The following is a 49,968-nucleotide window of genomic DNA, read 5'->3' as shown; positions in this document are numbered from 1 at the left end:
CCAGCCGCTTCAACAACACAAGGCCGTCAGTAGCGAAGCCCTCGAGTATATGACATTTCCGGGCGTGCGCAAGATGCTCGTGAAAGAATCTTGGATCACCGTCACCACGTGCCTCCTCTACATATCTACATATATAGGGGAGGGCCAGTGCCCCCAAGAGCCCCCGACATCCCCTCCTCCGATAATCCGCGCCACATGGCACTCATCACACTCCTCGACGCGCAACTCGCGTTCGGTCACGTCCCGCTGCTGGATCATGCGGACTTCTCACTTCTCGAATCGGAGCGCGTCGGCCTGATCGGCCGCAATGGCGCAGGCAAGTCTTCACTGCTCAAGATACTGGGCGGCCTGGAGAAGACGGACGACGGCACGCTCCAGCTGCAGCAGAACCTGCGCGTGGCCTACGTCGCCCAGGAGCCCGCGCTCGACATGGACTCGGACGTCTTCACCGCCGCCAGCCAGGGCCTGGCCCCCGTCATCGCCCTGCGCGATCTCTATCTGTCCGGTGCCGAAGGCCTGGACCTCGACGCGCTCCAGTCGCAGATCGAAGCCTTCGACGCCTGGAACTGGGAGCAGCGCGTGGAGGAAACGCTGCATCGCCTGCACCTCGATCGCGACGCGCGCGTCGGCTCGCTCTCCGGCGGCACCCGCAAGCGCGTGGCCCTCGCCCAGGCACTGGTGGCGGCTCCGGACGTCCTCCTGCTGGACGAACCCACCAACCACCTGGACCTCGACTCCATCGAGTGGCTCGAGCAGCTGCTGATCGACTTCAAGGGCAGCGTCGTCACCGTCACCCATGACCGCAGCTTCCTGAACCGCGTGGCGACCCGTATCGTCGAGCTGGACCGGGGCAAGCTCGGCTCGTATCCCGGCAACTTCGAGCAGTACCTCGCCCAGAAGGAAGAGCAGCTCGCCCAGGAGGCGGTGATCAACGCCAAGGCCGACAAGCTCCTGGCCCAAGAGGAAATCTGGATCCGCAAGGGCGTCGAGGCGCGCCGCACCCGCAGCCAGAGCCGCATCACGCGCCTGCAGGAATTGCGTGCCAGCCACGCCGCCCGCCGGAACGTGCAAGGCAGCGTCAACATGGACGTGGCCTCGGGCCAGGCCAGCGGCAAGATCGTGGCCGAGCTGACCGACGCCACCAAGTCTTTCGGCGAGAAGACCGTGATCCGCAAGTTCAGCGGCACCATCCTGCGCGGCGACAAGGTCGGCCTGCTCGGCCCCAACGGCGCGGGCAAGACCACCCTGCTGAAGCTGATCCTCGGCGAGATCGAGCCCGACGGCGGCAAGATCCGCCGCGGCACCAACCTGCAGGTGGCGTACTTCGACCAGATGCGCGACAAGCTCGACCTCGACGCCACGCTGGAGGACTTCATCAGCCCCGGCAGCGAGTGGATCGAGATCGGCTCGCAGAGAAAGCACGTCAAGAGCTACCTCTCAGACTTCCTCTTCTCCCCCGCGCGCGCCAACTCCCCCGTGCGTTCGCTCAGCGGCGGCGAGCGCAACCGGCTGCTGCTGGCGCGCCTGTTCGCCCGTCCGGCCAACGTGCTGGTGCTCGACGAGCCGACCAACGACCTGGACATCGACACGCTCGAGCTGCTCGAGAACCTGCTTCAGGACTACGACGGCACCGTGTTCCTCGTGAGCCACGACCGCACCTTCCTCGACAACGTGGTCACCAGCACCATCGCGTACGAAGGCGACGGCAGCTGGCGCGAGTACGAAGGCAGCGTGCAGGACTGGCTGACCCAGTCGAAGCGCGCCCGCGAGATCGCGGCGCAGCGCCTGGCTGCCGCCGCGCCGCCGCCGGCTCCTGCGCCCGCTCCTGCCGCCGAACCGGCCGCCCCGAAGGCGGCGGCGACCGGCGTGCGCAGGAAGCTCTCGTACAAGGAGCAGCGCGAGCTCGACGCCCTGCCCGCCCAGATCGAGGCCCTCGAAGCCGAGCAGAAGCGCATCACCGAGATGCTGGAGCTCGACGGCGGCGCCATCTATGCCACCGACTCCTCGCGCGCGGCGGAGCTGGCGCAGCGCCACGCCCAGATCGACGACGAGCTTCTCGCCGCGATGGAGCGCCAGGAAGAACTCGCAGCCGGCCGCTGACATCCGCCCGAGCCGGCCGTCCGACGCCCGGCGGGCCCGGACTAGGCTATATATGCGGCACCCTCTCTCCGAGCCCCGGGAAAGCAGCCGCATGTCCTCCTCCTTCCAGACGTTCCTCCGCCGATCCTCGGCCCTGCTCGCGCTGATGATCCTCGGCGCCTGCGCGCAACTGCCGCAGAACGTCGACCGCCCGGTTTCGACAGCCATCGCCGCGCCCGCCACCGGCACCGCGCTGGCCGACCTGGTGCAGCAGCGCCGGCAGGCCGACAAGGCCGGCTACGAATCGGGCTTCCTGCTGCTGGGCGGTCCGCAGGCCGCCTACGGCAGCCGCCTCGCGCTGATCGAGGGCGCGCAGAAGACGCTGGACCTGCAGTACTACGCCATCCACGCCGACGCCAGCACCGGCCGCCTGGTGCGCGGCCTGAGGGCGGCCGCCGAGCGCGGCGTGCGCGTGCGCGTGCTGCTCGACGACTTCCACTCCACCGGCCGCGATGCGCTGGTGCTGGGCCTGGCCTTCGTCCCCAACATCCAGATGCGGCTGTTCAACCCGCTGGCGGGCTCGCGCGACTCCTCCTTCAGCCGGCTGCTCAACTCGATCGACGACGCCTCGCGCATCCAGCAGCGCATGCACAACAAGCTGTTCCTGGCCGACAACGTGCTGGGCGTGACGGGCGGGCGCAACCTGGGCGACGCCTACTTCGGCAACGCGACCAACGGCAACTTCGTCGATGTCGACGTGCTGGCCGCCGGCCCCATCGTGCAGGACCTCTCGCGCAGTTTCGACAGCTACTGGAACAACGAGCGCGCCTACCCGGTGCAGTCGCTGGTCACGCGGGAGGAACTCCAGGCCATGCGCGACCGCGCGCGAGCGGCCGACCAGGAACTGGCCGACGAATCGACCCGTCGGCAGGAAGGCGAAGGCCCGCCCACCGCCGAGCAGCGCGCCCGCGCCTGGGACGAGAAGCCGCTGGACCTGCGCACCGCCACCTTCGTCTGGGCGCCGGCGGTGATGCTGGCCGACAAGCCCGGAAAGATCCCCGCCGACTCCGGCCCCGGCAGCACCAAGGCGCCCGGCCTCGTCGTGAGCCGGCTCGACGACAAGCCCGGCACCTCCCGCGGCGCGGCCTCGCTGGAAGCCGCCTCCGACATCGCCGCCAACGGCGACACCGTGGTCGAGGGCCTGCTGCACCTGATCGGCCAGGCGCGAACCGACCTGACCATCATCTCGCCCTACTTCGTACCCGGGAAGGACATGCTCCAGGCCTTCTCGGCCGCCCGCGGCCGCGGCGTGCGCATCCGCGTGCTGACCAACTCGCTGGCTTCCAACGACGCCCCGGTGGCACACGTGGGCTATGCGCGCCACCGCGAGGAACTGCTGAAGATGGGCATCGAGCTCTACGAGCTGCGCAGCGAGCAGGCGAGCTTCGGCACCGTGTTCGGCGGCTCCACGGGAAGCAGCGGCGGGAGCACGGGCATCTCGGGCGAATCGCGTGCGATGCTGCACTCCAAGGTGCTGGTGATGGACGGCCGGCTGCTGGTGGTGGGCTCGATGAACCTCGACCTGCGATCGCAGCTGCAGAACACCGAGATCGCACTGCTGATCCGAAGCAACGAGCTCTCGCGCGCCGCGTCGGAGCAGATCGAGCGCGGCATGCGCGAGCGCTCGTGGCACGTCGAGCTGGTCGACGGCTCGCTGGTGTGGCGCGCCCCCCAGGGCAGCGGCCTGAAGGACGCCACCACCGAGCCCGACGCCGGCGCCATGCTGCGGCTGATGCTCAAGCTCTTCGGGCCGCTGGCGCCCGACCAGCTGCTCTGAGAGCGGAAGCGGCGCCGGTCAGTGCTTGTGCTGGTGCGCAGCGCCGCCGGCATCCGCGCCTTCGGGCGCGCCCACCGGCAGCGTCACGTCCAGCGTGGTCTTGGCACCCTTGGCGTCCTGGAAGCTCAGCGTCATCGGCACGGTCGCGCCCTTCGCCAGCGCGCCCTTCAGGTCCATCATCATCACGTGGTAGCCGCCGGGCTTGAGCTCGACGGTCTGGCCCGCGGGCAGGTCGAGGCCGCTCGAGAGCTCGCGCATCTTCATGGTGTCGCCCTCCATCTTCATCTCGTGCACTTCGGCGACGCCGGCGGCCGGCGTGGAGATGCTCACCAGCTTCGCGCCGGTGGGCGAGGTCAGCTTCATGAAGGCGCCGGTGCCGCTCTGGCCCGGCACCGACTGGCGCACCCAGCCGTCGCGCACGTCGACCGTGGCCACGCCCTGCGCCACCACGTCGAGCTTCGCGGCCGGGCTCTTCAGGCCGGCGGTGGAACTGCCCGAGGCCGGCACCTCGGCCCAGTCGGCTGCGCCCACGTCGCAGGTCTGCAACACCTTGAACCACAGCGTGCCCGGCGTGGACGGCACCTTGCCGCGCAGCACGAACTCGGCGCGCTCGCTGCCGGGCAGCGCGTTCCCGGGCGTCTCGGCGGTCCAGCGGACTTCGCCTTCGCCATCCTTCGCGCCCTTCTGCACGTCGAGCTTCCAGCCCTTGCGCGCCTGCGCGTCGCTCAGGATGAAGCCCTTGGGCAGGCGCACGGCCAGGCCGGTGGTGGCCTTGGCGCCTTCGCAGGCGTGGCCGACGCGGAAGGCGGCGTCGTAGTCGCTGCCGACGGTCACGCCGCCCGGACGCAGCGTGACGTGCGCCACCGCGGCGCCCATGCCGGCCAGCATGGCGCAGGCAGCAGCGGTGGTCCTGAGGATGGCCAGCGGAATCTTGTTCGTCATGTCGTTTGGTCCTTGCAGTTGGAATGGAAAAGTCAAAGGTCGAACTTGAGCTCGGCCACGTAGGTGCGCTGCGGGTACGGGTGGAAGGCCCAGTACTTGTTGTTGTTCAGGTTGTCGATGCCGAAGGAGGCGCTCCACTGGCGGTCGATCCGGTAGCGTATGCGCGCATCGACCACGAAGAACTTCGAGAAGCCCATGTACGCGAAGCCGTTGGGGTCGCTGTTGTCGAGGGTGCCGTACTGCCTGCCGCTGTAGCGCGCGCCCACGGTGTAGCTCCAGCGGTCGTCCGGCCGGTAGGTGGCCAGCAGCGTGGCGCGCACCCTGGGCACGCGCGGCTGGTCGTGGCCGACGCTGGCGGGGAAGCCGCCGTTGGCGGTGATCTTCGAGCGGGTGAGCGTGAGGCTGCCGCTCAGGTCCAGCCCGCGCACGCCCACGTCGGACGCGTTCAACGCCACCTCCAGCCCGCGCGTGCGGATGACGTCGACGTTCTGCACCGTGCTCACCAGGTTGTTGAGCGCCTGGGTGTAGAGCGCGTCCTTCGTGTTCTCGAAGAAGAGCGTGGTGCGCAGCACGCCGTCGAGCCCCCAGCCCTTGAGGTCGCGCTCGGCGGTGAGCTCGGTGGTCCACGAGCGCTCGGGCCGCAGGTTGGGGTTGGTGTTGACGATGCGGTTGCCGTCGATGGAGCCCTGGTAGAGCTCGCTCACGGTGGGCATGCGCACCGCGCGGCCGGTCGAGGCCTTGAGCAGCCAGTCGGAGGTGGCCTGCCAGGCGACTGCCGCCTTTGGCGAGTCGTAGCTGTTCTTGCGCGGCGAAAAGTTCAGCAGCGTGCTGGCGTTGCCGAGCTGGCCGCCGTAAGCCTCCCAGCGCTCATGGCGCAGTCCGAGCGTGGTCTTCCAATCTTTCGCGAAGCGCCAGGTGTCCTGCACGTAGAGCGACTGCAGCCGGGTGTTGCCGTTGAAGGCCGAGAACGGCGAGACGGGCGAGCCGCCGATCCAGTCGAGCGTGTTGCCGACGCTGGTGCGAAGCCGCGCCGTGTCCTGCTGGAAGCCGAAGTCGACCACGTGCGCGCCCACGCCCTCGGCCGAGCCGGTGGGCCGCCAGGTGCCGGCGGCCTTGAAGGTGCTCCAGCCGGTGCCGCCCATGTCGGTGGTGCGGCCCGGGCCGCCGCTGAAGGCGCCGGGCAGCGGCGTGGTGGGCGTGCGCGAGGTGTCTCGCGAATAGTCGTACAGGCTCGCGGCAACCTCCCAGTCGAACACGCCGCCGGTGTGGCTCTTCACCGAAAGGCCGTGCATGTAGTGCGTGAGCGCGGTTTCGGTGGGCGCGAGCGCAGCGCTGGGCGAATCGAGGTTGTAGGCGCGCCCGCCGATGTTCACCCGCCCGCCGTACACCGGCCGACCGAGGGCGTCGCGCAGCCAGGTGTCGACTCCGCCGTGCGTGGTGTTGTTCCACGCGCCGAGCGTGTAGGTGGCGCGCACCGTGGGCGAGAAGTCGTAGGCCAGCTTGAGCTTGGCCTGCTCCTGCGTGGTGTCGTAGATGGTGGAGCCGCCGACCAGCCACCAGGGCTGGTTCGACGGGTTCAGCCCGCCCACCGCGCCGGTCACCGGCGTGCCCGCGTTGCCGATCGTGCCGGCGCTGACGAGCCGGTTGCCGAACACCAGCGCCTGCCCCTTGCTGTGCGTGCGCGATGCGCTGAGCCACCACGACCAGTCGCCGCTGCGGCTGCCCAGCGACAGGTCGAGCTGCTGGCCGGCCGGCGAGGAGTGGCTGTTGTACAGGTCGAAGTTCGAGACGAAGCCGCTGAGCTTGACGTGCGCCTCGAACTTGGTGGGCATGCGCGTGACGTAGTCGACCACCGCGCCCACCGAGTTGCCCGGGTACGCGGCCGAGAACGGCCCGTAGAGCACGTCGACGCGCTCGATCTCTTCCGGCGACACCATGCCCCAGCGCGGCGCGTAGGTGGCGCCGTTGCCCAGCGGGTTCGACAGCATGATGCCGTCGGCATAGACCATCGAACGCGCGCTGTTGCCGGTGCCCGAGGCGCGCGTGGCCAGCACGGCGTGGTTGAAGTCGCCGATGTAGCGCTTGCGCACGACCAGGCTCGGCAGGTACTTCAGCGCGTCCTCGCTGTCGGTGGCGTTGACGGTCTCGACGATCTGCTCGTGCGTCACGCCTTCGATGGTGGTGGGGATCTGCGCGGGCAGCGAGGTCGGCCGCCCGCCGGTCACGGTGATGGTGTTCAGCGTGCGGCCGCCGGGGCCGCCTTCGGCGGTGTCGGCCGGCTGCGCCTGTTGCGCCAGCGCGGGCGCGCCAAGGGGAAATGCCATGGCGATCGCCAGGGCGCGGGAATGCTTTTTCAAGAGGAACCTTCTCCACGGAGCTTCAAGCCGGACGGGCCGGACGGGCCGGACGGGCCGGACGGGCCGGACAAGCCGCGCACGCGCTTCGGGCGCGCGTGCACGGCTACGGTTTCGAGAGCGTCAGGAGAAGGTCGGAGGCCCGCGCGCCGGCAGCGGCGCCGCGGTGGCCGCGGCAAGGCGCGCGGCGGGGATGGGCTGGACCACGCGGCCCAGCGGCAGGGGAAGATCGAAGGCCGGGGCTGCCATGGCCGGCGGCGGAGCGCCGGTCAGCACGCACAGCGGGCAGTCCATGTGCGAGGCGCCCATTTCCTTGACGCCGTCCTCGGTGTGGACCACCACCTTGATGGAGCCCGCGGCGGAGCACACGAGCTCCATGGCCTGCGGGTTCACCAGCGGCGACGCCACCGCCACGCCCAGCGACATCACGAACCACAGCAGCACCCATCGACCGGCGAGGACGATGGAGCGGGTGGATCGGTGCAGCGCGTGCATGGCGGCCGCGATTATCGGCGCACTTTGCCCTTGGCGGCAGGGGCAGCGGCCTTGGAGGGCGCAGCCTTGCCGGTGGCCTTGGCCGGCGCGCGGGCCCCGCCCCTGGATGCGGCGGGTGCCGCCTTGGCGGACTTTCCGCCCCTTGCGGCAGCCGCGGGAGCCGCCTTTCCGCGCTGGCCCTTGACCGCCTTGCCGCCGCGCACGGCCCTGGGCGCCGGCGACGGCGCAGCGAGCGCGGGCATCGGCTGCGCGGTCTGCTCCTGTGCGCTGGTGAGCACCGGCGTCACGGTGAAGCCCCGCGCCGCCATCAGCGTGGGCAGCCCCTGCGGGCCGATCATGTGCAGCGCACCGACCGCGGCGAACACGCCCTTGCCGCCGGCATGCAGGCGCTCGATGCCGTCGGCGAGGTTCGGGTTGCGGTCGTCGAGCAGACGCTTGAGCAGCCGCTGCTCGGCGGGCGTGTTGAGGCAGTCGCACCACTCGGAATAGCGGGACAGCCGGGCCGCGTCGCTGCGGGCCCAGACCTCGGCCAGCTCCTTGATCTGGCCGCGCAGCTTGCCCGATTCGAGCTCGTCGAGCGCCGCGTCGACCTGCTCGGCCTCCTCGGCTTCTGAGCTGCCCGTCAGCACCTTGAGCTGGTCTTCCGCATTCTCGAGCGCCACGATGGGCTTGTTGCCGTTGCGCGCCGCGACGGCGAGCGTCTCGTCCACGCCGAATTCGGGATAGAGGCCGTCGACGCGCCCCACCAGCCCGGCCAGCGCCGTGACCTGCAGGATCGGCTGCAGCTTCGACAGCGAGCCCGGCGGCACGCAGGCCTCGCTGTTCTGGCGCTCGAGCCGGCGGGCACGCTCGCCGCTGAGCATGCGGGCCAGCAGCTCGGGGTCGGCGGGCCGGGCCATGGCGCGGGCGGTGGCTTCGTCGCGCATGTCGAGTTCGAGCGCGACGGTGTCGCTCTGCGCCAGCGCCTTCTGGATGGTGGGGCCGGGCCGCACCCAGTCGCCGCGGCCGATGTGGATGGTGCCGTAGAGCCACGAGGTGCGCCCGTCGCGCTCGATGCGCCAGAGCACGCCGCGGTCGACGCCGTTGCGCAGGCCGACACCGGGCTTCTCGAGGCTCGCGATGGCGGAAGGCGGGCAGGCGGCCTGGGCCGCCCCGAAGGTGAAGAGGAAAGCGATGCCGCACAGGGGCGCGGCGAGGATCCGGAGTATCCGCAAGGCTTGCTCCACGATGAAAGAAAGTCCGGCATTCTCACAGCACCGCTGCCCATAATCCGAAACCATGCAGAGCATCTTCCACCTTGCCTTTCACGTTCGCGACCTCGACGTCGCCCGCAGCTTCTACGGCGGCGTGCTCGGCTGCCCCGAGGGCCGTAGCACCGACACGTGGGTCGACTTCGACTTCTTCGGCCACCAGATTTCCCTTCACCTGGGAGAACCCTTCGCCACCGCACGCACGGGCCGCGTCGGCGACGTGATGGTGCCCATGCCGCACTTCGGCCTCGCGCTCGCGCTGCCCGACTGGCAGGCGATGGCGCAGCGGCTGGAGGCCGCCGGCACCGAGTTCGTGCTGAAGCCGCAGGTGCGCTTCGAAGGTCAGCCGGGCGAGCAGTGGACGATGTTCTTCCACGACCCGTTCGGCAATCCGATCGAGGTCAAGGGTTTCCGTTCCCTGGACTCCCTCTACGACAAGTAAGCAGATGATCCCGCGCCCGGCAGCCGTCGTCGCTCCCCTCGCGCTGCTGTGCGCCACGCTCGCGCACGCCCAGCTCGACTGCGAGCTCAACGGCCACGGCGTGAACCCCGACAACGGCAGCAGCATCGCGGGCAAGACCGGCCTGCTGCGCTGCAAGGACCGCTCGAGCGGCGAGCTGCAGCGCGAATCGCAGATACAGAACGGCGTGGCGATGGGCCTCGTGCGCATCTACGAGAAGGGCCGGCTCGCCAAGGAGCAGAGCGTCAACGCCAAGGGCAACCTGCAGGGCCGCGCGCGCGAGTTCTCCCCCACCGGCCGCGTGCTGCGCGACGCCACCTACGACGACGGCCAGGAGCGCGGCCTGGTGCGCAGCTTCTACCCAGACGGCAAGCTGCGGCGAGCGATCTTCTATCCCACCTCCGACACCGGCGGCGGCAGCGAGCGCGCCTCGGTCGAGTTCACCGAGCACGGCCAGCTCTCGGCCCTGCGCTGCGCCGACGCGCCCACGCTGGCGCCGGTGGTCGACGACGCCAGGCTCTGCGGCTTCTCGGGCACCGGCCCGTCGCAGGTCGACCTGTTCGACGCGCGCGGCATCCTGCGCTCGCGCCTGTCGTTCGTGTCGGGCAAGCGGGTGCGGGCGCAGAGCTTCTACGACAACGGCAAGCCCTCGTCGCTCGACGAGACCGTGGGCAACCAGCGCACCGAGCAGAGCTTTTCATCGGAAGGCATCAAGCGCCGCGAGACCGCCTTCCTGCTGGTGGAACGCACGAGCATCCGCGTGCGCGAGCAGGCCTTCTCCGAGAAGGGGACGCTGGTGCGCGACCAGCGCTGGAACAGCGCGGGCGAACCCATCGTCGACGACGCCTACTACCTCAACGGCCAGCCGCGCAGCAAGTCGGCCTACAGCGGCAGCGGCGACGCGCGCAGCGTCGAGATCACCGAGTTCTACGACAGCGGCCAGCGCGCCGCGCAGGGCCGCTACGAGATCCAGGGCCGCAACCGGCAGATCCCGGTCGGCACCCACCAGCGCTTCAGCGAGAAGGGCACGCTGCTGGCCGAATCGAGCTTCGACGCCAAGGGCCGCGTCACGCGCGAGCGCGTCTGGGACGAGAACGGCGACCTGCAGCGCGACGACGAAGTCTTCGAAGACGGCTCGCGCAAGGCATATACAAGGTAACGCCCCCAGGCTCCGCGCACTTCATGTCGCTCCTCCACCCCCTACCGGGGGCAACACCTGCGGCCCGGCCAAGCCGGTTCCGCGGTGTTTCGCGAAAAGAGAAGAGCTGCTCCTTGGCGAGCTCAGTCCAGCTTGATTCCTGCCTGCTTGATGATCGGGCCCCAGCGCTTCGACTCGGCGCGCGACAGCGCCGCGAACTGGGCCGGCGTGCCCGGCATCGCTTCCATGCCGAAGTCGTCGAAGCGCTTCTGCACGGCCGGCGTGCCGAAGGCCTTGTTCAGGTCGCCGTTGAGCTTGCTGACCACCGCCGCCGGCAGGTTGGCCGGGCCCAGGATGCCCTGGAACGCGAACACCTCCGTGTTGGGCACGCCCACCTCGGCCAGCGTCGGCACGTTGGGCAGCGGCTTGCTGCGCGCGCCCGAGCCGATGGCCAGCACGCGCACCTTGTTGGTCTGCATGATCGGCAGGCCCGAGGCCAGGTCGAGGAACATGCAGGGCACCTGGCCGCCCATCACGTCGGCCATGGCCGGCGCGGCGCCGCGGTACGGGATGTGGGTGATGAAGGTGCCGGTGCGCACCTTGAACATCTCCATGGCCAGGTGGTGCGGCGAGCCGTTGCCCGGCGAGGCGTAGTTGACCTTGCCGGGGTTGGCCTTCACGTAGGCGAGGAACTCCTTGAAGTCCTTCGCCGGGAAGTCGGGATGCACCACCAGGGCCAGCGGGAACTTGCCGATGGCGCCGATGTAGGTGAAGTCTTTCTCGGGGCTGAAGGGCAGCTTGCTGAACAGGTGCTCGTTGAAGGCCAGCACCGCGTTGTCGGCCGACAGGATCGTGTAGCCGTCGGGCTTGCTCTTGGCGACGATGTCGGCGCCGATGTTGGTCGAGGCGCCGGGGCGGTTGTCCACCACGATCTGCTGGCCCAGCGTCTGGCGCATCGCCTCGGCCAGCACGCGCGCGATCACGTCGGTGCCGCCGCCCGCCGGATAGGGCACGACCCACTTGATGAGCTGTGCGGGGTACTCCTGCGCGCGAGCGAAGGGCGATGCGGCCATTGCGGCGCCGGAGGCGAGCGTGGCGAGAAGGGTGCGGCGATCCATGGAATCAGTCTCCAATCTGCTGGTTGTATGTATGTCGTTCCGGAAATCAGGAAGCGGACAGCGATGGTACGGGCAGAGCCCGCAGCGCGTCGGCCAGTGCGGTGCGGCAGCGCGCCTCGTCGCCGACCTGCTCGAACAGCAGCAGCGCGAGCCGCGCGAGGAACAGCGATTCGCGCTCGGCACCGGCTTCGGTGATGGCGCGCGCGCATTCGGCATAGAGGCGGTCGCGCGCGTCGGGTTGGAGCTGCGATGTGGTCGTCGTCGTCATGCGGAAATCTCCCGGGCCGCGCGGGCCAGTGCGGGTTGCAGGGCGCCAGCCGGCAGGCGATGCCAGCGCGCGGCCACGTGGCCGTCGGGGCGCAGCAGGTAGACCGCGCCGTCCCTTGCACCGAGCGCGTCGAACACGGCGGGCGATGCCTGCGCGTCGGCGCCGTCGACACCCGGGCTCGCGACGCTGCGCACGACGAAGGGCAGCGCGCCCTTGCGCGCCCGTTCGATGTCGGCGGCAGGCAGCGCGACGAGGTCGGGCCGCAGCACCAGCAGCGTGAAGGTGGGCGCGATCCAGTCGGTGAGATGGCCGCGCTCGAGCTGCTGCTCGGGCATCGCCTCGCCCGGCAACGGGCCGGCGGGCAGCGCATCTCCCTCGCTCGATAGCGGCGATGCGGCATAGCGCACCGCCTGCGTCTGGCGCGGGTTGATGAGTTGCGCGATGCCGCGATGCGCCTCCGACAGCGACAGCGCCGCCTCGCGCAGCAGATCGAATCCGCGCGAGGGCGGCGACATGAACTCGGTGCTGCGCATCGCGTTCTCGGCGTTGACGTGGAAGGCCTCGATGCGCTCCTGCGAGTACGAATCGAGCAGCGCCGCGCCGGACAGCCCCTTCGCGACGAAGGCCAGCTTCCATGCGAGGTTGTCCGCGTCGTCGAAGCCGGAGTTGAGCCCGCGCACGCCGAAGATCGGCATGGCATGCGCCGCGTTGCCCGCGAACACGACACGGCCGTGGCGGTAGCTCTCAAGCGTCATCGCGCCGGCGCGATAGACCGAGGTCCACACCGTCTTCCACGGCAGGTGGCCTTCGCCGATGGCGTCGAGGTGGCGCTGCACGAACTCGGCGACGGCTGCCGGCTGCAATGCCTCCTCGGTGCTCTGGCCGGGACGCAGCTGGTAGTCGATGCGCCAGATGTCGTCGGGCTGCCGGTGCATGAGCACGGTCGAGCCGGGGTTCCAGGGCGGGTCGAACCAGGCGCGGCGCTCGGTGGGGTGGCCGCTCTTGAGCTCGATGTCGATGATCACGTAGCGGCCTTCGTAGCCCGTGCCTTCGAGCGCGAGGCCCATCTGCTTGCGCACGAAGCTCTGGCCGCCGTCGCAGGCCGCGAGCCACCGGCCGCGCAGGCGGTAGGCGCCTTCGGCGTTGCGCACGTCGAGCGTCACGCCTTCGTCGTCCTGCGAAAGGCCGCTGAGCTCGGTGCCCCAGCGGATGTCCACGAGCCCCGGCGTGCGCTCGTTGCGGCGCAGGATCTCCTCCAGCAGGTAGTGCTCGGCGTAGTACTGCTCAAGGTTGATCATCGGCGGCAGCTTCTGCCGCTCGTCGTGCGGCATCTCGAAGCGGAACACCTCGGCGGTCTTGTAGAAGCTGCGCCCGCCGGTCCAGGGCAGGCCCTTGTCCATGAAGGCGCTCAACACGCCGAGCCGCTCCATGATCTCCAGGCTGCGGCGCGAGATGCAGGCCGCGCGGCTGCCGACGCACACGGTGTCGTCGGCTTCGAGGATCACGCTGCGCACGCCGTGGTTCGCGAGCCCCAGCGCGAGCGCCATGCCGACCGGGCCGCCGCCCGCGATCACCACCGGATGGCTGGCGGCTTCGACGCCGTCGGGGCCGAGTTCGGGCGTGCGCGGGTCGTAGCGCGTGTAGTGGAAGGCGCCGACCGAAGGCGGCAATCCGGCATCGGCGCCGGGCCTCGGCGGCACGGGGCCGCTGGCGGCATCGCCCAGGGTGGCAGCGGGGGAGTTCGTCATGCGGCGGGATTGTCCCGATGCGCGACGAGCGGCAATGTCATAACTTCGTACGAGGTGTTTACCCGCATGCGCGCCCTCTTCGTCTTCCCTTTCTTCCTCCGTCCCCGGCCATGAGACGCTGGCGCATCCAACCTTCCGAGGACGCCGCGCTGGCCGCGGCCGTGGTCGGCGACGTGCTCTCGGGCGTGGGCACGCCGCTGCTCGCGACCAGCTACCTCAAGGCCATGCAGCGCGTGATGCCGGTGACCTTCTGCACCGTGTTCGTGGTCGATGCGGCCGGGCGCATCGAGCTGGTGTCGGCCGCCAGCAGCTACGGCAGCACGGCGGAGCGCACATCGGAACGCTACGTGGCGCAGCGATTCGACCTGCTCGACCCGAACATGGCCTGGCTCGCAGCGCGCAAGCTGCCCGGGCGCGCACAGCTGTGGATGGGCCACCAGCGTGCCAACGAGGTGGCCGACCCGGTGTACCGCGCCGCCTGCTATGGCGACGTGGGCATCCGCGAGCGCGCGTCGGTGCTGTTGCTGCAGCCCACGGGGCAGCGGGTGGCGGTGAGCTTCTATCGCAGCTTGGCGCAGCCGGAGTTCGGCACGGCCGACTTCGCGCTCATCGAGGCCCATGCCACGCTGCTGGCCGATGCCACCGCGGCGCATGGCCGCAGCGCGGTCGGCGCCCGCAAGGCGGTGGAACCCGCCCTCGCCGAACGGCTGCTGCGCCTGAGCCTGCGCGAGCGCGAGGTCATCGGCCACCTGATGGCCGGCCGCACCGCCAAGGAGGCGGCGCGCGAGATCGGCGTGGAGCTGACGACCGTGCGCACCCACCAGTACCGGGCGTTCCGGCGGCTGGGGATACGGTCGCAGAAGGAGCTGCTGCGCGGCGCGGGGCCGCACTGAGCGTGCAGCCTCAGTCTTCCGGGGTTTCCTCTTCGACCTGCGGCGCCTCGTCGCCGGCCTGCGGCTTGACGAGCGACACCGGCGCATCCTTCGGACGACCCGCGGTGGACACGATCTCCTGGTCGATCGCGCCGAAGATCGAGCGCCCGTCCAGCCCCTTCATCTCGATGCGGATGGTGTCGCCGAACTTCATGAAGTCGGTGTAGGGCTGGCCGGTCTGGATGGTCTCGATGCAGCGCTTCTCGGCGATGCACGAGTAGCCCTTGGGCCACTCCGTCTGGCCGTCCTTCTTCTCGACGCCCTTGTTGCTCACGGTGCCGCTGCCGACGATGCTGCCGGCGCGCACGTTGCGCGTCTTGGCGATGTGGGCGATGAGCTGGCCGAAGTGGAAGGTCATCTCCGGGCCGGCATCGCACATGCCGACCTTGCGGCCGTTCCAGCTGCTTTGCAGCGCGAGGTGCACGCGGCCGTGCTGCCAGGCCTCGCCGAGTTCGTCGAGCGTCACGGCCACGGGGCTGAAGGTGGTGGCGGGCTTGCTCTGGAAGAAGCCGAAGCCCTTGGCCAGCTCGGCCGGAATGAGGTTGCGCAGGCTCACGTCGTTGGCCAGCATCACGAGGCGGATGCCGTCGAGCGCCTGGTCGGGCGTAGCGCCCATGCGCACGTCGCCGGTGATGACGGCGATCTCGGCCTCGAAGTCGATGCCCATGGCCTCGCTGGGCACGATCACGTCGTCGGTCGGGCCGAGGAAGTCGTCGCTGCCGCCCTGGTACATCAGCGGGTCGGTGTAGAAGCTCTCGGGCACCTCGGCGTTGCGCGCCTTGCGCACCAGCTCGACGTGGTTGATGTAGGCCGAGCCGTCGGCCCACTGGTAGGCGCGCGGCAGCGGGGCCATGCACATCGAGGGGTCGAAGGGAAAGGCGTGGCGCGCGCGGCCGGCGTTGAGGTTGGCGTACAGGTCCTGCAGCTGCGGGCTCATGAAGCCCCAGTCGTCCAGCACCTGCTGCAGCCGGTTGGCGATGCCGGTGGCGTAGTGGGCGAGCGTGAGGTCGCGCGAGACGACGACGAGCTGGCCGTCGCGCGAGCCGTCCTTCAGGGTGGCGAGTTTCATGATGCGGTGCGTGCGTGTGGGCTGGAGCGGACCGCCGGCACGGACCGGTCGCCGCTCCCACTTAAACTGGTTGAACGGGCGGCAGTTTACCGAGGTGGTCTTTGGTGAACCTCCGGGCCGGCGCCCCACTCCACATACCGATGCCGACGCTCGTCGCCCCCTCTTCCTCGCCGTCGCTGCCTCCCGGGTTGCCGGGGCGTCCGTCGTGGCGGGCGCTGATCGGGCTGACGCTGCTGGTGGGGCTGGTCCACCTGCTGCTGCTCGGACTGGCGCCGATGGCCATCGGGCCGGAGCCCTCGCCGCTGGCGAACAAGTTCAGCACGCGCACCATCGTGATCGCGCCGCCGGCCGCCGAGGCGCCCGCACCGGCAGCCGCGCCCGCAGAAGCGAAGCCCGCGCCGCCACCGAAGCCCAAGCGGCCGCGCGAAGCCTCGGTGCCCAGGCCGAAGCCGGCACCGAAGCCCGCCCCCGCCGAACCCTCGCCAGAACCTGAGGCAGTAGCGACGCCTGCGCCGGAAACGCCCGACCTGACGGCCCAGGCCGCTACCGATTCAGGAGCGGCAGCACCGCCCGAAGCTGCGGCCAGCGCGCCGGCAGGGGCGACATCGCCTTCCGGCGGCAGCGGAACCGGCACCCAGGCGGCAGCCGGCGGCGAGGCCTCGGGCACCATCGCCGGCACCCAGGCGATGAAGATCCCGGGCTCGGTCACGCTGGACTTCGAGGCCACCGGCCAATCGGGCGCCTCGCCGCAGCGCGGCGTCTTCGGCGAGCTGGTCTGGCTGCAGGACGGCAGCCGCTACGACGGCCGGCTGACGCTCAAGGCGGTGTTCTTCACGCTGCTCAACTGGCACAGCACCGGGCGCATCGGCCCCTCCGGCCTGGAGCCCGAGCGGTATTCCGAAAGCCGCAAGTCGGAGGTGGCCTCGCATTTCGTGCGCGACCAGAACCAGATCGTGTTCAGCAACAACGCGTCCCCCGTGCCGCTGCTGCCCGGCGCGCAGGACCGCATGAGCGTGATGATGCAGCTCGGCGGCCTGCTGGCGGCCAGCCCGCAGCGCTATCCCGCCGGCACCAGGATCTCGGTGCAGACAGTGGGTACCCGGGACGCCGAAGTCTGGGTCTTCGTGGTCGGCGACGAGGAAAAGCTCAGCCTGCCGGCCGGCGAATTCACCGCCCGCAAGCTCACGCGCGACCCGCGCAAGTCCTTCGACCGGAAACTGGAACTGTGGCTGGCTCCGGAGTACGGGTATCTACCCGTGCGGATCAGGCAAACCGAGCCCAACGGGGACTTCGCTGACGCGCAGTTGCGCAAACCCCTGCCTTCGGGCCCGCCAAATTGAGGAGAAAGTCACGCTAACGAAGCGAAAGGAGCCAGGGATAGGCCAATTAGCCAGTTGGTTTTACAGATAGACAACCTATCTTGAAACTGGCGCGTTGATTGCTATCTAACCCCCATGAACGCCATCGACATTCTCACAGGGCCCGCCATGAACATGCTTTATGACTCGGAGTCTTTCGTCGTCGTCCACGTGCAGCCGAACGAAGGCGAAACGCCCGCACAGCCGAACATGCCGGTCCTGGAGCGCCACGGCTTCGAGATCGTGGACAAGCGCTCGGGCAAGGAGGTCTACCTCGACGGCTCCTGGGCAGAACTGTTCCAGCAGCAGATCGCCGCCTGGCAGCTCAACACCCCCACGCAGGAAGAAGTCGAGGACACCCTCGAAGGCTACGCCGAACTGGCGCACACGCCCGTTCTGGTGCACTGAAGCCGCTTCCAGCCCGCCAAGCTCCCTTCGGAGCGACAGAAAGCGCCCCCGCGGGCGCTTTTTTCATGGCCGCGCCGGCCTTGCTGCGTCCTGGCGGTAGATCCACCGGAACATCGGCCCCACGATCAGCAGCACCGCCACCAGCCGGCAGACCTGGAAGGCCGTGACCACCGGCACGCCCAGCTGCAGCACCTTGGCGGTGATCGACATCTCCGCGATGCCGCCCGGCGAGGTGCCCAGGATCATCGTGGCCGGATGCAGCCCGGTCGCCCACGCCAGGAGCCAAGCCACCGCGGCGCAGAGCACCAGCATGCCGAAGGTGCCCAGCACCACCGATCCCAGCCAGCGCGGCGCCGTGTGCAGGAATTCGCGGCTGAAGCGCACGCCCAGGCTCACCGCGATGACCAGCTGCGCCGTGTTCGACATCCAGGCGGGCACGGCCGACAGCGACTGGCCGGCGATGGTGAAGCCCATCGCCACCAGCAGCGGCCCGATGAACCACGGGTTCGTGCGCTTCAGCGCGCGCATCGCCAGGGCGCCGATGCCGGTTGCCGCCGCCAGCAGCGCGAGGCCGCCGGGGTTCACCTCGCGCACGCCGGGCGGGTTGATCTCCAGCCCGTGCAGCCCGCTCCACTGCATCGCGAAAGGGATGGTCACCGTCACCACCACCAGCCGCAGGCTGTGCGCCGCGGCCACGAGGTCGGTGCGCGCGCCGGCCGATTCGGCCATCAGCGTCATCTCCGACGCGCCGCCGATGGCGCCCGAGAAGTAAGTCGTGGCTCTCATGGACTTCGCCGGCACATGCGGCATGCGCTTCGCATGCATCGCGTGCAGCCAGCGGCCGAAGCCCACGCCCAGCAGCAGCGCCCAGGCGATCGCCAGCACGATCGCCCACCACACGCTGGCCACCAGCCCGACGACGTGCGGCGTGAAGTAGAGCCCCAGCGCCGTGCCGATGGTCCACTGCCCCAGGTTGCGCAGCGGCGTGAAGCTCGCGGTGGGCGCGCCCGCGATCGAGGCCAGCGACACCGCCAGCAGCGGGCCGATCATCCAGGGCAGCGGGGTGCGCAGCGCGAGGCAGACGCCCGCGGCAGCGAGCGCGAGCAGCAGCGTGGCCAGCACGCGAACGGGATATCGGGAAAGCACGGACCGGAAGAAGGGACGACAGGGAAAAGCGGCGAAGGACGGCACCGCATGCGTGTGCCGAGGGCATAGTATGGCGCGATGCCTCTTCCGTACCGGCCCGCCCGGGCTTACCGGCTCCCGCTGCTGCTCCCTCTCCTGGCCGCCGTCGCGCTCGCGGGCTGCTCGGCGTTCTCGTCACTCACGGCAACGGGTGCCGATGCGCCCGACGCCCCCGTCGCGCGCCGCGTGGCCGCCCTGCAGCCGCTCGATGCCCTGCTGATCGGCGAGCAGCACGATGCGCCGGAGCACCATGTCATCGAGCGCGAGGCGGTCGAGGCGCTGGCCGCGCGCGGCCACCTCGCCGCGCTGGCGCTGGAGATGGCCGAGGAAGGGCGCAGCACCGCGCAGCTCGGGCCCGCCGCCACCGAGGCGCAGGTGCAGGCCGCGCTCGACTGGAGCGACAAGGCCTGGCCCTGGGCCAGCTACGGCCCCGCCGTGATGGCCGCCGTGCGCGCCGGCGTGCCTGTGGTCGGCGCCAACCTGCCGCGCTCGCGCATGAAGAACGCGATGGCCGACGTCTCGCTCGACGTGCAGCTCAACGGCGAGGCCTTCAGCGCACAGCAGGAGGCGGTGCGCGAGGGCCATTGCCGGATGCTTCCCGAATCCCAGATCGTTCCCATGACGCGCATCCAGGTGGGCCGCGACCGCGCGATGGCGCAGGCCATCGTCAAGGCGCGGAAGCCGGGCCAGACCGTGGTGCTGATCGCCGGCGCCGGCCACGTGGTGCGCACGCTCGGCGTGCCGCAGCACCTGCCCGACGACGTGAAGATCGCCACCGTGCGGCTGCTGGCTGCGCCGGCCTCTGCCGCCGGCCCCCAGACCGGCGACTACGACCGCATCTGGCGCACGCCGTCGCTGCCCGAGAAGGACTACTGCGCCGAGTTCAAGCGCCAGGCCAGACCGCAGCCCAGGACCTGAGCCGAGCTGAAAAGAAAAACGCCGCCGGCCCGAAGGCCCGCGGCGTTTTCTGTCGCCCTGGGAACGGCGCAGCTCAGCGTGAGCTGATCGTCGAGACCGCCGAGTTGCCCGTCGCCGAGGCGGTGATCTGGTTGCCGGTGGTGCGCACCGTGCTGTTGCCCACCGGGCCGGAGATGCCGACGCCGAAGTTCACGCTGGTCACCGTGGCCGTCACCGCGCCGGTGTTGACCTGGTAGTTGCCGATGGCGGCGCTCGGCGCACCGGTGTTCAGCGCCGTCTGCGTCACGCGGTTGGTCGCGCTGTTGCCGAAGGCCTGCGCGGCCAGCGTGTTGCCGGTGACGCCGGCCGTGCTGTTCGGCACGCCCCCGACGGTGCCGTTGAGCGCCACCTGGTAGCTGGTGCCCGTGCTGGCGGCCGTCACCGTGCCCGCGTTGTTCTGGCTGTTGAGGATCGCAGCGCTGGCGCCGACATTCAGCGCCAGCGGAGCACCGACCAGGCTCGACGTGCCCGCCGCGGCCGCGCCGCCGTAGCTGCTGCCCGCGCCCGCTTCCAGCACGTTGGTCGCCGCGTTGCCGCGCGCCAGCGCCGCCGTGGTGTTGCCGTCGAGCGAGACGCTGCTGCCGTTGAGCGGCATCACGCCCGACAGCGTGGCGTTGGCCACCGTGTTCGACGTCGCCGTCACGCCCGCGGTGCTGCCCTGCACGTTGAGGATGCCGGCGCTCGCGCCCTGCGTGGCGCTGCTCGCAACGGTGGCCGTGTTGGTCGCGCGATTGGCGGTCGCTTCGGCGAAGGTGCTGTTGCCCGAGATCGTGAGCGCGCCGTTGGCCAGCGTGGTCGTGGGCGCGGCGTTGTCGTCGTTGTGGATCGAGGTGGCGGCCGTGCTGCTCACGGTCGATGCGGCTGTCTGGCGGTTCGACAGCACATGGTCGCCGCTGGCCGTGATGTTGCCGGAGCCGCCGATCTCGCCGAGCGTCGCCGAGCCCGTAGCGCCCGCCGGCTGGGTGTTGACCGCGCTCACGCTCAGCGTGTTGGCCGCGTCGTTCATCACGCCCAGCGCGGCGTTGCCGTTGCCCGAGAGCCGCACGGTCGAGCCGGTGGAGCCGGCCGGCGCGAAGACCTCGAGCGTGGACGAGGCGGTTACCGCCGCGGTGCCCGACTGGCTCGACTGCAGCGCACTGCGCGCACCCACGTTCGAGCCCGCCAGCGTCACGCTGTTGAGCGCGGTGTTGCCCACGGCCTTGGCGCTCTGGCTGTTGTTCGTCACGCCCAGCGTCGAGGCATTGACGCTGGACAGCGGCGCGGAGTCGATGCCGATGCTGCCGGTTGCGGTGGCCGACACCGCAGCGGCGCCGACCTGCACGTTGGCCAGCGCATGGTCGGCCGAGGCCGCCACGGACGAAGCCGTCCCGCCGGTGGCGGTTGCCGATGCCGGCAGCCCTCCGACGATGGCGCCGCCCTTCACGTCGATGCTGTTGGTCGCGGCGCTGCCGGTGGCTGCGGCGGTGGTGACGTTGCCGTCCAGCGTGGCGCTGCTGCCGGCCAGCGCGGTCGGCCCGGTCAGCGTGAGCCTGGTCGCGTTGTTGGCATTGGCGGTCACGGCCGCGCTGCTGTCCTGCGCGTTCAGCACCGCAGTCTTGGCCGACTGCGATGCGCCGCCGGCCAGCGAGGCTGCGTTGGTCGCGCGGTTGGCCGCCGCTTCCGAATACGTGGTGTTGCCCGAAGCGGTGAAGCTGCTGCTGGCCAGGCCTGCGTTGCCGAGCACCAGGCGGTCCTCGTTGTAGATCGCGGTGTCGGCGGTGCTGGTGACCGAAGCGCCGGCCGATTGGCGGTTCACCAGGACCTGGTCGCCCGCCGCGATGGTGTTGCCCGGCAGCGGGCCCTGGCCGATGAGCGCCGGCGCCGGCAGCGCGCTCGACGTACCACCCGCGACGCCGAGCTTGTTGTCCACGTCGTTGATCACGCCCAGCGCCGTGTTGGCGTTGTTCGACAGCTTCACCGAAGAGCTCGACACCGAGGCCGGCGCGAAGGCCTGCATGAAGGAGCGCGCCTCCACCGCCGCCGCGCTGCCCTGCGAGGACATCAGCGCGGAGCGGGCCGACACGTCGGTGGCCGCGAGCGCGATGGCGTTGCTGCCGGTGTTGGCGACGGCCTTCGCGCTCTGCGTGTTGTTCGAAGCGCTCAGCGTCGAACCCGCGATGACCGCACCCGGCGCCGTGTCCACGCCGAAGGCGGCCGCCACCTTGGAAGAGATGGTCGGGCTGGTCACCAGCTGGATGTTCGAGAGCGCATGGTCGGCCACCGCGCCCGCGATACCGCCGACGCTGGTCGCGCCGGCCAGCGGCAGTCCGTTGGCCAGCGCGATGGTGTTGCCCTTCACGTCGATGCGGTTGGCCGCGGCGTTGCCGGTGGCCGAGCCGCCGGCGGAGTTGCCGTCCACCGTGACCTGCGAGCCCACGATGCTCGCGCCGCCCAGCACGACCTGCACGCCGTCCTTGTTGGTCAGCAGCGCGCCTTCCTGGCCGGTGAGCGAGCTCACTGCCGCGCTGGTCAGCTGCAGGTTCTGCACCGCAGTGGTGGTGGCGACGCCGACAGCATCGACGGCCACGCCGTTGTTCGCGCTGTTGCTGGTCGCACCGGCCAGCGTCGCGTTGCCGGTGGCGGCGATCTTCGAGTCGCTGACCGCGCCGCCGACCGAGATGTTGACCTCGGGCCCGCCGCTGCGCTGCGCCGACACGGAGCCCTGGCCCGACTGCGCGTTCTGCACGCTGAAGGCCGCGTTGGTGGCGAGCGTGTTGCCGGTGAGCGTCGCGCCCGACAGCGACAAGCCGGAGGTGTCGATGTTGTTGCCCGTCACCTTCACCGTGTTGCCGGTGGCGCGGCTGCCGTAGGCCAGCGCCTCGGCCGTGTTGCCCGAGCTGGTGACCGAGCCATCGGCCAGCGTGCCCGTGACCGTGGTGCGCGCCACGACGCCGCCGGCCGCGATGGCCGAGACGCCGGTGCCCGCGCCCGCCACCGCCTGCGTGTTGGTGACGTTGGCCACCGAGGCATTCGCGCCGCTGACGTTGTTGAGGTTCAGCGTCACGCCGCTGGCCGCGTCGTTGCCGTAGGCGGCGGCGACGAAGGCGTTGCCGCTGTTCGCCACGCTCGCGGCGGAGACATTGCCGGCCACCGCGGCCGCGAAGGTGTTGGGCCCGGCGGCTGCGGAATTGACGTTCGCCTGCACCGACTGGTCGTTCAGCACGCCGTAGGCGGCGCTCACCGTCGGCAGCGCGCCGGCCGCGTTGCTGAAGGGCAGACCGCCGAGCGCATCGACGGTGACGCTGGATGCCGGCGTGATGCCAAGGCCGGGCGCCGCCGCCACGTTGCCCGCGTTCACGCCGAGGGTGTTGGCGGCCGAGTTGCCGTAGGAGATGGCACGCTGCAGGTTGTCGGTGAGCGAGGCCGAGCCGCCCGCGAGGTTGCCGTTCACCGTCAGCCGCGCCTCGGGGTTCGAGAGCCCCGCGCCGACGGCGGAGTTCGCGTCGTTCATCTGCACGCTCGCGATGCCCGCGCCCGTGCCCACCGAGTTGCCCGAGAGCGTGAGCGTGTTGGTGGCGCCGCTGCCCAGCGCCACGGCTTCCTGCCGGTTGCCGTCCAGCGACAGCGTGCTGTTGCCCACCGCCGCACCGCCGCCGTTGGCGGTCAGCCAGATCTGCGAGCCGATGTTCGCGGCCGCGACGCCACCGATGCCGCCTGCATAGTTGCCCTGCAGGTTGGTGAGCGTGGCCGAGCCGCTGGCGGACACGCGTCCGTCGGAGTTGGTGCCGCCCGTGAGCGTGGCGTTGCCGGTGCCCAGCGCCACCGTGCCGGCCTGCAGCGCCAGGCTCTGGGTGATCTGGTTGCCCTGCGCGCTGGCCGCCGAGGTGTTGTCGGAAACACTGACCGAGCTGCCCGTGGTCTGGCCCGTGCCGGGCGACTCGCCCGTCTGCGCCGCGATGACCGAAGGCAGCAGCAGCGCGCTGACCGGTGCGTTCAAGTTGGCCTGCTGGTTCGACACCGCGGTGGTGCCGGTGAATGAGGCCGCGTTCTTTCCGGTGGCGATGCTGCTGGAGGCCGTGTTGCCGGCGACGGTGGCCGTGATGCTGTTGTCCGCCAGCGTGACCGCGCTGTTCTTGCTCGACTGCACGCCGGCCAGGATCTGCGCACCCATGGTCTGCGCTACGGTCGTCACGCCGAGGTTGCCCTGGCTGTTGACGATGGCCAGGTCGCTGTTGACGTTGCTGGTCACGCCCGCGCCGTTGTGGATGCTGTTGTTGGCCGCCGCGGCCGCAGTGCCGCTGCCCGCGACGCTCACGTCGTCGACCACGATGCGGTTGCCCGCCACGCCGGCCGTGGCGCCCAGCGCCTCGTTGCCCGTGGCCGCGCTGGAGATCGCGTTGCCCTGCACCGACAGCGACCCCTGCAGCACGTTCGAGCCGCCCGCGGGCGCGCCGCTGACGATGCCCACGACCACCGAGCCGATGTTGGTGGCCGAGCGTGTAGCCAGGATGCCGTTGCCGTTCGCCTGCAGGTTCGCGACCACCGCCGAGCCGGCGAAGGTCGGCGCGCCGCCCGACTGGATCTCGGCCGTGCTGCTGGCGCTGTTGGCCTTGAGCACGGCGGAGATCGAATTGCGCTCCAGCGACGCGGCGGTGGTCAGCGTGTTGCCCGCGTTCGCGGTCAGCATCAGGTCGACCGTGTTGCCCAGCACCGTCGCGCTGGAGCCCGTGCCGGTGGCCGACTGCAGCGAGGTGACGACGATGTTGCCCTTGGCGTCGAAGAGCGGCGCACCCGCCGGGTAGGTCAGCACCGAGGTGCCGGCCTGCGCCGGCGCGGCGACGGCCGCCGCGCCCGAGATCACCGAACTGCCGCTGTTGAGCGTGGTCGTGGCCGAGATGGTGTTGTCTGCGTTGACCACGCTGCCCGACTGCAGCGTGCTCGACTCCGAGGCCAGCTTGCTGCCGGTCACGCTGCTGCCGATGACGCCGGTGTTGGTCGCCACGCCGAGCGTGGCCGCGTTGTTCACCGGCAGGCCGGGTGCAGCCTGGATGCCGTTGCCGAAGCTGTTGCCGGTGGCGGTCGCGCCGATCAGGTTGCCGCTGGTGCTCACCGCCACCGGGTTCGGATTCGACGGCGTGCCGGTGGAGGTCGTGCCCACGGTGGCGCCGGTGATGGTGGCATTGACGTTGGCCGAGTTGGTGGTGCCCGCATTCACCGAGGGCGTGCCGGTGGCGGTGCCGTTGTAGGCGGCGTCCACCGAAGTCTCCGCGGCCTGCGCGCCGGAGGCCGCGGCGATCAGCGCCATCGCGACTGCGGTGCCGATGCTGCTGCGGCTGAACATGGGCGCGCGTGCGGCCCGGCTCTGGATCTTGCGTGCTTTCATGTCGTGACTCCTCGGATGTTGGATGCGTCTGGCTTGGAAAACGGGTGGATGCGCGATGCGTGAATCGCGCCGGGAGCCGGTCAGTCGCCCTTGACGGCGCCGTCGGCAGAAGAAGAAGCGGAAGAAGCTGAAGGGGACGAAGGCGCTGCCCCGCCGACGACCGGACTGCCGATGCGCAGCTTGGCGATCTCCTGCAGGCCCGGGCCGTCGCGGTGGATCGAGGTGTCGGCCGCGTCGGGCCGCCAGGTGATGCTGATGGCGCCCGGTGCCACGCCGCGGTTCGCCAGCGCCGAGGTGACGGCCGCGATGCGCTGGTCGGTGAGCTCGTCGCGCTTGCGGGCGTCCCAGTTCTCGGTGTCGCGCGCCACCAGCACGATGTCGGTCGTGCCCTTCTTGGCAGCGCCGGCGATCTGGTCGATGAGCGCGAGCGAGGCGCCGCCCAGCGTGGTCGCGCCGAAGTCGAAGGGCACCTGCGTCGCCGTGCCCGTGAGGCGCGCACCGCCCGCACCGCCGGCATTGACCGCTACGCTGCCCTGCGCCACCGGCGAGGTGACGGCCGCGCCGCCCGTCGCGGCATCGCCCGGGTTGTCGACCTTGCGCAGCTCGGCCGCGGGCGTGAGCGGAATGGGCTCGCCGCCGCCGGGACGCATCGTCATGCAGGGCCGGTGGTCGACCTGCGTGACGGCGGCCATGAGGCGCACCACGCCCTCTTCCAATGCGGCGCGCACGCCCATCTGCACGGGCTCCTGGCCCTTGGCGCCGATGTCCACGTCGTACAGCTTGCTGCCGAAGAAGCGGAACACGTTCAGGCCCACTTCGTAGCCGTTGAACTGCTTGGTGAGGCTCACCGTGCGCACCACCATCAGCGACTTGGTGTCGACGATGCGCAGGTCGATGCTCACCGACTGGCTGAAGGTGCGCGCCTTCACGCCCACCTGGTTCACGCCGAACTCCGCGCCGCCGGAGTTGATGTTGTAGTTGAGCTCGGTGATGCCGCCCACGATGAAGTAGTCGGACTTGTTGATGGTCCCGCCGAAGTACGGCAGCCACGGCACGTTCTGCCCGCCGTTGGGTCCGCCGAGCTGGTGCGTGCGGCCGTCACCGAGCTGGCGGCGATCGGCGTACGCGAGCTCGCGCTCTGCGATCACCGGGTCGAAGCGCTCGGCGATGCTCACCGCGCCGCCGAGCTTGCCGAGTGCCGAATACACCATCAGCGCGCCGCCCTGCGTGATGGCGTTGCCTTCGTTGATGCTGTACTTGCCGGTGTAGTCCTTCACGTCGCCCACGCCGATGATCACCGGCGGGCGCCGCGTGGCGGCGATGTGGTCGGCGTAGCAGGCGAGCACCGCCTCCATCGGCGTGACGTTGTCGCGCACCGAGGGCCCGAGCACCACCGGCGCCTCGTTCGGTGCGAAGCGCTGCTGCGGCGCGGAGACGCAGCCCGCGAGCGCCAGCGTGGCGACGGCGGCTGCAAGAACAAATGCGCGGCGGATGCGATGCTGCATGACTCGCTCCCGCTCAGTTGAGCACGCCGAAGGCGCAGGCCGAGCTGCCGCCCACGCTCGCGGTCTGCGCACCGGTGTTGCCCTGCGCCGAGTTCAGCGCCTGGTTGGCCGCGCCCTGCACCTGCGAGCTGGTGCCGCCGACGATGCCCGATGCGACCGCGCCCGAATTGGCCTGCGAGGTGCCCACCGTCGCACCGCCCAGCGTGCCCACCGCGGTGCGGCTGTCGTTGCCCGATGCGTTCGATGTGGCGCCTGCCGTGCTCGGCGAATTCGCGACCGTGCTGTTGTTGCCGTCGTTGCCGGTGGAGCTGGCCGAGACGTTGCAGTTGTACTGGCGGCCGATGTAGTTGTTCGTGTTGTAGACCGGTGCCGAGTAGTAGCCGCTCTTCTGCTTGCGGATCATGTCCTGGATCGCGGCCTGGTTGACCTTGTCGGTGCTGGTCTGGAATTGCCATGCGGCGTTCTCGCCGACGTTGTTGGCGTGCGCAGCCAGAGGCACGCACAGCAGTGCCCAAAGAAATACGCGTTGCATGACGATCCCTTTTCTCGAAAACGCCCCCGCTGGATTCACGGGTGCTGCGTTTCGCGAAGGGATGCTAGGGACCGGCTGCCGTGGCCGGTATCCCTGGAACCGGTAGGCGGCATCCCGCGAACCGGTAGAAATAACGAAGAAGGGAAAGGCCGTGCGATCGCCGCGAAACACGCAGGCAGGCAGCGCGCACGACGGCGCGCTCATTCGCGCGGCACGGGCTGGCTAGTCGCCGAACCAGAGCAGCAGCCAGACGCTGACCGAACCAAGAACCACCGTCATCAGCACGACCTCACCGGTCGTGGGCAACGGCCTGTCCATCCAGCGTTCGATGTTTTTCGACATCCTCGTCCCCCGGTCTTGGAATGGGGGCGCAGCGTGATGCAATCGCGCGCTTTTGTCAAAGCAGCAGAAATACTTCTTGCCATCTTGCGCACTCGATCAGGCAGTCGAAGGATTCAGAAAGACAGCTGCATCGTTTCCGGCCACCCGGCCTTTTCGTCGACGCGCGCATCGGCCGCCGGCAGCGCGCCTTCATGCTCCAGCAGGCGCTGCTTGCGCAGGCCCCCGCCCGCGTAGCCCTTGAGCTGGCCGTTCCTGCCGATCACGCGATGGCACGGCACGACGATGCTGACGGGGTTCGATCCGTTGGCCGCGCCGATGTCGATGGCCGCGCGCGGATCGTCGAAGCCCAGATGTCTCGCGAGCTCGCCATAGCTGGTGGTGCGGCCCGCCGGAATGCGGCGCAGCGCGGCCCACACCTTGCGCTGCAGTGCATCGCCGAGCGTGGCAACGGGCAGCGCGTCGATGGCGGCGAGGTCGCCTTCGAAGTAGCGGCGCAGGGCATCGGCCACCGCATGCGGCGCGACGATGCCTTCGGCCAGTTCGATCGGGTCTTCGTGCAGCTGGCGCAGGAGACGGTGCAGGCGGGCGCGATGGTCCGCGAAGTCCAGCGCATGGATCGCGCCGGTGTCGTCGGTGACGAGAAGAAGCTCGCCCAGCGGCGAGGCAAGGCGGCTGAGTTGCAGCTCGAGCATGATCGTGTCCTTCAAAAGCAAAGGCAAAGACAAAGGCGGTGGGGCCGCGAACATTCACATGCTGCGCGTTCCCCGCCGCCTTCACCGGCCGTATCCGGACATCGATCTGCGGCTTCCGCCGCAAGGCCTTTCAGCGTTCGTTCAGGCGTGCGCCTTGATCGAGTCGGCCAGCGTGTTCACCAGCGTGTCGATGTGCGACTTCTCGACGATGTACGGCGGCGCGATCACCAGCACGTCGCCCGCGGGCCGCACCAGCGCGCCCTTGTGGAAGCAGTCGAGGAAGATCTCGTAGGCGCGCTTGCCCGGCGTGCCCGCGATGGGCGCGAGCTCCACCGCCGCGGCGAGGCCGAGGCTGCGGATGCTGATGACGTTGGGCAGGCCCTTGAGCGTGCCGTGGAATGCGTCACCCAGCACCTTGCCCATTTCGCCGGCGCGCGCGAAGAGGTTCTCCTGCTTGAACAGATCGAGCGTGGCGATGGCCGCGGCGCATGCCACGGGGTGGCCCGAGTAGGTGTAGCCGTGGAAGAACTCGACCACGTGCTCGGGTGCGTCGGTCTTCATCATCGCGTCGTAGAGCTTGTCGCGGCAGATCACGCCGCCCAGCGGGATGACGCCGTTGGTCACGCACTTGGCGAAGTTCAGCATGTCGGGCACCACGCCGAAGTAGTCGGACGCGAAGTTGGTGCCCATGCGGCCGAAGCCGGTGATGACCTCGTCGAAGATCAGCAGGATGCCGTGCTTGTCGCAGATCTCGCGCAGGCGCTTGAGGTAGCCCTTGGGCGGGAGGTACCAGCCGGCCGAGCCCGCCACCGGCTCCACGATGATCGCGGCCACGTTGCTCGGGTCGTGCAGCGGCAGGATGCGCGTCTCGAGCTCGACCAGCGGGTCCTCGGCCCACACCGGCTCCTCGTTGTGGATGTAGGCGTGGTTCACCGGGTCGTGGATGAAGCGCATGTGGTCCACTCGCGGCAGGAAGGCCGAGCCGAACACCTTGCGGTTGCCCGGGATGCCGCCCACCGACATGCCGCCGAAGCCCACGCCGTGGTATCCCTTCTCGCGGCCGATGAACACGTTGCGGTGGCCCTCGCCGCGCGCGCGGTGGTAGGCCAGCGCCACCTTCATCGAGGTGTCGGCGGCCTCGGAGCCCGAGTTGCAGAACAGCACCTTGTTGAGGTCGCCGGGGGCGAGCGAGGCGATCATCTCGGCCGCCTTGAAGGCCTTGTCGTTGCTCACCTGGAAGGCGGTGGCGTAGTCGAGCGTGTCGAGCTGCTTCTTGATCGCCTCGTTGATCGGCTTGCGGTTGTGGCCCGCGCCCACGCACCACAGCGACGAGATGCCGTCGATCACCTTGCGGCCGTCGTGGGTGGTGAACTCCATGCCGTCGGCCGCGACGAACACGCGCGGGTCCTTGCGGAAATGACGGTTGGGGGTGAAGGGCAACCACTGGTTGTCCATGTTGAAGTCCTGGTAGGCCATGTCTCGCTCCTGCGGTTGGGGGATCTGGGAGGGGAAAATCGCGATTCTGGCACCCCTGCGACAATCCCACCCCTGGATCCGGATAACCCCAGGCTTGCCGACCCCATGCGGCCGACAGTCCCCTCAACGGGAGCGCGGCCCGGCCAGGCCGGACATGCGGTATCCCTGGAAAGAAGACCGATGCAGGCAGCGTGGCCGCCTGCGGAGTGATCGAGCAACCGAACTGATATGACAACGAATACGCCCGCCTACATCCTGAACCTCTACTGCCCCGACCGCACGGGCATCGTGCACGCCGTTTCGGGCTTCCTGCTCGAGCGGGGGGCCAACATCGAGGAGGCGGCCCAGTACAACGACCACGACACGGGCCTGTTCTTCATGCGCGTGCGCTTCGCCTGCGGCGCGCACAGCGAGAGCGTGCTGCGCGAGGAGCTCAAGGCCTTCGCCACGGGCTTCGGCATGACGCTGCAGCTGCACGCGGCCGCCGAGCCGATGAAGACGGTGATCATGGTGAGCAAGGAAGGCCACTGCCTCAACGACCTGCTGTTCCGCTGGAAGAGCGGGCTGCTGGCCATCGACGTGCGCGCCATCATCTCGAACCACCGCGACTTCTACCAGCTGGCCGCCAGCTACAACGTGCCCTTCCACCACATCCCGGTGACGGCTGCGACCAAGGCGCAGGCCGAGGCGAAGCAGCTGGAGATCATCGAGGCCGAGGGTGCCGAGCTCGTGGTGCTCGCGCGCTACATGCAGATCCTGAGCGACAACCTGTGCCGCAACCTCTCGGGCCGCGCGATCAACATCCATCACTCGTTCCTTCCCAGCTTCAAGGGCGCCAAGCCCTACTACCAGGCCCACGACCGCGGCGTGAAGCTGATCGGCGCGACCGCCCACTACGTGACGGCCGACCTCGACGAAGGCCCGATCATCGAGCAGGACGTGGCCCGCGCGGACCACACCGACACGGTGGAGGACCTCACGGCCCGCGGCCGCGACACCGAAAGCCAGGTGCTGGCCCGCGCGGTGAAGTGGCACAGCGAACACCGCGTGCTGCTGAACGGGCACCGGACGGTGGTGTTCCGCTGAACTTCCATCCGGGAAGACCCGCCGTCAGGCGGGTGTAGCATCCTCGCGCCAGAAAAAGAGGAGAAGGCGCGATGGGACGTTGGATCGGTAGGGTGTTGCTGGCCGTGCTTGCGGCCGGCCTGTTCGGGTGCTCGGCCAGCGGGCCCCGGTTCTCGGAGATGGCGGGCAGCATGCCGTCGCTGGGCGAGAACGAAGGGCGGATCTACTTCTATCGCAACTCCATCCTGGGTGCGGCAATCCAGCCCGATGTCGCGGTCAACGGCCAGGTGGTGGGCACGTCGCGACCCAACAGCTTCTTCTACATCGACCGGCCGGCCGGTACCTATCGGGCCAGTGCCCGGACCGAAGCCGAAGGCACGATCGACGTCGTGCTGCGGCCGAAGCAGACAGCCTATGTCTTGATGAGCATCAGCATGGGCCTGCTCGTCGGACGACCGGAGTTCCAACGTGTTTCCGAGGCCGAGGGCCGAAAGGAACTTCAGTCCCTGGCCTATGACGATGCCTTTGCTTCCGCACGGACGGCCAAGGCTTCGACCTCCGTGCCGTCCGCAGGCAATGCGGCGGCCTCAACGCCCCCATCCCCCGCGGCAGTGAGCAAGCCCGTGTCCCCCGCAGCAACTGTGGCCGCCGCGCCTCTCGCATCCGCCCCACCGCCACCGCCGGCGGCAGCCGCGCCAGCGCCATCGCCCGCCGCTCGCCCCCCTGCTCCGGCACCGCCCGAAGCCACGCCCTTTGCCAAGACCTCCTTGAACGATCTGCGGTTGCTCCTGCAGGCCAACCGCTGAGATGCGCGCGATGAAATACCTGTCCTCCCCCGCGCTTGCAGCGATCGCCATCGCGCTGCCCATCCTGACGGCACACGCACAGGATTCGCGCAGCGGCGCAGCACTCCCGCCCGATACACTCTTCGCCCGCGTCTCGCCCAGCGTCTGGGTGGTGCAGGCCAGCGACGCACAAGGCAAGGTGCTCGCCACCGGCAGCGCGGTCGCCACCGGCGCGGGCACCGCGGTCACCAGCTGCCAGTTGCTCGCGAAGGCCGGCTCGGTGACGCTGAAGCGCGACAACGTGAGCTACGGTGCAGCGCTGGCGCTGCCCGATGTGGAGCGCGATCTGTGCCAGCTGCGCATTCCGAACCTGCCCGCTGCCGTCGCCGAAGTAGCGCCGGCGAATGCACTGCAGGTTGGCATGCCGCTGTACGTGATCGGCGCCCCCCGAGGCAGGGAACTGACGCTGGGCATCGGCATGCTGGGCGGCATCCGCCGGAACGCAGCGGGCGAACTCGAAGCCCTGCAGTTGACCGCGGCAGCCGAGTCAGGGCTTGGCGGCGCGGGGGTCTTCGACGCACAAGGCCGCCTCGTGGGCTTGCTGCCGGCCTCGGCAGCCGGCACGGCAGCCGCGAACCTCGCCATGCCGGCGTCCTGGATTGCGCAGCTGCCAGAGCGCGGCAAGCGGGCGATCGAGCGGCTGGCGTCCCTGCCAGCCACAGCCTCAGGCAACTCCGGCACTGCGGCCACTGTCGCCAGCCAGGCAGGTGCAGTGGCGGGCCGGCCAAGCGTCATCGAATACCAGCTGTACGACCGCCTCACCAACACCTACCGCAAGGTGGTCTACAGGATCGACCCATCGACCGACGAGCAGATCAGCTTCAACAGCGGTGGCTGGGTGGAAAAGCCGAGCGGCGAAGTCGTCAGCGTCACGTCGGCCATCGCAGGCGAATTCGATTCGGTCATGCCCCCAGGCGGCTGGACCAGGGAGAACCTCAAGGAAGAAGCCGCCTGGAGAGCCCGCTACAACTCCACGCTGGGCGGCTCGCGCTCCAACATGGACCTGAACGCGACCGTGATGGAAGACACGGCGCTGACCATCGGCGGCAGGGAATTCAAGGTCGTGCGCATCGAATACAAGGGATATACGCAACGCTTCCCGAACGCGGGCGCCGTGGTCGGCAACCAGTATGGCCGCTATCTTGCGAACGTCTGGTTCTCGCCGGAACTCAAGCGCGTGGTGCGTTTCGAGGCGGAAACACGCGGCGGCGCGGGGCCGGCCGCATTCCAGGTACGCGAAACCCTAGAGCTGGTCAGCATCCGCTAGAAAGCTTGATGCGGCGCGGCCGCCTCGCAAGGCAGCCCCGCGCGTCGGTGGCGTCAGTTGCGATACGGATTGTTCGGCCGGCGGTCGTAGCGGTTCGGCACGCCATCGCCGTCACGGTCCCAGCGGCCTGCGTTGTAGACCCAGCGGCCGCCGTCCTGGCGCCACTCCGGCGGACGGTAGGCGTAACCCGGGCGGGCACGGACCCAGCCGCCGCGGATCCACACATGGCGGCCGCCGCGCCACTCGTAGTGCCCCGGCGCCCACACGTAGCCGCGGCGCGGCGGCGGAACGCGTTCATAGCGCGGCGGGGGCGGAGGCACCTGGATGGTGACCACCGGTTGTGCCTGCGCAGCCGTCGGAACGGTCAGTGCGCCCACCGAGAGAAGCGATGCAGCGCCGACGGAAAGAGCCAATGCGAGTTTTTTCATGAAGGACTCCTCATGAGTTGTTGGAGGAGCCTTCATGCTGCCGAGCCGTTGTGAACCTCCTGTAAGCCGCGCGCGAAGTCTTGTGTAAAGCTGTGACGCGCGTTTGGGGCCTTTTCGGCTCTTGCTAGCGCTCACTCACTCGTGCGCAAGAACCGTTGAAAGCTCATTCCTGCAGCTCGTGCAGGTCGATGACCGAGGCCATGGCCGCATGGCCGGCCTTGTTGGGATGCAGGTGGTCGCCCGAATCGAACAGCGGGTTCAGCGCCTGCGGATCGGCTGGGTCGCGCAGCGCGGCATCGAAGTCGATCACGCCGTCGATGTCCTGCTTGCCGCGGATCCAGCGGTTGACGGCCTCGCGCATGGCCTCGCTCGATTCGCTCCAGTAGGGGGTGTTCCTGAAGGGCGGCACTGTGCCGATCAGCACCTTCACGCCCTTGGCCCGCGCCTGCTTCACGAGCTGCTGCAGCCCCTCGGTGATGCGCTCGGCCGTCGGCATGTCGCGCGGCTTCAGCTCGGCGCCCGGCACCTTGGCGAACATCGCGCGGCCGATGTCGTTGGTGCCCAGCAGGATGATCGCGTGCGTCACGCCGCTCTGCTTGAGCACGTCGAGCTCGAAGCGCGAGAGCCCGCTGGGCCCGATGCCGTCGGCCAGCAGGCGGTTGCCGCCGATGCCCAGGTTGAGCACCGCGACGTCCTGCCCGCCGGGCTGGGTGTCGCGCAGGCGGGTGGCGAGCATGTCGGGATACGAACCCAGCGTGGCCTCCGCGCCGCCCGCGGTGATCGAGTCGCCGAAGGCCACGACGGTGCGGATCGACTTGGTCGTGAGCACGTCCAGCCCCGTCACGATCTGGTTGAACGATAGCGGCACGGGGTCCTGCAGCTTCGCCGCCTTCACTACGTTGCCGGGCGCCATCCATGTCGTGCCCGGCTCCTGCAGGGCGACGGTGGCGAAGGGCGCGCCGCGATCGAAGAAGGCGCTCACGATCACGGTCTGGCCCGCCTGCACCGCGAGATCGACGCCGTCGCTCCACACCTCGGCGCCTGGCGCGATGGTGACGCTGGTCCGCCCGCCGAAGCGCAGCTCGCGCAGGGTGGCCGGCGAGAAGGCTTCGGCGCCGGTGCCACGCGCCGCGCTCGCGGCGGCGATGCGCAGCGGCGCCTTGCCGAAGCGGTTGGAGAAACGGATGCGAACACGCTCGCCGTCGAGCGACAGTTCCACCTTCTGGCGGAGCGTGCGCCCGCGCAGATCATTGCCCGCTGGAGACGAGTACTTGGCGCCGCCCGGGCTCATGGCAAGCTCGGCGAAGTCGAGAGGCGCCACGGCCCAGCTCGCGACCCAATGCGCCTCCGCAGGCTGGCGCGGACGCCCGTCGGGCGTGACGGCCTGGACGCCGACGGCAAGCAGGGCAAGGAGGAAGGCAGCCACCCAGTGCGCGACGGCCACGTCGCGGAGGCGGGCTGCCCATCGGGAGACCAGATTCATGCGCGCAAAGCGGCCCAGTGTACGGAGCCACTGTTCCCCCGCGCGTGACGAGGTCTAAAGCCCGGTTACCAGGTGTCTACGTACGCAACCGCCGGCCCTTGCGCCTTCGTGGCCGACGACAGCCCACGCACCAGCCAGGTGCGCGTATCGGCCGGGTCGATCACCGCGTCGATCTCCAGCGTCTGCGCCATGTGGATGGCCTCGCCGTTCTCGTACTGCTGCGCCACCAGCTTCTTGAAGAGCGCATCGCGCTCGGCGCCCTCGGATGCGGCGGCCAGCTCCTTGCGGAAACCCAGCCGCACGGCGCCTTCGAGGCCCATCGCCCCGAACTCGCCCGTGGGCCATGCCACGGTGAAGACCGGCGCATCGAAGCCGCCCGCCGTCATCGCCTGCGCACCGAGGCCATAGCCCTTGCGCAGCACCACCGCGAAGAATGGCACGCGCAGGTGCGAGGCCACCATGAACATGCGGCACACGTGGCGCACCTGCGCCTGCGCCTCGATCTCGGGCCCGACCATGAAGCCCGGCGTGTCGCACAACGAAACAATTGGCAGGCCGTGCGCGTTGCACAGCTGCATGAAGCGCGCGGACTTGTCGGCCGCCTCCACGTCGATCGCGCCGCCCAGGTGATGCGGGTTGTTGGCCATCAGCCCGACCGGCCTGCCCTCGATGCGCGCGAGCGCGGTGACGATGCCCGCGCCGAAGCCCGCGCGCAGTTCGAGCAGCGAGCCGGTGTCGGCCACGCCGCGCATCGCGGCGCGCACGTCGTACACGCGCAGCCGGTTCTCGGGCACCACATGACGCAGCGTGCGCGGGTCGGCGCACTGCCAGTCGGAGGTCGCGCCCTGGAAGTACGAGAGGTACTGCTTCGCCGCGGCCACCGCGGCGGCCTCGTCCTCCACGAGGATGTCGATCACGCCGTTGCGCGACTGCACGCCGCTCGGCCCGATCTGCTCCGGCGCGAAGGTGCCGAGCCCGCCGCCCTCGATCATCGCGGGGCCGCTCATGCCGATGTTGCTGCCCCTGGTGGCGATGATCACGTCGGCGCAGCCCAGCAGCGCCGCATTGCCCGCAAAGCAGCGCCCATGCACGATGCCCACCACGGGCACCTTGCCCGACAGCGCCGCGAACTGGCTGAAGGTGTGGTTGTTGAGGCCGGCCACGATGGGCATGTCGGTGTCGCCAGGCCGTCCGCCGCCGCCTTCGGCGAACAGCACCACCGGCAGCTTCAGCTGATGCGCCACCGCCAGCAGCCGGTCGGTCTTGTGGTGGTTGCGCATGCCCTGCGTGCCGGCCAGCACGGTGTAGTCGTAGGCCAGCACCGCGCAGCGCGAAGCCTCGGGCCCGAACTGCTTCGCGTTGACGCTGCCCAGCCCGGTGACCATGCCGTCTGCGGGCGTGTTGGCGATGAGGTCTTCCAGCGTGCGGCGGCGCGTCTGCGCGGCGATGGCGAGCGCGCCGTACTCGATGAAGTTGGCTGGGTCGGACGCGGTGTCGCACAGGTCCGCGATGTTCTCGCGCGCGGTGCGCCCGCCCTGCGCATGGCGCTTGTCGACGGCCGCCTTGCGGTTGGCGTCGAGCGTGTAGGCATGGCGGTCGATCACCTTCCGAAGGTCGGGGCGGATAGTGTCCAGGTCCTGCTCCGCGCGGGCTTCCGCCTGCACGGCCTGCGCATCGACGGCCTCGAGCTTCACCAGCGACTGCCCTTCGACGAGATAGTCGCCGGGCGCCGCCAGCAATGCCACCACGCGGCCGGCCACGGGCGCGTGCAGCAGGTGCTCCATCTTCATCGCCTCGAGCACGCCGAGCTGCGCGCCCACCGGCAGCACGTCGCCCACCTCGACCTCGAACTGCACGAGGCGCGCGGGCATCGGGGCCTTGACGGTCAATTCGTCCGATCCGTCGTCGGCGGCAACGGGCAGCGGCTCCGCGGACGCAGCCGCGGTCTTTCGCACCTGCTTCTCGAAGGCCGAGGCAGCGGCGAGCAGATCGCCCAGGTGCGCCTCCACGAAGCGCGTGTGCACCGCCTGCGCGGCGAACTCGGGCCGCGCAGCGATGGCGCGCAGCAGCAGCAGGTTGGTGGCGATGCCCTCGATGTGGCATTCGTCGAGCGCGCGCAGCGAGCGGCGCAGCGCGTCCTCGAAGCGCGGCGAGGGCGAATGCACGATGAGCTTGGCCAGCAGCGTGTCGTAGTGCGGCGAAGGCGCGAGGCCCGCGTAGCCGTGCGTGTCCACGCGCACGCCGGGGCCCGCCGGCAGGTCGAAGCGCGCGAGCGTGCCGCCCGAGGGCCGCGCATTGCCCTGCGCGTCGAGCGTCTCGGCGTTGATGCGCCACTGCACCGCGAAGCCGCGCTGCGGCGCCGTGCGATCTGCCTCCACGCCGAGTTCGCCGAGCAGCTGGCCAGCGGCCACGGCGATCTGCAGCTGCACCAGGTCCAGCCCCGTCACCGCCTCCGTCACGGTGTGCTCGACCTGCAGGCGCGGATTGGCTTCGATGAACACGAAGGGCAGCGTCGCCGACGCCGCGTCGACCAGGAACTCGAAGGTGCCGAGGCCGCGGTAGCCCACCGCCTTGGCCATGCGCAGTGCGGCCTGCGTGACCTGCGCGCGCAAGGCCTCGGGCAGCGAGGGACTGGGCGCGATCTCCACCAGCTTCTGGAAGCGCCGCTGCAGCGTGCATTCGCGCTCGCCGAGGCTGGCCACGGACTTGCCGTCGCCGATCACCTGCACCTCGATGTGCCTCGCGTTCAGCATCAGCCGCTCGACGTACACCCCCTCGATGCCGAACGCCGCCTTCGCCTCGGACATGCAGCGCGCATGCGCCTCGGGCAGCTCCTGCGCGTTCAGCACCGCGCGCATGCCGCGCCCGCCGCCGCCGCCGATGGCCTTGACCATCACGCCCGCGCCCTGCGCCTGCTGCCCGGCGAAGAAGGCCTGCGCCTGCGCGAGCGTCACGGCGCTGGCGCTGCCGGGCATCACCGGCACGTCGCATTGCGTGGCGAGTTCGCGCGCGCGTGCCTTGTCGCCGAACAGGCCGAGCTGCTCGGGCGTGGGGCCGATGAAGACCAGGCCCGCATCCGCGCAGGCCCGCGCGAAATCGGCGCGCTCGCTGAGGAAGCCGTAGCCGGGATGCACCGCATCGCAGCCCTGCGCCTTCGCCACCTCGATCAGTGCGGCGGCATCGAGGTATGCGGAAGGGCCGGTGGCATCGAGCGCCACCGCGGTATCGGCCAGCTGCACATGCAGTGCGGGGGCATCGTCGCGCGCATGCACCGCCACGCTTGCAATGCCCAGGTCGCGCAGCGCACGCACCAGGCGCACCGCGATCTCGCCGCGGTTGGCAATCAGAACTTTGGAGAACAGCAAACGGAACCTCTCAGCTTTTGTCTTTGAGCAGGCGGCGCAGCACCTTGCCCGCACCGGTGGTGGGCAGCGCGTCGATGAAGCTCACCGCGCGCGGCGCCTTGTAGCTCGCCATGTTGTCGCGCGCCCAGGCGACGAGCGCATCGGCTTCGAGCGCGGCGCCGGGCTTGCGCACGATGAAGGCCTTCACCACCTCGCCCTTCTCCGCGTCGGGCTGGCCGATCACCGCCGCCTGCGCCACCGCCGGATGCTTGATGAGGATGGTTTCGACCTCCTCGGGGAACACGCTGTAGCCCGAGACCTTGATCATCTCCTTGAAGCGGCCGATGAAGGTGAGGTAGCCGTCGGCGTCGATCCTGCCCATGTCGCCCGTGTGCACCCAGCCGTTGCGCAGCGTGGCGGCGGTGGCCTCGGGCTTGTTCCAGTAGCCCTTGAAGGTGCCGGGGCTGGTGAGCACGATCTCGCCGACCTCGCCCGCAGGCAGGTCGGCCTGCGTGTCCGCATCGACGATGCGGATCTTCACGCCCGGCACCGCGACGCCCTGCGTGCCCCAGCGCGGCGCATGGTGCGGCGTGTAGGTGTCGCAGGTGTGGGTCTCGCTCAGGCCGTAGGCGGCCTCGAAGGAAGTACAGTTGGGCGCATGCGAGCGCCACTGCAGCGCCAGTGGCTCGGTGAAGGCGATGCCGAAGCTGGTCACCGGGTTCATCTTCAGGCTGCGCAGGTCGAAGCCGGCGATGTCCGGCACCTGCATGCAGGCCACGTTCATCGGCGCGATGCTGTACCACCAGCTCACCTTGTACGCCGCGATGGCCTGCAGCGCGGCACGCGGGTCGAAGCGGTGCAGCAGCACCGAGGCGGCACCGCTGAGCACCGGCACGTTGACGCCCATCAGCATGCCGGCGATGTGATAGAGCGGCGCGATGGACAGCAGCACGTCGGCGGGCCCCACGCCGTTGCAGTCGGCTGCCGCGCGCGTCTTGAAGAGCGCGTTGCCGTAGCTCAGCATCGCCCCCTTGGGCAGGCCGGTGGTGCCCGATGTGTAGGTCATGAGCGCCACGTCGTCCATGTCGATGGCCACCGGCTGCGGTTTCGCGTCGGCGCGCATCACGGCGAGGAAGTCTTCGCAGCCTTCGGGCACGCTGCGTTCCGTCTTGCGTTCGGCGGCCAGCTCCGCCGGCAGGTCGAGCGTGGGTTCGGCCGGCAGCAGGTCGGCGTAGTGCACCACGAACACGTGCTCCAGCGAACTTCCGGGCTGCACCTTGCGCACCACCGGCAGCAGCGGCGCGGCCGCGACGATCACACGCGCCTTCAGGTCGTTGACCTGGTAGGCCAGCTCGTGCTCCTTGTTGAGCGGCCCGCTCGGGCAGACGATGGCGCCGATCTTCTGGATGCCGAAGTGCGCCACCAGGTACTGCGGGCAGTTGTTGAGGAAGAGCACCACCGGCTCGCCCTTTTTCACCCCCAGCGCCTGCAGCCGCGCGGCGAAGGCGTCGCTGGCGCGGTCGAGCGCGCTCCAGCTCGTGGTGTGGCCGTACCAGATGCAGGCGGGGCTGTCGCCGCGCTCTCGCGCGTGGGTGCGCAGGTACTCGTGCAGGGGCTGCTGCGGGCGGTCGGGCAATGTCTCCATGGCGTCACTTTCTCAGGGTTATCGATAGCAGCCCGCGAGGGGCTGGCGCTTGCCAATGGTGCATGGTGCACGAACAATCCTACCCATGGGTATAACTTCCGCGACACGGCAAAAACCCTCTGGCTCTGCAGACCAGAGCAGCGTCACGGCGCAGCCGCACCTTCCGCAGGGCACGGGCCGGCAGCGCGCGGCCACGCAGGGCACCGACCTGCAGCGCGAGCGCATCCTGCAGGCGGCCGCGCAGCTCTTCGCGGCACAGGGCTACGCCAACACCACCATGGCGCAGATCGTGCGCGAGCTGGGCATGACCAAGCCCTTCGTGTACTACTACTTCCGCGACAAGCAGGAGATCTTCGAGACGCTGTCGTGGCGCCCCGCGGTCGACTGCTTCACCGCGCTCGACTTCGCGGCCACCGACCCGCGCCGCGCGAGCGAGAAGGTGCTCGAAGGCCTGGAGCGGCTGATCCGCGCGACCATCTCGCACCACCCGGTGGCCTTCTTCCCGTACCGCGAGCCGCAGGTGTACCGGCCCGAGTACATCGCCGCGCAGAAGAAGCTCGCGCATCACTTCTACGAGCGGCTGTGCCCGCTGCTCGAGGAGGCGCGTGCCGACGGCGACCTCGACTTCACCGAGACCAAGATCACCGCGCTCGCGGCCTGCAGCCTGCCGGGCTTCCTCTACAGCTGGTATCGCCCGGGCGGGCGCCTCTCGCCCGACGAGGTCGTGGCCGAGCTCACCAGGCTGGCAAGCCGCGTGATCGGGCTGCGAACGAAGAACTGAAGACAACACCTCCGGAGACAAAGCACCATGAAGTTCAGGAAAGCGCCACTGGCGCGGATCGCCCTCGCCTGCCTGCTGGCCGCTGCTGGCGCATCGCATGCCCAGCAGGCGACCTACAAGATCGCCTACATCGACCCGCTCTCGGGCCCGTTCGCCAACGTCGGCGAGCTGATGCTGATGCACACGCAGTACGCCATCGAGGACATCAACGCGAAGGGCGGCGTGCTCGGCGGCACGAAGCTGCAGCTGCTGCAGTTCGACAGCAAGCTCTCGGCCCAGGAGAGCCAGAGCGCGCTGCAGGCGGCCATCGACCAGGGCGCGAAGGCCATCGTGACCGGCGGCTCGGGGTCCTCGGTGGTCACGGCGCTGGTGCAGTCGGTGACGCGCTGGAACCAGCGCAACCCGGGCAAGGAGCTGATCGTGCTGAACCACTCCTCCATCGATCCCGAGATGACGGGCAAGGCCTGCAGCTTCTGGCACTTCCAGACCGAGGCCAACACCGCGATGAAGATGAAGGCGCTGGCCAACTACATCAAGAAGACGCCCGACGTGAAGAAGGTGTACCTGCTCAACCAGGACTACGCACACGGCAAGCAATGGGCCAGCTACGGCCGCCAGCTGGTGGGCCTGGCTCGGCCCGACATCCAGTTCGTGGGCGAAACGCTGCACCCGATCGGCCGGGTGAAGGACTTCGCGCCCTACATCGCCAACGTGAAGCAAAGCGGCGCCGACTCGGTCATCACCGGCAACTGGGGCCAGGACATGACGCTGCTGCTGAAGGCGGCGGGCGACGCGGGCTACGACCTGCGCTACTTCAACCACAGCGCGGGCTCGGTGCCGGGCACGGTCACGGCCGTGTCGCAGGCCAGGCTCGGACAGCTGACCTGGGTGGCGGAATGGCACCCGGGCGAGGCCGATACGCCCAAGGTGGACGCACTGGCCAAGGCCTACAAGGCCAAGACGGGCAAGGACTTCCTCGCGCCGCGCATCGACATGACGCCGCGCCTGCTGGCCGCGGCCATCAACAAGGCCGGCTCCACCGACACGGTGAAGGTCGCGCATGCCCTCGAAGACCTGAACTTCGACTCGGTGGTCGGCCCGGTGCGCATGCGTGCCGAAGACCACCAGCTGCTGCTGCCGCAGGTGGTCAACACCATCGTGCCGGTGGACGGCAAGACGGTGAAGACCGGCTGGGAAGGCACCAACTACGGCTTCCGCACCGATGCGGTCTATACCGGCAACGAGCTCGCGCAGGGCACGGAATGCAAGATGGTCCGGCCCTGAGCGATTTCTTCACGACTGCTGAAGAGGGCGGAGGTTTGTAAGGGAAACCCCGTCCTGCCTGCCGCCTGTGCCGTCGGGATACTCCGGCTTCGAAGCCCGGATATCAGAGGCGGGTCCATTCCAAAGGCACAACAAGACCATGGCAGGCAAAAACTCGCTCCACCCGATCCCGCATCCGGCGAAGAAGCCCTTCGTCGGCAACCTGCTGTCCATCGGCTCCGACTCCCCCGTGCTCGACATGTGGAAGATCGCGCAGGACCTGGGCGGCATCTACTGGCTGGACATGCCGGGCATGCCGGTGATCGTGGTGTCGTCGCCCGCGCTGGTGGACGAGCTCTGCGAGGAGGAGCGCTTCGACAAGAGCACGCGCGGCGCCCTGCGCCGGCTGCGCGCCGCTTCCCATGGCCTCTTCACTTCCGACACGCACGAGGAGACCTGGTCGAAGCCGCACAACATCCTGCTGGCCAACTTCAGCCAGCGCGCGATGCAGGCCTACCACCCGATGATGCTGGACATCGCCGGGCAGCTGGTCACCAAGTGGGAGCGCCTGAACTTCGACGAGGAAGTGGACGTGGTGCGCGACATGACCGCGCTCACGCTCGACACCATCGGCCTGTGCGGCTTCGGCTACCGCTTCAATTCCTTCTACCGCGAGGGCTTCCATCCCTTCGTCGACGCGATGGTGCGCACACTGGAGACGGTGCAGAACCGCCGCGGCCTGCCGCTGGAAGAGCTGATGCTGAAGAAGGAGCTCGCACAGCAGCGCAAGGACATCCGCTACATGCACAAGATGGTGGAGGACATCATCGAGGAGCGGCGCGCGAGCGGGGCCGACATCGCCACCAAGCCCGACCTGCTGAGCTACATGATCGCGGGCGTGGACAAGAAGAGCGGCGAGAAGCTCACCGACAAGATGATCCGCGACGAGTGCATCGAATTCCTCATCGCGGGGCACGAGACCACCAGCGGGCTGCTGTCCTTCGCCATCTACTTTCTGCTGAAGAACCCCGAGGCCATGGCCAAGGCGCAGGCCGAGGTCGACAACGTGTTCGGCCCCGACACCACGCAGAAGCCCACCTATGCGCAGGTCAACCGCCTGCAGTACGTGATGCAGGTTCTGAAGGAGTCGCTGCGCCTCTACCCCACCGCGCCTGCGATCTCGATGCGCGCCAAGGAAGAGACGAAGATCGGCGGCCAGTACACGATCAAGAAGAACAACATGGTCATCATGCATGCGCTGGCGCTGCATCGTGACAAGGGCATCTGGGGCGAGGACGCGGACGAATTCAACCCCGAGCACTTCAGCCGCGAGGCCGAGCGCGAGCGTCCGGTGAACGCCTTCAAGCCTTTCGGCAACGGGCAGCGCGCCTGCATCGGGCGGCAGTTCGCGCTGCAGGAGGCGGTGCTCACGCTGGGCATGATCCTGCAGCGCTTCAACCTGGTGGACCACACGGGCTACAAGCTGAAGATCAAGGAAGCGCTCACGATCAAGCCCGAGGGCTTCAGGATCAAGGCGCTGCTGCGCGACCCGGCCACGCGCCCCCGCGGGAACATGAGCGATGCAGCCGCGGCGCCGGTGCAGCCCGCGAAGGCCGCCGAGCGCAAGCCGCAGGCGGCGCGCCACGGCACCTCGCTGCTGGTGCTTCAGGGCTCCAACCTAGGCACCGCCGAAGACCTCGCGCGGCAGCTCGCGGAGGCCGGCGAGATGCGCGGCTTCTCCACGCAGCTGGCCTCGCTCGACGACTATGCCGAGCGGCTGCCAGCCAGCGGCGCGATCGCTATCGTCTGTGCCTCGTACAACGGCGCGGCGCCCGACAACGCGGCCGAGTTCCACCGCTGGCTCGACAAGGCCGACGACTCGCTCAACGGCGTGCGCTTCAGCGTCTTCGGCTGCGGCAACACCGACTGGGCCTCCACCTACCAGGCCGTGCCGCGCCGCATCGACGAGCGGCTGGAAGCACTGGGCGCCGATCGCGTGCATTCGCGCGGCGAGGGCGATGCGCGCGAGGACATGGACGGCGCCTTCCAGGACTGGAGCGATGCGCTGTGGCCCGCACTCTCGAAGGCCTTCGGCATCCAGACGGGCGCCGACACGCCAGCGCAGGGCGAGCCGCTCTACGCGCTGGAGGAGCTGCCGCCGCCGCAGAAGAACGCGATCGTCGATGCGCTGGGTGCGGTGGCGCTGCGGGTGATCGAGAACCGCGAGCTGCAACGCGGCGGCAACGCTGAAGCCGGACGCTCCACGCGTCACGTCGAACTGATGCTGCCCGAGGGCCTGGTCTACCGCGCCGGAGACCACCTGAGCGTGGTGCCGCGCAACGGCCCGGCACAGGTCGAACGCGCGATGGCGCGCTTCGGCTTCGACCGCACGGCCCACGTGCGCCTGCACGCGGCCGCGGGCCGCAAGGCATCGCTGCCGGTGGAACAGGTGATCGCGGTCGACCGGCTGCTGGGCGACTACGTCGAGCTGCAGGATGTGGCCACGCGCAAGCAGATCGCCACGCTGGCGGCGTACACCGAGTGCCCGTTCACGAAACCCAAGCTGGAGGCCCTCTCGGGCAGCGACGACGCCTCGCAGGCGAAGTACAAGGCCGAGGTGCTGCACAAGCGCAAGTCGCTGCTCGACCTGCTGGAGGAGCACCGCGCCTGCCAGGTGCCGTTCGCGGTGTTTCTCGAGATGCTGTCGCCGCTGTCGCCGCGCTACTACTCGATCTCGTCCTCCCCCGCCATGACGCCGGGCCGCTGCAGCGTGACAGTGGGCGTGGTGAGCGGGCCTGCGAAGTCGGGCATCGGCACCTTCGAGGGCGTGTGCTCGAACTTCCTGGCGCGCGCCGAGGCCGGCGACACGGTGCACGGCGTGGTGCGCGAGACCACGGCCGAGGGCTTCAGGCTGCCGGAGGATGCAAGCCGGCCCATCATCATGGTGGGCCCCGGCACCGGCCTCGCGCCGTTCCGCGGCTTCCTGCAGGAACGCGCCGCGCAGGCCGAGGCGGGCACCGCCCTCGGCGAAGCGCTGCTCTTCTTCGGCTGCCGCCATCCCGAGCAGGACTTCATCTACGCCGACGAACTCAAGGCCTGGGCGCATCGCGGCCTGATGAAGCTGCACACCGCCTTCTCGCGCGCCGGCGAGCGCAAGGTCTACGTGCAGGACCTGATCCGCGAGCAGGCTGCCCACGTGTGGAAGCTGCTGGAGGCCGGCGCAGTGGTCTATGTCTGCGGCGACGGCTCGCGCATGGAGCCGGACGTGCGTCGCACGCTCAGCGACCTCGCGCGCGAGCACGGGCACGACAGCGCTGCGTGGATGGACAGGATGATCGCGGACCAGCGCTACGTGCTGGACGTGTGGGCGGGAAGCTGAAGCGGCAGCGGAAGCTCAGGCCTGCAGCGCAGGCGCGAAGGCGTGCAGCGTGCCGCGCACGCACCAGCCGTCGGCGGTCAGCGCCATCACCCTTTCGGAGAGCCCTTCGGACCCGGCAGCCGCCCTGAGCTTTTCGGCGGCGGCGCACATGCGGCCCAGCGCCTCGGCGGCGCCCCGGCTGTCGGTGAAGTAGACGACGTCGCGGCTTGGCACCACCGCGATCAATTCGCCCTCGAAGTCCTGCGCGAGCTGCTCCCACAGGTCGGGCAACAGGAGCATGCAGGCCTCGAAGCCATCTCCCGCGATCAGCGCCTTGTAGCCGCCGAAGTCGCGCGTGCGGACATTGGGCACCACGAGCCGCAGCATGTTGTCGATGGCCAGCTCGTACATCGACTGTGTATCGAGACCCGTCTCCAGCAGGCCTTCGCGCGTCAGCGTGGCGAACCGGGCCGACGTGTCGACCACGAAGCTCACGAGCAGGTCGGAACCCTCGGCAAGGGGAAAGGCCACGGCCTCGTGCGCCTCGCGGCTGCCGCCGAGCGACTCGATCAGGTCGAGCACCGGCCGCATCGCTTCCTCGAGCAGGCCGGCACGCCTGATGCGAGGGTAGACGGGCGGAAGGCTGTGCATGGTGCCGCCATTGTTCGGGGCGCGTGGGAGGAGCCGCAAGTGACGGAAGTCATGCCATCGCGATGGTTTCGCTGCGGGCCGCGGTGATGTCGGAAATGTCCGATCTATCGCAATCTATCGTCTTACTGGTGTTTCAGCCTCGAATTGCTACGATTTGCTTCGTCAGCCAGGAACCCAAGAACACCAGGGAGATTTCATGCCTGTCGGCGCAGCCCAGCTCGCGCGTGTCCTCACTGCTTCCTCGTCCGCGATGCCCACGCTCGGCGATGCGCCGGCGCTGGAGCCCATCGCCATTGTGGGCGACGAGGGCCTCAGCAGCCTGTTTCGCTACACCCTGACGCTGGCCACGCCCGAGCGGCCGGGCTACAACGAGCGCCAGGCCGCCAACGTCGCCATCAAGCAGCTCGTGGGCGAGACGCTCACGGCGCACATCGTGCTCGACGGCCGCCCGGGTTCGGGGCCGCAGCAGCGGCACATCTCCGGGCTGGTCACGCGCGTGCGATTCCTTCGGCTGGAGAACCGGCGCGCGCTCTACGAGGTCGTGATCGAGCCCTGGCTCACGCTGGCCACGCGCACGAGCGACTACCGCATCTTCCAGAACCAGAACGTGCTGGACATCGTCAAGACGGTGCTCGGCAAGTACGGCCTGCCCTTCGACGTCCGTGCCACGCGCAGCTATCCGCCGCGCGAATTCCAGGTGCAGTACGGCGAGAGCGATCACGACTTCATCGCCCGGCTGCTGCACGAATGGGGGCTCTACTACTGCTTCGAGCACGAGGAGAACAGCCACAGGCTGGTCATCGTGGACGAGATGGCCTCGCACCAGCCCTTCGCCCACGAGGGCTACCAGACCATCCCCTTCCATCCGGCAGACGCGACGGTGCGCGAGGAGCACTGCGACCGCTTCAATGCCTGCGAGGAACTGCAGAGCGGCCGCTGGGTGACGGACGACTTCGACTTCATGCGCCCCAAGGCCGAGCTCCAGCAGATCAGCGCCATGCCGCGCAAGACCGCGCAGAACACCTGGGAGCGCTACGGCTGGCCGGGCGACTACGTCGTCGAGTCCGAAGGCGAGCAGCTGGTGCGCACGCGCATGGAAGAGACCGGCAGCCAGGGCGAACTCGCCAGCGGCTCGGGCAATCTGCGTGCGGTGGTGCCCGGCTGCCTGCTGACGCTGGAGCGCCATCCGCAGAACGAATCGAACCGGCAGTACCTGGTCACGCATGCCCATCTGCGGCTGCAGGACGTGGGCGATGCGAGTTCGCAGCAGGAGTTCGAATGCCGCGTCGACTTCGACGTGATACCCGCGAGCAAGGTCTTCCGCCCGCCGACACCGCCGGTGCCCAGGCCGCGCACCACGGGCCCGCAGACCGCCATCGTCACCGGCCCTGCCGGCCGCGAGATCTGGACCGACGAGTACGGCCGCGTGAAGCTCAGCTTCCACTGGAACCGCTACTGCACGAAGGACGAGAACAGTTCCTGCTGGGTGCGCGTGTCATCGCCCTGGGCTGGCACGAACTTCGGCGGCATCCAGATCCCGCGCATCGGGCAGGAGGTGATCGTCGACTTCGAGAACGGCGACCCCGACCGGCCCATCGTCACCGGCCGCGTCTACAACGCCGACAACATGCCGCCGTGGACGCTGCCCGACAACGCCACGCAGAGCGGCCTGCTCACGCGCAGCTCCGAGGGCGGCAGCGAGGCCAACGCCAATGCCTTGCGCTTCGAGGACAAGAAGGGTGCCGAGCAGGTGTGGCTGCACGCGGAGCGCAACCAGGACATCGAGGTCGAGCACGACGAGACCCATTCAGTGGGTCGCGACCGCAGCAAGAAGGTGGGCCGCAACCAGATGGCGACCATCGGCATGGCCTACATGCACAACGTGGGGCTGGCCAAGATGGTGAACATCGGCCTGGCCTACTCCTTCAACGTCGGCATGCTGCGCAACACCGTGGTCGGCATGATGGACAACACCATGGTCGGCAAGACGCAGACCACCAAGGTCGGCGAGAAGTACCTGCTGTCCGTGGGCGGCGACAAGGGCAGCCACATCGAGATGGACGGCAAGACCATCTCGCTGCGCGTGGGCGCATCGGTAGTGCAGCTCAAGGCCGACGGCTCCATCGCGGTCACGGGCAGGAAGATCAACATCACCGCGCAGGGCGACGACGTGACCGTCAACGGCGAGCACATCTGGCTCAACCCGAAGGGCGGTGTCGCGGCGCTGCAGCCGGATGCGGTGCCCACCCCGCCGCCGGCCGAGCCTCCGGGCAGCCCGCTCGCGAGCCTGGGCGCGCTGATGGGAGGCAACCCGGCCGACCTGCTGGGCAAGGCGGGGCAGCTCGCGTCTATCGCGCAGCAGGTGGCCGGAAGCGCTGGTGGTGGCGGCGAAGCAGCTGGCCAGGTGACACAGGTGCTGGGCACCGTCTCCGCGGCCGTTTCTGCCGGCGTCGGGAAGATGGCGGCGGACAAGGACGACAGTCATGGCTGAGCCCGCGCCGCCGATTCCCGAGCCGCGCCTCGCGCAACTGCGCAACGCGACGCCCTTTCCTCACTTCCAGTTCGACAAGATGGGCAAGGGCCGGCGCTTCCACGACGTGGTGGTGGTGTGCGCGAGCTTCGTTCTCGCGCCCGGGCGCCTGGAGCCGGCAGCGTTCCACCGCGGGCCGGTCTTCGCCGACGAGCCATGGGACGTCGGCCATGCCATGCTGTCGAGCCTGCGCGCCGCGACCGACCTCCTGCTGCGCAAGCCCGGTGCCGACGTCTACGCGACGGGCACCGCGCGCGCCCCCGGCTGGACGCCGTCGAGCGAGTGGCATGCGCAGCTGCTGGTGCGCCGGCAGGAGGAAACGCTGCTGCACAAGGCGCTGCGCCTGACGGGCCCGCGGCACTGGAACTGGCACGAGGACACCGCACAGCGCGGCCTGTCCGATCCGCAACCCACGCTCGCCGTGCCGCTGCGCTATGAACTTGCCTATGGCGGATGGGGCTTCGACCAGGGAGACGATGAAGCAGCCCAGCCCCGCACGCACGCAGCCAACCCCTGCGGCACCGGATGGTTCGGCAGCGCAGCCCGCGAAGACCACCCCGGAGGCCGCCACGCCACCGGGCAGCCGTTCTTCGGTCCGCAGATCGAATACGCCGGTGCACCGCTGCAGCACGCCAACCAGGAGGACGCGCAGCCCGCCGGCTTCAGCCCTGTCGCACGCTTCTGGCAGCCGCGCGTCGCGCTGGCCGGCACCTACGACGACGCCTGGCGCCAGCGTCATGCCGGACAGCCGTACATGGACTACGCCGACGATTTCGACGAGCGCTTCTTCCAGTACGCGCCCGCCGACCAGGTCGTGGCCGCCGGCCTGCGAGGCGACGAGTCGGTGCGCATGAGCGGCTTCTTCGCCTCCGCGCCGCATATCGAGTTCCAGCTGCCGCAGCTGTGGATCGAGGCGCTGTGCAGGGACGGCGGCGGCACCGAGCGCAGCGAGGCCATGCATCTCGACACGGTCCACGTCGACCTCGACGAGATGCTCGTGCACCTGACCTGGCGGCTCACGCTGGACCAGGAGCTCGACACGGTGGCGGTCGATCTGTTCCACCGGCCGATCGCCGAGGCTGCCGCGGGCATGGCGGAAGTTCATGGAGTGCCCGCATGAACACCGAGAAGCACATCGCCGATGCGGAGTCGGGCTTCATGGTGGTCAACGTCGTACCCGACTTCTGCATCGTCGGCACGCAGGTCGTTCCCTTCGACATCGTGTCGATCCTTCCACCCGAGAAGGCCGCCTACTCGCACACCGTGTTCGCGCGCAGCGAGAAGGTGCTGATGGTCGACAGCATCGTCAAGGGCGTGACAGGCAATGCGGGAAGCGGCGTGCGCTCGGGCGTCTCGCTGGGAGCGGGCAACGTGAAGATCATCTCGGGCTCGCAGACCGTCTTCGTCGAAAGCCGTGCCGTGGCACGCCATGGCGATCTTTGCGAGATGAACGGATCGGCCTGATGAGTTCGACGCCCGACGACCAGAAGACGCTGGGACAGGTGCTGTCCACCTCTTCCTCGTCTTCGTCGCCTTTCTCGACTCCAGCCTTCAACAGCAACGGCACCCTTGGCCGAGTGCTGACCTTCGAGGTGCCCAAGGGGTCGATGCTGCGGCGCCGGCCCGGCATCTGCAGCGAACGGTACGAGCGCGAGAGGGCAGAGTTCGAGAAGCTCCCGTGGTACGAACGAATGTTCATCGGCACCGGCCGCGACGCGCGCCTGGAACCGACCGATGCACTGCAGTCGGCCAAGACGTTCCAGCGGGCATGCGAACAGATGCCCGACGAAATCCCGAAATC

37 protein-coding genes (1 of these 37 running past the window's edge) are annotated in these 49,968 nt (G+C 69.4%); 18 read left to right on the top strand and 19 right to left on the bottom strand.

Translation table 11 applies throughout. The annotated features are described in order from the left end of the window. The first annotated feature begins 195 nt into the window (after positions 1-195). Both ACTJLF_RS23365 and ACTJLF_RS23360 read left to right on the top strand, forming a co-directional pair. Positions 196-2,100, top strand: coding sequence for an ATP-binding cassette domain-containing protein (locus ACTJLF_RS23365; protein WP_132755290.1), 1,905 nt, complete (start codon positions 196-198; stop codon positions 2,098-2,100). A 91-nt stretch (positions 2,101-2,191) separates the two neighbouring features. Then, positions 2,192-3,916, top strand: coding sequence for a phospholipase D family protein (locus ACTJLF_RS23360; RefSeq protein ID WP_132755288.1), 1,725 nt, complete (start codon positions 2,192-2,194; stop codon positions 3,914-3,916). 18 nt (positions 3,917-3,934) lie between these two features. Here the strand turns inward: ACTJLF_RS23360 and ACTJLF_RS23355 are convergent, their stop codons facing one another. The 4 genes from ACTJLF_RS23355 to ACTJLF_RS23340 all read right to left on the bottom strand — a co-directional run bounded on the left by ACTJLF_RS23355 (position 3,935) and on the right by ACTJLF_RS23340 (position 8,921). Further along, positions 3,935-4,858: a copper chaperone PCu(A)C gene (locus tag ACTJLF_RS23355; protein ID WP_132755286.1), complete on the bottom strand. Its 924-nt coding sequence runs from the start codon at positions 4,856-4,858 to the stop codon at positions 3,935-3,937. Positions 4,859-4,890: 32 nt separating this feature from the next. Next, complete coding sequence (locus ACTJLF_RS23350; RefSeq protein ID WP_132755284.1) at positions 4,891-7,182, bottom strand: TonB-dependent receptor; 2,292 nt, start codon at positions 7,180-7,182, stop codon at positions 4,891-4,893. A gap of 153 nt (positions 7,183-7,335) precedes the next feature. Further along, positions 7,336-7,707 (bottom strand): DUF2946 family protein, encoded by a 372-nt coding sequence (locus ACTJLF_RS23345; RefSeq protein WP_132755282.1) that lies wholly within the window; start codon positions 7,705-7,707, stop codon positions 7,336-7,338. Positions 7,708-7,718: 11 nt separating this feature from the next. Next, positions 7,719-8,921 (bottom strand): TraB/GumN family protein, encoded by a 1,203-nt coding sequence (locus ACTJLF_RS23340; protein ID WP_132755280.1) that lies wholly within the window; start codon positions 8,919-8,921, stop codon positions 7,719-7,721. A gap of 64 nt (positions 8,922-8,985) precedes the next feature. Between ACTJLF_RS23340 and ACTJLF_RS23335 the strand changes: the two genes are divergently transcribed. Together ACTJLF_RS23335 and ACTJLF_RS23330 are read left to right on the top strand one after the other, a co-directional pair. Then, entirely contained in the window at positions 8,986-9,399 is a 414-nt protein-coding gene (locus ACTJLF_RS23335; RefSeq protein ID WP_019657508.1) for a VOC family protein, read from the top strand. A gap of 4 nt (positions 9,400-9,403) precedes the next feature. Beyond that, complete coding sequence (locus ACTJLF_RS23330; RefSeq protein ID WP_132755278.1) at positions 9,404-10,576, top strand: toxin-antitoxin system YwqK family antitoxin; 1,173 nt, start codon at positions 9,404-9,406, stop codon at positions 10,574-10,576. A gap of 122 nt (positions 10,577-10,698) precedes the next feature. Here the strand turns inward: ACTJLF_RS23330 and ACTJLF_RS23325 are convergent, their stop codons facing one another. From ACTJLF_RS23325 to ACTJLF_RS23315, 3 genes are read right to left on the bottom strand one after another with little or no spacing between them, the layout of a single operon-like run. Next, complete coding sequence (locus tag ACTJLF_RS23325) at positions 10,699-11,673, bottom strand: Bug family tripartite tricarboxylate transporter substrate binding protein (RefSeq protein WP_126185860.1); 975 nt, start codon at positions 11,671-11,673, stop codon at positions 10,699-10,701. Between the two features lie 46 nt (positions 11,674-11,719). Further along, positions 11,720-11,941, bottom strand: coding sequence for a hypothetical protein (locus tag ACTJLF_RS23320; protein WP_440883995.1), 222 nt, complete (start codon positions 11,939-11,941; stop codon positions 11,720-11,722). Continuing rightward, a complete protein-coding gene (locus tag ACTJLF_RS23315; protein ID WP_440883994.1) occupies positions 11,938-13,689 on the bottom strand; it encodes an FAD-dependent monooxygenase in 1,752 nt (583 codons plus the stop codon). Before ACTJLF_RS23315 ends, ACTJLF_RS23320 begins: the two co-directional genes overlap by 4 nt. A gap of 110 nt (positions 13,690-13,799) precedes the next feature. Here ACTJLF_RS23315 and ACTJLF_RS23310 point away from each other — a divergent pair, with 110 nt between their 5' ends. After that, positions 13,800-14,582 carry a LuxR C-terminal-related transcriptional regulator gene (locus tag ACTJLF_RS23310; RefSeq protein WP_440883993.1) on the top strand — a complete coding sequence of 261 codons (783 nt, stop codon included), beginning with the start codon at positions 13,800-13,802 and terminating at the stop codon, positions 14,580-14,582. Between the two features lie 10 nt (positions 14,583-14,592). Here the strand turns inward: ACTJLF_RS23310 and ACTJLF_RS23305 are convergent, their stop codons facing one another. After that, complete coding sequence (locus ACTJLF_RS23305; protein WP_132755270.1) at positions 14,593-15,690, bottom strand: fumarylacetoacetate hydrolase family protein; 1,098 nt, start codon at positions 15,688-15,690, stop codon at positions 14,593-14,595. Between the two features lie 140 nt (positions 15,691-15,830). Here ACTJLF_RS23305 and ACTJLF_RS23300 point away from each other — a divergent pair, with 140 nt between their 5' ends. Beyond that, positions 15,831-17,030 (top strand): DUF3108 domain-containing protein, encoded by a 1,200-nt coding sequence (locus ACTJLF_RS23300; RefSeq protein ID WP_440883992.1) that lies wholly within the window; start codon positions 15,831-15,833, stop codon positions 17,028-17,030. A gap of 147 nt (positions 17,031-17,177) precedes the next feature. Further along, positions 17,178-17,456 (top strand): BTH_I0359 family protein, encoded by a 279-nt coding sequence (locus ACTJLF_RS23295; protein WP_026346723.1) that lies wholly within the window; start codon positions 17,178-17,180, stop codon positions 17,454-17,456. A gap of 63 nt (positions 17,457-17,519) precedes the next feature. Here the strand turns inward: ACTJLF_RS23295 and ACTJLF_RS23290 are convergent, their stop codons facing one another. Then, positions 17,520-18,602 carry an AbrB family transcriptional regulator gene (locus tag ACTJLF_RS23290; protein ID WP_354325319.1) on the bottom strand — a complete coding sequence of 361 codons (1,083 nt, stop codon included), beginning with the start codon at positions 18,600-18,602 and terminating at the stop codon, positions 17,520-17,522. A 78-nt stretch (positions 18,603-18,680) separates the two neighbouring features. Between ACTJLF_RS23290 and ACTJLF_RS23285 the strand changes: the two genes are divergently transcribed. After that, on the top strand, positions 18,681-19,559 hold the full coding sequence (locus tag ACTJLF_RS23285; protein WP_440883991.1) for a ChaN family lipoprotein: 879 nt from the start codon (positions 18,681-18,683) through the stop codon (positions 19,557-19,559). A gap of 73 nt (positions 19,560-19,632) precedes the next feature. On the opposite strand, the gene ACTJLF_RS23280 is transcribed toward ACTJLF_RS23285, so the two are convergent. From ACTJLF_RS23280 to ACTJLF_RS23260, 5 genes are all read right to left on the bottom strand, one after another. Then, on the bottom strand, positions 19,633-24,960 hold the full coding sequence (locus ACTJLF_RS23280) for a beta strand repeat-containing protein (protein WP_440883990.1): 5,328 nt from the start codon (positions 24,958-24,960) through the stop codon (positions 19,633-19,635). Between the two features lie 80 nt (positions 24,961-25,040). Continuing rightward, positions 25,041-26,465, bottom strand: coding sequence for a CsgG/HfaB family protein (locus ACTJLF_RS23275; RefSeq protein WP_126185866.1), 1,425 nt, complete (start codon positions 26,463-26,465; stop codon positions 25,041-25,043). A gap of 13 nt (positions 26,466-26,478) precedes the next feature. Further along, on the bottom strand, positions 26,479-26,997 hold the full coding sequence (locus ACTJLF_RS23270; RefSeq protein WP_063827435.1) for a hypothetical protein: 519 nt from the start codon (positions 26,995-26,997) through the stop codon (positions 26,479-26,481). Positions 26,998-27,452: 455 nt separating this feature from the next. Then, positions 27,453-28,031 carry a methylated-DNA--[protein]-cysteine S-methyltransferase gene (locus ACTJLF_RS23265; protein ID WP_440883989.1) on the bottom strand — a complete coding sequence of 193 codons (579 nt, stop codon included), beginning with the start codon at positions 28,029-28,031 and terminating at the stop codon, positions 27,453-27,455. A gap of 141 nt (positions 28,032-28,172) precedes the next feature. Further along, positions 28,173-29,507 carry an aminotransferase class III-fold pyridoxal phosphate-dependent enzyme gene (locus tag ACTJLF_RS23260; RefSeq protein ID WP_126185868.1) on the bottom strand — a complete coding sequence of 445 codons (1,335 nt, stop codon included), beginning with the start codon at positions 29,505-29,507 and terminating at the stop codon, positions 28,173-28,175. A 228-nt stretch (positions 29,508-29,735) separates the two neighbouring features. Between ACTJLF_RS23260 and purU the strand changes: the two genes are divergently transcribed. From purU to ACTJLF_RS23245, 3 genes are all read left to right on the top strand, one after another. Continuing rightward, entirely contained in the window at positions 29,736-30,593 is an 858-nt protein-coding gene (purU, locus tag ACTJLF_RS23255; protein WP_019657524.1) for a formyltetrahydrofolate deformylase, read from the top strand. A gap of 71 nt (positions 30,594-30,664) precedes the next feature. After that, the gene (locus ACTJLF_RS23250; protein ID WP_440883988.1) at positions 30,665-31,378 is read left to right on the top strand and encodes a DUF2846 domain-containing protein; all 714 of its coding nucleotides are present in this window, start codon (positions 30,665-30,667) and stop codon (positions 31,376-31,378) included. A gap of 10 nt (positions 31,379-31,388) precedes the next feature. After that, a complete protein-coding gene (locus tag ACTJLF_RS23245; protein WP_440883987.1) occupies positions 31,389-32,684 on the top strand; it encodes a S1 family peptidase in 1,296 nt (431 codons plus the stop codon). Between the two features lie 53 nt (positions 32,685-32,737). On the opposite strand, the gene ACTJLF_RS23240 is transcribed toward ACTJLF_RS23245, so the two are convergent. From ACTJLF_RS23240 to ACTJLF_RS23225, 4 genes are all read right to left on the bottom strand, one after another. Further along, the gene (locus ACTJLF_RS23240; RefSeq protein ID WP_019657527.1) at positions 32,738-33,112 is read right to left on the bottom strand and encodes a YXWGXW repeat-containing protein; all 375 of its coding nucleotides are present in this window, start codon (positions 33,110-33,112) and stop codon (positions 32,738-32,740) included. A gap of 163 nt (positions 33,113-33,275) precedes the next feature. Then, the gene (locus ACTJLF_RS23235) at positions 33,276-34,595 is read right to left on the bottom strand and encodes an SGNH/GDSL hydrolase family protein (RefSeq protein WP_208604412.1); all 1,320 of its coding nucleotides are present in this window, start codon (positions 34,593-34,595) and stop codon (positions 33,276-33,278) included. Positions 34,596-34,660: 65 nt separating this feature from the next. Then, complete coding sequence (locus tag ACTJLF_RS23230; protein WP_440883998.1) at positions 34,661-37,957, bottom strand: carboxyl transferase domain-containing protein; 3,297 nt, start codon at positions 37,955-37,957, stop codon at positions 34,661-34,663. A gap of 13 nt (positions 37,958-37,970) precedes the next feature. After that, a complete protein-coding gene (locus tag ACTJLF_RS23225) occupies positions 37,971-39,584 on the bottom strand; it encodes an AMP-binding protein (RefSeq protein ID WP_145761617.1) in 1,614 nt (537 codons plus the stop codon). A gap of 85 nt (positions 39,585-39,669) precedes the next feature. Between ACTJLF_RS23225 and ACTJLF_RS23220 the strand changes: the two genes are divergently transcribed. The 3 genes from ACTJLF_RS23220 (at position 39,670) to ACTJLF_RS23210 (ending at position 45,007) form a co-directional block, all read left to right on the top strand. Further along, positions 39,670-40,365 carry a TetR/AcrR family transcriptional regulator gene (locus tag ACTJLF_RS23220; protein WP_126185873.1) on the top strand — a complete coding sequence of 232 codons (696 nt, stop codon included), beginning with the start codon at positions 39,670-39,672 and terminating at the stop codon, positions 40,363-40,365. A 27-nt stretch (positions 40,366-40,392) separates the two neighbouring features. Further along, positions 40,393-41,649, top strand: a complete 1,257-nt coding sequence (locus ACTJLF_RS23215; RefSeq protein ID WP_019657532.1) for a branched-chain amino acid ABC transporter substrate-binding protein — start codon at positions 40,393-40,395, stop codon at positions 41,647-41,649. A gap of 139 nt (positions 41,650-41,788) precedes the next feature. Beyond that, positions 41,789-45,007 (top strand): bifunctional cytochrome P450/NADPH--P450 reductase, encoded by a 3,219-nt coding sequence (locus tag ACTJLF_RS23210; protein ID WP_440883986.1) that lies wholly within the window; start codon positions 41,789-41,791, stop codon positions 45,005-45,007. Between the two features lie 15 nt (positions 45,008-45,022). On the opposite strand, the gene ACTJLF_RS23205 is transcribed toward ACTJLF_RS23210, so the two are convergent. Then, on the bottom strand, positions 45,023-45,637 hold the full coding sequence (locus ACTJLF_RS23205) for a hypothetical protein (RefSeq protein ID WP_440883985.1): 615 nt from the start codon (positions 45,635-45,637) through the stop codon (positions 45,023-45,025). A 196-nt stretch (positions 45,638-45,833) separates the two neighbouring features. On the opposite strand from ACTJLF_RS23205, the gene ACTJLF_RS23200 reads away from it, so the two are divergent. The 4 genes in view from ACTJLF_RS23200 to ACTJLF_RS23185 are tightly spaced (each overlapping or abutting the next) and all read left to right on the top strand, a layout consistent with a single transcriptional unit that may run on beyond the window. After that, positions 45,834-48,128 carry a type VI secretion system Vgr family protein gene (locus tag ACTJLF_RS23200; protein WP_440883984.1) on the top strand — a complete coding sequence of 765 codons (2,295 nt, stop codon included), beginning with the start codon at positions 45,834-45,836 and terminating at the stop codon, positions 48,126-48,128. After that, positions 48,121-49,287 carry a DUF2169 family type VI secretion system accessory protein gene (locus tag ACTJLF_RS23195; RefSeq protein ID WP_440883983.1) on the top strand — a complete coding sequence of 389 codons (1,167 nt, stop codon included), beginning with the start codon at positions 48,121-48,123 and terminating at the stop codon, positions 49,285-49,287. The genes ACTJLF_RS23200 and ACTJLF_RS23195 overlap by 8 nt, the downstream gene beginning before the upstream one ends. Further along, positions 49,284-49,631, top strand: coding sequence for a PAAR-like domain-containing protein (locus tag ACTJLF_RS23190; protein WP_019657537.1), 348 nt, complete (start codon positions 49,284-49,286; stop codon positions 49,629-49,631). Before ACTJLF_RS23195 ends, ACTJLF_RS23190 begins: the two co-directional genes overlap by 4 nt. After that, positions 49,631-49,968 carry the 5' end (the start) of a hypothetical protein gene (locus ACTJLF_RS23185; RefSeq protein ID WP_440883982.1) on the top strand. 904 nt of this gene lie beyond the right edge of the window, so 338 of the gene's 1,242 nt are visible here — the first part of the coding sequence; its start codon is at positions 49,631-49,633; its stop codon lies beyond the right edge, outside the window. Before ACTJLF_RS23190 ends, ACTJLF_RS23185 begins: the two co-directional genes overlap by 1 nt.

This window comes from Variovorax sp. 22077 (genome assembly GCF_052044195.1).
GTDB classification, from domain to species: Bacteria; Pseudomonadota; Gammaproteobacteria; order Burkholderiales; family Burkholderiaceae_C; genus Variovorax; species Variovorax atrisoli.
Note: the sequence above shows the minus strand (reverse complement) of the source record. Positions and strands in the feature narration are given on the sequence as shown.

Bases quoted from the DNA above. Each gene is read 5' to 3' on its own strand.
- ACTJLF_RS23365 (WP_132755290.1), top strand. From the start codon at position 196: ATGGCACTCATCACACTCCTCGACGCGCAACTCGCGTTCGGTCACGTC.
- ACTJLF_RS23360 (WP_132755288.1), top strand. From the start codon at position 2,192: ATGTCCTCCTCCTTCCAGACGTTCCTCCGCCGATCCTCGGCCCTGCTC.
- ACTJLF_RS23355 (WP_132755286.1), bottom strand. From the start codon at position 4,858: ATGACGAACAAGATTCCGCTGGCCATCCTCAGGACCACCGCTGCTGCC.
- ACTJLF_RS23350 (WP_132755284.1), bottom strand. From the start codon at position 7,182: ATGGCATTTCCCCTTGGCGCGCCCGCGCTGGCGCAACAGGCGCAGCCG.
- ACTJLF_RS23345 (WP_132755282.1), bottom strand. From the start codon at position 7,707: ATGCACGCGCTGCACCGATCCACCCGCTCCATCGTCCTCGCCGGTCGA.
- ACTJLF_RS23335 (WP_019657508.1), top strand. From the start codon at position 8,986: ATGCAGAGCATCTTCCACCTTGCCTTTCACGTTCGCGACCTCGACGTC.
- ACTJLF_RS23330 (WP_132755278.1), top strand. From the start codon at position 9,404: ATGATCCCGCGCCCGGCAGCCGTCGTCGCTCCCCTCGCGCTGCTGTGC.
- ACTJLF_RS23325 (WP_126185860.1), bottom strand. From the start codon at position 11,673: ATGGATCGCCGCACCCTTCTCGCCACGCTCGCCTCCGGCGCCGCAATG.
- ACTJLF_RS23320 (WP_440883995.1), bottom strand. From the start codon at position 11,941: ATGACGACGACGACCACATCGCAGCTCCAACCCGACGCGCGCGACCGC.
- ACTJLF_RS23315 (WP_440883994.1), bottom strand. From the start codon at position 13,689: ATGACGAACTCCCCCGCTGCCACCCTGGGCGATGCCGCCAGCGGCCCC.
- ACTJLF_RS23310 (WP_440883993.1), top strand. From the start codon at position 13,800: ATGAGACGCTGGCGCATCCAACCTTCCGAGGACGCCGCGCTGGCCGCG.
- ACTJLF_RS23305 (WP_132755270.1), bottom strand. From the start codon at position 15,690: ATGAAACTCGCCACCCTGAAGGACGGCTCGCGCGACGGCCAGCTCGTC.
- ACTJLF_RS23300 (WP_440883992.1), top strand. From the start codon at position 15,831: ATGCCGACGCTCGTCGCCCCCTCTTCCTCGCCGTCGCTGCCTCCCGGG.
- ACTJLF_RS23295 (WP_026346723.1), top strand. From the start codon at position 17,178: ATGAACATGCTTTATGACTCGGAGTCTTTCGTCGTCGTCCACGTGCAG.
- ACTJLF_RS23285 (WP_440883991.1), top strand. From the start codon at position 18,681: ATGCCTCTTCCGTACCGGCCCGCCCGGGCTTACCGGCTCCCGCTGCTG.
- ACTJLF_RS23280 (WP_440883990.1), bottom strand. From the start codon at position 24,960: ATGAAAGCACGCAAGATCCAGAGCCGGGCCGCACGCGCGCCCATGTTC.
- ACTJLF_RS23275 (WP_126185866.1), bottom strand. From the start codon at position 26,465: ATGCAGCATCGCATCCGCCGCGCATTTGTTCTTGCAGCCGCCGTCGCC.
- ACTJLF_RS23270 (WP_063827435.1), bottom strand. From the start codon at position 26,997: ATGCAACGCGTATTTCTTTGGGCACTGCTGTGCGTGCCTCTGGCTGCG.
- ACTJLF_RS23265 (WP_440883989.1), bottom strand. From the start codon at position 28,031: ATGCTCGAGCTGCAACTCAGCCGCCTTGCCTCGCCGCTGGGCGAGCTT.
- ACTJLF_RS23260 (WP_126185868.1), bottom strand. From the start codon at position 29,507: ATGGCCTACCAGGACTTCAACATGGACAACCAGTGGTTGCCCTTCACC.
- purU (WP_019657524.1), top strand. From the start codon at position 29,736: ATGACAACGAATACGCCCGCCTACATCCTGAACCTCTACTGCCCCGAC.
- ACTJLF_RS23250 (WP_440883988.1), top strand. From the start codon at position 30,665: ATGGGACGTTGGATCGGTAGGGTGTTGCTGGCCGTGCTTGCGGCCGGC.
- ACTJLF_RS23245 (WP_440883987.1), top strand. From the start codon at position 31,389: ATGAAATACCTGTCCTCCCCCGCGCTTGCAGCGATCGCCATCGCGCTG.
- ACTJLF_RS23240 (WP_019657527.1), bottom strand. From the start codon at position 33,112: ATGAAAAAACTCGCATTGGCTCTTTCCGTCGGCGCTGCATCGCTTCTC.
- ACTJLF_RS23235 (WP_208604412.1), bottom strand. From the start codon at position 34,595: ATGAATCTGGTCTCCCGATGGGCAGCCCGCCTCCGCGACGTGGCCGTC.
- ACTJLF_RS23225 (WP_145761617.1), bottom strand. From the start codon at position 39,584: ATGGAGACATTGCCCGACCGCCCGCAGCAGCCCCTGCACGAGTACCTG.
- ACTJLF_RS23220 (WP_126185873.1), top strand. From the start codon at position 39,670: ATGGGTATAACTTCCGCGACACGGCAAAAACCCTCTGGCTCTGCAGAC.
- ACTJLF_RS23215 (WP_019657532.1), top strand. From the start codon at position 40,393: ATGAAGTTCAGGAAAGCGCCACTGGCGCGGATCGCCCTCGCCTGCCTG.
- ACTJLF_RS23210 (WP_440883986.1), top strand. From the start codon at position 41,789: ATGGCAGGCAAAAACTCGCTCCACCCGATCCCGCATCCGGCGAAGAAG.
- ACTJLF_RS23205 (WP_440883985.1), bottom strand. From the start codon at position 45,637: ATGCACAGCCTTCCGCCCGTCTACCCTCGCATCAGGCGTGCCGGCCTG.
- ACTJLF_RS23200 (WP_440883984.1), top strand. From the start codon at position 45,834: ATGCCTGTCGGCGCAGCCCAGCTCGCGCGTGTCCTCACTGCTTCCTCG.
- ACTJLF_RS23195 (WP_440883983.1), top strand. From the start codon at position 48,121: ATGGCTGAGCCCGCGCCGCCGATTCCCGAGCCGCGCCTCGCGCAACTG.
- ACTJLF_RS23190 (WP_019657537.1), top strand. From the start codon at position 49,284: ATGAACACCGAGAAGCACATCGCCGATGCGGAGTCGGGCTTCATGGTG.